Source organism: Vibrio sp. Y51_MX_L26 (assembly GCF_024181935.1).
Classification (GTDB): Bacteria; Pseudomonadota; Gammaproteobacteria; order Enterobacterales; family Vibrionaceae; genus Vibrio; species Vibrio diabolicus.
The window spans coordinates 1-56,402 of the sequence record NZ_JAMZAS010000003.1; the positions used below are offsets into that span (position 1 = coordinate 1).

The window sequence follows — 56,402 nt, forward strand, 5'->3', positions numbered from 1 at the left end:
CCACTGCGGAGTGGTAGTTCAGTTGGTTAGAATACCGGCCTGTCACGCCGGGGGTCGCGGGTTCGAGTCCCGTCCACTCCGCCACTTATATTAAGCCTCAGTCGAAAGACTGGGGCTTTTTCGTTAATGCGAGTATATTTTTCCCTTCAATCGAATGAGTCCTGCGGAAAGGCCTGTTAGTAGCCTAGAACCGCTGCCACTTATATTAAGCTTCACTTGAAAGACTAAGATTTTTGGTATCTGTAGGACCAGCTTTCTCTGTAACCAAGTTGCACAATTCTAGTTGAATGTAATCTTGCCCATTTCTCTACAGATTCGAGCCTATAGTAAATGCTGGGGACTGATGGGTTATGCCGGTCATTAGACCAGAGAATTCGCATAAGCTAGCTCGTAGTCTGCATTCTTGTCACTGCGTATTTCGTTAACGCTCCTCTCTAATAAGAGTTTTCTACTGCTACTTCGCAAATATTCATCGTTCTAGTGTTCTGGATAGTCCCTAGGAGAATGGATTGCTGGAGTTTGTTACCGCTAGTCTGATTTAGTCATTGGAAGAGAATGAGCGTCTAGACTGTTAAGAGAGTAAAGTCATTCGAACATTCATGTCTTTTAGAAAACTTTGTTTTCTTTGCTGATCTTGCTAGTAACGATTAACCTAAGAGGAGTTCTCGTAGGAGTAAGTTTGATGATGCAACAAATAAAAAATGAAACCTTGAAATCCGTATTTAAGCAATGGTCTTCCGAAGAGGGAATTGTGGTCATCAACCCTGCAACTGAGCAAGAGTTAGTTCGGTTAAAGCCTAGTAGTCTAGAGGAGTTAGATACTCTCATTGGTCAGTGCAAAACTGAGCAAGTTCGTTGGGCAAAGTTAAGTGCCAAAGAGCGCTCTCGTCGCTTGAAAAAGTGGTATCAATTACTCCTTGATAATGCAGAAGACATTGCCACAGTTATTACCTTAGAGCAGGGAAAACCATTAACCGAGAGTAAAGGAGAGGTGATGTATGGCGCCTCTTTTGTCGAGTGGTTCTCAGAAGAAGCCAAACGTGCTTATGGCGAAGTTATACCTGCCCCCACGACAGATCGACGTCTGTCTGCTATTCGCCAGCCTGTAGGGGTATGCGCTGCAATTACGCCGTGGAACTTCCCTATTGCGATGATTACAAGAAAAGCAGCACCAGCCCTGGCGGCAGGCTGTGGTATGCTGATTAAACCCTCTGAGCTTACCCCTCTTACTGCAATTGCTGTTGTTGAATTAGCTTATCAGGCAGGAATCCCAAAAGAACTGCTTCCTGTGGTGGTATCAGAGCAGGCAGCTGAGTTTGGCCAAGTACTAAGTACTGATCCTAGGATTAAGAAAGTTTCTTTTACGGGCTCTACGCGAGTCGGGAAGATTTTGATGAAACAAGCCAGTGACTCTGTCAAAGCGGTTTCGATGGAGTTAGGTGGTAATGCACCTTTTATTGTTTTTGACGATGCAGATTTAGATGCGGCGGCGGAAGGGCTTGTCGCTTCGAAGTTCCGTAATGCAGGGCAAACATGTGTTTGTACCAATCGGCTGTATGTCCATGAAGATGTAAAACAAGCTTTTATTGAAAAAGTATTGTCGAAGTTAAACAAATTACAGCTTGGTAATGGTTTAGAGAAAGGTGTCACATTAGGTCCTGTTATTACGATGGCTTCTAAACATCGCCTAGAGGCAGTGATCGATCAAGCCGTACAAGAAGGAGCTTCTATTGCCAACTCTCCGCAGAGACGCCCTGGGCGCTTTATGGAGCCTGTTCTTTTGGATAGCGTCAAGCAGCATATGTCGATTGTTCAGCAAGAGCTATTCGGGCCTGTATTACCTATTATTACCTTTGAGAATGATGAGCAAGTTCTCGGAATGGCGAATGACACAGAGTATGGTTTGGCTTGTTACTTCTACACGAATAACTTCAAGCGTATTGTTGCTTTCAGCGAAGGTCTGGAATACGGCATGGTTGGTGTCAATGAGGGGATTATTTCTACTGAGGTGGCCCCGTTTGGTGGAGTGAAAGAGTCAGGAGTTGGCCGAGAAGGTGCGAAACAAGGGCTCGATGAATATTTGGAGACAAAGTATATTTGTCTCGGTGGTTTAAGCTGAGTTGGTTGATTTAAGCAAAAAGCTGGGTTTTACCTGGCTTTTTTTGATCTGGGAGATGTGTGCCAATCACTATGATTATTATTTATTGGTGAACATTGCTTATGGTGGGACTATCGATAGAAAGCAGAGTTGTTGGTGAGCAGATATTCCACTCTAAGTTAAGCGATTGCCTTCAAGGTAATAATCTAAACTCTGATTTTCTTTCCTGAGTGACATGAGTAGAAAAGAGTTTGACTTTAAACCAATGTAAAAAAGCCGTATCAAGAGATACGGCTTTTTCTAATATGGCTCCTCCTACTGGACTCGAACCAGTGACCTGCGGATTAACAGTCTGTCGCTCTACCAACTGAGCTAAGGAGGAACAAATTTTAATAAGTGGTGCCGACTACCGGAATCGAACTGGTGACCTACTGATTACAAGTCAGTTGCTCTACCTACTGAGCTAAGTCGGCACATTTTCGTTAATAAGTAATCGACTTACTAACTGAAAAATGGCTCCTCCTACTGGACTCGAACCAGTGACCTGCGGATTAACAGTCCGTCGCTCTACCAACTGAGCTAAGGAGGAATTGTCTTTTTAAAAGAATAAATGGTGCCGACTACCGGAATCGAACTGGTGACCTACTGATTACAAGTCAGTTGCTCTACCTACTGAGCTAAGTCGGCACACTATATTCTTTAACTATTGTTCGTGCTAAGCACCAACAATTAATAAATTGTGGTGCCCGGAGGCGGAATCGAACCACCGACACGAGGATTTTCAATCCTCTGCTCTACCGACTGAGCTATCCGGGCGACGAGGTGTATTAAACGGTTTTTCGGCTCTTAGGTCAACCATAAAATTAAAATAAAATATCGTTTGATGAAAATGTGCTCGGAGTGGGCTGTTTTTATGCATTTTTGATACAAATACACCATTAACTAAGCTTTCTTTAATGGAGAGATAGGAGTTTGAAAGTAGAGTAAATGGATAAAAACAAAAAAAGCACGCTTGAAAACGTGCTTTATACTAAACAATTGACTTTAACCTAGTGCTTTACAGAGAACTTGTTTACCCAACCTTCTAGCTCATCTGCCAGCGAAGCTAAACTTTGAGTGCTTGATTGGCTCTCCGTTACCACAGAGTTGAGCTGGCTTCCGCTTTCCTCGATAAGATTGACGCGAAGCGCAATATCATCGCTAACCTGAGTTTGTTCGGCTGCTGCGGTCGCGATCTGCTGACTCATTGCGGTGATAGATTCTAACGCCGTTACAATTTGCTGCAGAGCTTCAGAGGCATTCTTAGACTCTGTTACTGTACCCTCACTGGTTTCTGCACACACTTCCATTGTGTGAATAGCGTTACGGGAACCTTCTTGCAGGTTGGAGATCATATGCTGAATCTCTTTAGTGCTGTCTTGTGTTCGGCCTGCCAGGTTACGCACCTCGTCGGCAACAACGGCAAAGCCTCGACCTTGCTCTCCGGCACGTGCTGCTTCAATGGCTGCATTGAGTGCGAGTAAGTTTGTTTGCTCTGCAATATCGCCAATTACATCGAGCACTTTCACTATACTATTTACATCCTGATCTAGATCGGCGACCGCTTTACTTGCAGTATTTAATTGAGAAGCTAAACCTTGAATGTTTTCAACAGTGCTGTGAATCAGCTTCTGAGTATGCTGACTTTGTTTATCGGCTTCGTCTGTGTTGTTTGCTGTATCACTTGCCGAGTTGGCAACATGGTTGGCTGAAGATGCCATTTCAGTCATCGCAGTGGCAATCATTGCTGTTGACTGCTGCTGGGATACGGTGAGATCGGCAATCGTATTTGAGCGAGATTCTACGGCAGATAACTCAGCGCGCAGTGCGTGCATGGATTTCTCAAGGTTTGTCACCATGGTGGCTAGTGATTGACTCATATCTTGCACCGCACGATAGATACTTCCTCTCGGCGCCACTGTATCAAAACTGGTCTGAATGTCGCCTTGTGCGACAGCTTGAACGGCTTTGCGCACATCGTTTGGCTCTCCACCAAGTAGATTGAGCATCTTGCGAATCGAGATTATCAGGCCACCGAGAATACTCCCCGCGATAACTAAACACAGTACAAGCTGCCATTGAGCGGTAGCCCAGAAGCGAGCATTCACCTCATTAAAGCCGATCCCTGTACCTACAACCCAGCCCCAATGTGGTGTTTTCTCGGCAATAGAGTGTTTTTCTTCAATGCTTCCGTCGGCCTGCTTTTGACTCCAAGTATATTCGACGATTTGACCTGTTTTGCGCCCCAAAACATCTAAGATAAGTTGGCCGACGCTGTTGCCATCTCCATCACGAAAGTCGTGAAAGCTTGTTCCATGTAATTGAGGGTCAAGCGGAGCTGCAACAAAAATCATGTTCTCATCTGCGACATAAACGTATTCGTTGTCTTTGTAGATATTATTACGGAGTAGGCGAGTGGCTAATGATTTCGCTTCGTCCTCTGGCATTTTGCCTTCGATAGCCATTTTTTCTACTTCGGTAAGAATGCTGTACGCACTTTTGAATAGCTCAGTAACCCGAGCTTTGTTATCAAGGTTACTTGCGACGCGAAGTGTCCATAAGCCCGTTGCGGTCAGTGCTAGGAGTGCTAGCAATATGATCGCAGATAATAAATAGGCTTGAGTTTTTAGTTTCATATTTGGCTCACAAATAAAGTGTCATCACTATGCAAGGCATAGTTAAAAGAAGAAATGTAATAACTCGGGCATCTTAGTGAAGATGAATATGAGCGCATACTAGTGCGTATTGAAATTATGATGAGGATTAAATTTTTAGCGTAAAATAAGTGTTTTTTAGAGACTGGGCTTAATATTTTGCGATGCTAGAAACAGAGAAACAGAGAAACAGAGAAACAGAGAAACAGAGAAACTGGGGGAATGAAATGAACGTAGGGCAGATGCCAAAAAGCCGCATCAAAAGATGCGGCTTTTTAAAAATGGCTCCTCCTACTGGACTCGAACCAGTGACCTGCGGATTAACAGTCCGTCGCTCTACCAACTGAGCTAAGGAGGAATTATTCGTGTATCGTGTTTAGCAATGACACCAAATAATGGTGCCTCGAGGCGGAATCGAACCACCGACACGAGGATTTTCAATCCTCTGCTCTACCGACTGAGCTATCGAGGCAAAAGAATGGTGCCGACTACCGGAATCGAACTGGTGACCTACTGATTACAAGTCAGTTGCTCTACCTACTGAGCTAAGTCGGCACACTTTATTCTTTTTAGAAGAGATGAACTCTTCGTTTTAAGAATCTCATTTATATGAAATTCTTGAAGTTGGCTCCTCCTACTGGACTCGAACCAGTGACCTGCGGATTAACAGTCCGTCGCTCTACCAACTGAGCTAAGGAGGAACTATTCTGTTTTGTGTCTTGCCAATGATTTAAAATTAAGCAAGCGCACCAAATATGGTGCCTCGAGGCGGAATCGAACCACCGACACGAGGATTTTCAATCCTCTGCTCTACCGACTGAGCTATCGAGGCAAAAGAATGGTGCCGACTACCGGAATCGAACTGGTGACCTACTGATTACAAGTCAGTTGCTCTACCTACTGAGCTAAGTCGGCACACTTTATTCTTTGTGCTTTTGTCCGTGTTATAACATTTCGTTAAGACACCAACAAATCAAATTGTGGTGCCCGGAGGCGGAATCGAACCACCGACACGAGGATTTTCAATCCTCTGCTCTACCGACTGAGCTATCCGGGCGACGGAGCGCTATTAAACGGATTTTCCCGCTTTGCGTCAACCACTTTTTTTAAATAATTTCAAAAAAGTGCTTGTTCGAACGCTTTTTATTCAACTGTCACTACAAAGTTTGCTTTGAGTTAAATTCCTTTTTGAAATTTGTAACTTTTTCTAGGTAGCGACGTGCTTCTGCGTTCGGGTGTTTCTTAGTTAGTGCCCAATAAACTTGGTTGGGTTGCAACGAGTTAAGATCTTGCATTGCGCGTTTGCGATCGCTGCGATGGAATGTGTTTAAAACACCTCCAGTACCACCATTGTAAGCGGAAATCATACTGTACTCGAGAGAGCTTGGGTGATGGACTTCTCTTAAATAACGGTTTTTTAAGATGTAGAAATACGCAGTACCGGTATCGATGTTGTTTTCTGGATTAAACAAATATTCCGGGCTTGGCTGGCCTGAGCGCTTTTTCACGAGCTTGAATACGTCTCGACCGGCGGTTTTAGGTACAACTTGCATTAAGCCATACGCATTTGCCCAACTTACTGCGTACGGGTTGAAGCTGCTCTCGGTTTTAATAATGGCGTATATCAAATCTTCTGGAATATCGTATTTCTTGGAAGCTCGGCGCACGATATCGGCGTATTGGTAGCTGCGTGTTGAAAAATGGTCTTCAACCATGGGGATTTCGACGTAATACGCTTTCTTGAAATCAACGTCTTTGGTCTTGATTTTGTTTGCGATGAGATACTCCGCAAATCGGTTTGCCCGCCAAGACCACTGAATTGGCTTATTGTCTTGATCGACAACTTGTTTATACAGAAATGGTTGCCCTTCTAACGTGATTCCTTTTGAGGAGAACAAGTCGACGTGAGCTGGATCGTCTGGCGTGAGTAAGGTAGTGACAATCGCCTCTTTGAGGTGCTTTTGGGGCTCGGTCGGTGATACGGTTTCAATCGTGATCACGCCTTTGCGAAAGTCGACCTCGGCACGGCTAAGGTAGTTATCGATATATTTGACGTAATTACTTTTGCCTGCGTACTTAATTTCTTTTTTACCCCAGCGCTTTTGAATATTACCAGAGAAACTATTGATCAGGGCATCCAACGCGGCGGTATCTTTTTCAAATTGTCCAGGTAGCTCAGCTAAGTTATTGGCAAAACGGTTTGTGGGCTCGTAGTTGACGTCATAAATCTTTTCGACGAATTCACGGCTACAGCCAGCCATTAAAAGTGCGGCAGCAATAAAGACAATTTTTTTCATAAGTATCAGGGCTATTGAAGGTAATAGAAAAATGACACCACAAGTGGTTGTGATGTCATTGTTTTAACTCAAGCGACTTTATTCGCTCGGCGGTGTGTAACCTTCGATATGAACGTCTTTTCCTTCAAAGAGGAAGTTTACCATTTCTGTTTCGATCAGTTTTCGGTGCTCTGGATCCATCATGTTGAGTTTCTTTTCGTTGATCAACATGGTTTGTTTGTGTTGCCACTGAGCCCACGCTTCTTTCGAGATGTTGTCGAAAATGCGTTTACCTAGTTCACCAGGGTAAAGTTGAAAGTCTAGACCTTCGCCTTCTTTTTTTAGTCGAGCACAAAATACAGTGCGGCTCATAATGACTCCTTGTATTCAATTAACGAAGTTCGTGGGGTAGCGCTTCCAGCAATAGTTTTACTGGCGCGGCTAAACCGACTTCTTCAGGTTTAGATAAGTTATACCAAAGACCTTTGTTGCCTTCCATTATCACGTCCGGTTGCTTTGATAAATCAATCAAAATTGGCGTGATATCGAGGTGGTAATGGCTAAAGGTATGGCGAAAGGTAATCAGTGTTTGCTGCTGCTTGATATTGCTGGCTTGAATGCCACGTTGATCCAGTAGCAATTCAATGTCGCTTTCTACATCCACATGTTCGGTTTGTGGGAAGCAAAATAAGCCCCCCCAAATGCCTGTTTGTGGTCTTTGTTCTAACCACACTTCATGACCATTTTCGGTGTTGTGGTGAAGCATTACAAAACGAGTTTGCTTGATTGGCTTGTCTTTTTTCGGTTTTTTACCCGGGTAGTCGAGCACATTGCCTTGTTGTTTTGCCACACACAGATCCGCAATAGGGCAGAGGCTACATTTGGGTTTGCTGCGTGTGCAGACCATTGCGCCCATGTCCATCATTGCCTGGTTATACTTATCTACGTCTGTTTGTGGGGTATGCGTTTCGGCAATTTCCCACAGCTGGTTTTCAACCTTTTTTTGTCCTGGCCATCCTTCGACTGCGAAACAGCGGGATAGGGTGCGCTTCACGTTGCCATCGAGAATCGCATGTGGTTGTTTATACACAGACGATAAAACGGCGGCTGCGGTAGAGCGGCCAATCCCCGGTAAGGCGTTCATTTTCTCTATATCAAGAGGAAACTCACCATTGTATGTAGAGGCGACCTCTTGTGCTGCTTTGTGAAGGTTACGGGCTCGGGCGTAATACCCTAAGCCAGTCCAAAGGTGTAGGACTTCATCTTGCTCAGCATTGGCAAGATCGATAACGGTTGGAAAACGCTCCAAGAAACGTTGGTAATACGGAATAACCGTAGTGACCTGAGTTTGCTGAAGCATGATTTCAGACAACCAGACACTGTATGCGGTCTTATTTTGTTGCCACGGAAGATCTTTTCTTCCATATGCGTCATACCATTCTAGGATGGCATTGGCGAAAGGTGTCACGACTTGCTCTGTATTCTATTATTGGTTAGGTGCAAAATTGCACCACATAATGGGCAAGAAGTACAACGGATAAACAGTAGGGATATAAAGAGGTGTGCTATTGCTTTTGGGCTGCCATAGGCCAAGAGCTCAACAAATACTTGCACCTCAGTAAATTCTTTGGATAATCCCCGCTTTGATTAATCAATGTGCAGGCAAAATCAATGAGTGAAGTAACCACTAACGAATACAACGAAGACGGAAAGCTGATCCGCAAAATCCGCAGCTTTGTGCGCCGTGAAGGGCGTTTGACTAAAGGTCAAGAGAGCGCGATGAATGAATGCTGGCCAACGATGGGTATTGACTTCAAAGCTGAACTTCTCGATTGGAAAGAAGTGTTTGGTAACGACAACCCCGTTGTACTAGAGATCGGTTTTGGTATGGGTGCTTCATTGGTTGAAATGGCAAAGAATGCACCAGAGAAGAACTTCATTGGTATCGAAGTACACAGCCCGGGTGTTGGTGCTTGTCTTGCGGATGCGCGTGAGGCGGGAGTTACTAACCTGCGTGTGATGTGCCATGACGCAGTGGAAGTGTTTGAGCATATGATTCCAAACGGCAGCCTATCGACATTGCAGTTGTTCTTCCCAGACCCTTGGCACAAGAAACGTCACCACAAGCGTCGCATCGTTCAATTAGGTTTTGCTGAAATGGTTCGTGAGAAGCTGATCCCTAATCAAGGTATTTTCCACATGGCGACAGACTGGGAAAACTACGCAGAGCACATGATTGAAGTTATGAACCAAGCGCCAGGTTTCGAAAACATTGCTAAAGATGGTGATTTCGTTCCTCGTCCAGACGACCGTCCTTTAACGAAGTTTGAAGCTCGTGGTCACCGTCTTGGTCACGGTGTGTGGGATATCAAATATAAGCGTATCGCGTAACTAGAGGAGTTCATGGGATGTACCATTACGCGATATTAGCGAATCCGGGTCATAACCGAATTTACTTTGATAGCGCAATGACCATTGCCTGTTCAGAGCTAAAAGCAATTTTAGCTTCACAAGGCGTGGATGTGACAGAAATTGGTAGTAAAGAGGTTGGCTTACCTGCAGCGTTGGCGTTTTCTTGTCAGGAAGCTCTAAGCGATGAGCAGACGCGAAGAATCGCAGCCTCTTCGATTTACTATGCACTATTTGAAGTGCGCGAAGATGGTTTACTTCGACCAATTCAAGCGCCAGCGTTCAATACTTTCCCGGAAAGCATGAGTCAGATTCTGCGTTATACCGGGAAAACAAACGAGCAGTTTACTCGCTTGATGGTGAATATCGGCATTAGTGCGTCCAATACGGGAAGTAAACAACTGACCTTAATGGATCCAATGTGTGGTAAAGGTACAACCTTGTTTGAAGGCTTGATCCATGGTTTGAACGTGGTGGGGGTAGAGATCAATGCCAAGTGGGTGCAAGAGATCCAGACCTTTATCGTTAAGTTCATGAAGAATGGCCGCTTTAAGCACAAAGTGAGCAAAGAAAAGCGCACTGCGGGTGGCAAGAAAGTGGCGGATGGTTTCGTAGTTGAAGCTGCAGCAAATAAAGAAGATTACAACCAAGGCAATCTTCAGTTTATGAAGCTGTATTCGGCTGATACTCGTATCGCTGATCAAGTCGTGAAAAAGAACTCAGTTGATGTGATGGTGTCTGATCTGCCTTATGGTGTGCAGCACGGCAGCAAAAATGCCAAGGACAGCAAACTGAACCGCAGCCCACTAGAGCTTTTAAAAGAGGCTCTGCCTGCATGGAAAGTGGTACTGAAAAAACAAGGTTCAGTGGTGTTGTCTTTCAATGAATTTACGTTGAAATGGAAAGACGTCGCGGCATTATTTGAAGAGCAAGGTTGGAAGGTACTTTCAGAAGAGCCTTACATCGGTTATCTTCACCGTGTTGATCAATCTATCAACCGCAATATTATTGTGGCAGTAAAACCATAATCGACTTGAGTCGAACGAACCCTATGGAAAAGCCAACGACACGTTGGCTTTTTTTACCTCTGAGCTCAACGAGTTCTCTTGTAAATAGAAGGTAGAGAATGAAACCGACAGTGGAAATTTTGACAGATATTTTGGCGGAAGTGCGCCCTTTAATCGGCCAAGGCAAAGTGGCTGATTACATTCCTGCTCTGGCAAAAGTACCCAGCAACAAGTTAGGTATTGCGGTATACACCAACGAAGGTGAGGTTATTAAGGCGGGCGATGCCGATGAACCTTTCTCTATCCAATCTATTTCAAAAGCATTGAGCTTGACGTTAGCGATGTGCTTGTACAAGCAAGAAGAAATTTGGTCTCGAGTGGGAAAAGAGCCTTCGGGGCAGGCGTTTAACTCGCTAATCCAGCTAGAAATGGAGCAAGGTATTCCTCGCAATCCTTTTATTAATGCTGGAGCGATAGTTGTGGCGGATCTGTTGCAAACTCGCTTATCTGCACCTCGTCAGCGCCTATTGGAATTTGTACGTCAGCTTTCTGGTGATACTCATATTGTGTATGACAAAGTCGTCGCGGCATCCGAAATGATGCATGGTGATCGGAATGCGGCGATTGCATATCTCATGCGCTCGTTTGGTAACTTCGAAAATGAAGTAATTCCAGTGCTGCAAAACTACTTCCACGCTTGTGCACTGAAGATGAGCTGTGTCGACTTGGCTAAAACGTTTAGCTATTTGGCAAATAAGGGCACATCGGTACAAACGGGTAAGCCCGTTGTTTCTCCCGTGCAAACCAAACAACTTAATGCACTGTTAGCAACGTGTGGCCTGTATGATGGCGCGGGCGAATTTGCTTATCGTGTTGGCATGCCTGGTAAGTCTGGTGTCGGTGGTGGCATTATCGCGGTAGTACCTGGCGAAATGACCATTGCAGTATGGTCTCCAGAGCTTGACCCTTCAGGTAACTCCCTTGCTGGTACTAAGGCGCTTGAATTGCTATCGGAGCGAATTGGCCGTTCGATTTTCTAATGTTGAATGTTCTATATAAAAAGCCTCTCAATTGAGAGGCTTTTTTGTTTTTGGGCTGCGTTACTCTTCGCTTTCTTCGGCCATAAAGGCTTCGAGCAAGTCATTAAGGAAGAGCTTCCCTTTTTCAGTAATTTGCCAATGAGTGGCGGTTTCACTCAAGTAGCCCATTTCTAACGCCCAATCAATAGTTTCTTGAATCGTACTGAGCGGCAAGCCTGTGGTGTCCACGTAATCTTGCTTCGGGCATGCTTCCATTAAGCGGAATCGGTTCATAAAGAACTCGAATGGACGGTCTTCATCCGCGACGACATGTTCTGTATGCAGATAAGGTTTGACCATATTTTGATAAGCCGCTAAATAGCCACGCGGGTGTTTTACCTTTGTCGTTCGAATAATACGCCCGTCGGTAAAACTGAGTTTGCCATGAGAGCCACAACCAATACCAAGGTAATCGCCAAAGCGCCAGTAGTTGAGGTTGTGCTGACACTGATAGCCCGGCTTGCTGTAACCCGAGATTTCATATTGCACATAACCCGCGGCTGAAAGTTTTTGGTGTCCGAGCTCGAAAATATCCCACAAGTCATCATCGTCAGGTAGCGTTGGTGGCTTGTAGTAGAACATGGTGTTTGGTTCGATGGTCAGCTGATACCAAGACAGGTGCGGCGGTGCCAACTCAATCGCTTTGTCCAAATCTGCCAAGGCTTGTTCGATGCTTTGATCTGGTAAGCCGTGCATGAGATCGAGGTTAAAGCTGTTCAAACCGATTTGGTGCGCCAGCTTAGCAGCATTGACGGCTTCGTCTTGGCCGTGAATGCGCCCCAAACGCTCAAGCTTCTGTTGCTCAAAGCTTTGCACGCCGATAGAGATACGCGTTACACCAGCTTTGCGGTAGCCAACAAAACGCTCTGCTTCGATGGTGCCTGGGTTAGCTTCCATGGTGATCTCAATTTCTGGCTTAAACGGAATACGCGCTTCAATGCCCTTAAGTAGACGCTCGATGCCTTCTGCCGAAATCAAACTCGGCGTACCACCACCAATGAAGATTGAATGCAGTGGACGTGGCACTTCGTTAAGGCGGTATTTCTGAATGTCAGTATCTAAATCTTCTAGAAGAGCACTGATGTACTCTTCTTCTGGAATCTCGGTTTTGAGCGCGTGAGAGTTAAAGTCGCAATACGGGCACTTTTGTACACACCAAGGGATGTGTACATACAAGCTGAGTGCAGGGGGCGTTAACATGGTCTAATTCGCTCGTGATTACTGAGACACTTGCTCAGACAGTTGAGCAAACAACGACTTGAGCGCTTTACCGCGGTGAGACAGTTGTTTTTTACGTGCAGGTTCAAGTTCGGCTGACGCACAGTTGTTTTCAGGAACAAAGAAGATTGGGTCGTAGCCAAAGCCATTTTCACCGTGTGCTTCAGTTAGAATGCGGCCTTCCCATTTTCCGTGGCAGACGATAGGCGTTGGGTCGTTCTCGTGGCGCATGAGGACTAATACGCAGTGGAAACGTGCTGTACGTTCTGCTTCTGGTACGCCTTCCATTGCCGCTAGCAATTTTTCTAGATTCTCTTGATCAGATGCGTTATCGCCTGCGTAACGTGCAGAGTAAATGCCCGGAGCGCCTTTTAAGAAATCGACTTCTAAGCCAGAGTCATCTGCAATCGCAGGAAGCCCTGTTTCTTGTGCGGCATGGCGAGCTTTGATGATCGCGTTTTCAATGAAGGTTGTACCCGTTTCTGCTACTTCCGATACATTGAATTCACTTTGCGCTAATACTTCAAAACCGAAGTCAGACAATAAATCTGCCATTTCACGAACTTTGCCTTGGTTACCGGTTGCTAGCACAATTTTTTTCATGGGAATCTCTTTTAATAGTGATAGAGGAGAACAAATCGTTCTCCTCTAGATATTCTTTAACTAATAAGTGGTTTTTAGCCTGCTTAGATCCAAAAGCTTTTGGATCATCACAACCCAATTACTCTTCAACATAAAACTTCTGGGTGAATTTAAGCTTACCTGAGCCTTTGTTTCCAGCTTTTACGTCAATATCGAAAGTAAAAGTTTCTTCGTGGGCAATTGGTAGTTCGGCTAAATAGTATATCGCATTGCCTTCTTTGACTTCACGAAAGGACAAGGTCTGAGTTTGGCCGATGAGGTTTTTCGCGCGTCCAGCAATTTTTGCTTCTAATGCAGGTTTACCCAATGAAGCTCTATCTAGCACGCTAATATTAACCACAGCGAGGTATCCATTACGCTTGATATCGTAGCTACGTGCGACTTTCGGTGTTAAGAATGTCGAGTTAAACGCGACATAGTGTACTTCGATATCTTTCATATTTTTAAACTGATCGGCGAAGCTTGGTAACGACAATAGGCTGATCAGTAATGCGGTAATCCATTTGCTCATTGTTACTTCCTCAAAGCACTTGTTATAAAACAACCATAGCCGCAATTTTACCTTGGTCACGGGGTAAAAATGCGAACTCAGTCATTGGTACTAGTAAGTGTGGTACAAAATTGTAAATAAAAAGCCATCATAAGATGGCTTTAATTTCTGTCGGTATCTGGGTAGGTGATTTTATCCGAATTTGTTTGTGCCGTCCTAATTCACCTTTTTCTATGTGAACCAAACCCTTAGCGATTTTAAACTGCTTGGCTAAGAACTTAGTTAGGTGCGCATTAGCTTTGCCATCGACAGGTGGAGCAGTAATGGCGATTTTGAGCTCTTCACCATGCAAGCCAACGATTTTATCGCGGCTTGCTTTAGGTTGAATATAGAGCTTTAGGATGATGTCCTCGCCATCTTGCCAAACTGCGGCTGACATTATAACTGGAACCAAATTGGACCAATGATATCACCCATCAAGAAGTTCGCGAACTGCAAGCCGATAAACAGCACCAGTACGCTCAAATCAAGACCACCAATAGCCGGAAGAATACGACGGATTGGAGCGCACATTGGCTCGGTCAGTTGATGGAATACGTACTCGATAGGGCTGCGGCCTTGGCTTACCCAGCTCAAAATTGCACGGATCAATAGTACCCAGAACAGCAGACCTCCAGCGGCTTTGATTAATGATAACAAGCCTAAGAACAAGAAATCAGCGCTGAAAGAGACGGAACCGTTCGAAGCTATCAGGATCAGAACGACAAATTTAAGCACACACAACACGTAGGCAAACAACACGGTTGCTAGGTCAATATTCCCCACGGATGGGATAATGCGGCGCAGTGGACCAATGACCGGCTGAGTCGCTTTTACTATGAATTGCGAGAATGGGTTGTAGAAGTCTGCGCGTGCAGCTTGCAACCAAATTCGCAAAATTACGACCATGATGTACAGGTCAAATAGGGTTGAGATGAGAAAACTCATTGAATTCATAAGGTACCCTTAACAAGTGATGGATGATACTAAACGGAGTTCATCCAAATAATTAAAACAGTTTTTCCATTTCTTCCGCGCGAGCCACAGCAGCTTGCATGGCTTTAGCAACAATATCTGAAAGTTGATGTTCGTTGAATGTACGCAGTGCTTCTGCCGTTGTCCCACCTTTCGATGTCACATTCTCACGCAGGGTCGATAGCTCAGTTTCTGGGTTGTTAACCACCATACTGGCCGCGCCCAATGCAGCTTGCTGAACCAATAGTCGAGCGGTGTCTTTATCAAAGCCTTGAGCAATCGCTTCTGCTTGCATCGCTTCCATAAACAGGAAGAAGTATGCCGGAGCACTGCCCGCTGCGGCAATCACATTATTGATACCAGACTCTTGCTCAACCCAGCATACCTTACCGACCGCTTCCATTAACTCTGCAGCAAAAGCTTTGTCTTGCTCAGTTACATGGGCTGGTGCGAATAAACCACTCATGCCCAACCCAAGTTGTGATGGAGTATTTGGCATAACACGAACCAAGTTCAATTTGGTGGCTAGCATATCATCCAATCGTGAACAGTTGATGCCAGCGGCAATAGAAATCACCAGTTTATTAGTGAAATCGATCGCTTGCAGTGGTTTACAAACATCCTCCATCATTTGCGGTTTCACAGACAATACCATCACATCCGCCTCGGTCGCAGCTTGGATGTTATCGCTGGTGGTACGGATGCCAAAATCTTGTTCTAGCGGAAGACGGCGTGCCTCTGAAGGAGCTGTCGCGGTAATGTTTTGCGCTGGGTATCCGTTAGCAACCAAGCCAGAAACAATGGCTCTCACCATGTTGCCAGCACCAATGAAGGCGATTTTTTTATGTTCCATTTGTCTGATTTCCATCATGATATTTAGAGTTTGTTGTGCGCTCAGGTGTATAATGGCGCCGCTGTTACTTACTGCTCCTATTGGCGAGTAAGATGATTGCGCGATTTACTCTTTAATTTAACGACGAATTTATGTCGCTAGTGAGCGTTTTGTTAATTTAGCTGTAGTCTCGTGCGCCGAAAATAGCGGTTCCAATACGAACCATTGTACTACCAGCTTCGATTGCAGCGGTCATATCACCACTCATTCCCATTGATAATGTATCGATTTCTGGGAACTGAGCTTCGAGTGTTTGCTTCAATGTGGCCAACTTCTGAAACTCATGAAGTTGTGATTCGTAGTCAGACACGTTGGCAGGAATCGACATCAACCCTCTTAAAGTGAGGTTGGGTAGGCGAGAAATCAACTCCGCCAGCTCGAATACTTCCGCTTCGGCGACACCAGACTTAGATGCTTCACCACTGGTGTTAACCTGAATCAGAACTTGTAGCGGTTTAAGTTCACTGGGACGCTGATCATTCAGGCGTTGAGCAATCTTGGTTCGATCGATGGTGTGAACCCAATCGAAATGTTCAGCAACAAGTCGCGATTTATTCGACTGAATCGGGCCAATGAAGTGCCATTCGATTCGATTATCTGGATAATGCTCGGCAAAGTGCTGAACTTTACTGACGCCCTCTTGGACGTAGTTTTCACCAAAGGCGGTTTGTCCCGCTTGGTAGGCTTCGAGAATTGCCTCGACAGGTTTAGTTTTGCTTACCGCTAGAAGTTGCACTGACTCTGGAGTTCGACCACATTTTTGCTCGTCATATCGAATTTGAGAGGTGATATGTTCAATATTTTGTTGAATACTACTCATAGCTGTACTTTAGACTTAAGGATTTTAAATGGATATCACTGAGTTACTGGATTTTAGTGTAAAACATAATGCCTCGGATCTACATCTTTCTGCAGGTGTCCCACCAATGGTTCGTATTGATGGGGATGTGAGAAAACTAGGCATTCCAGCGTTTACACACCAAGAAGTGCATCGTTTGGTTTTCGAAATCATGAACGATGCCCAACGCAGTGAGTTCGAAGAAAAACTCGAAGTCGACTTCTCTTTTGAGTTGCATAACGTTGGTCGTTTCCGTGTCAACGCTTTCAACCAATCTCGTGGCTGTGCGGCAGTATTCCGTACCATTCCAAGTAGCATTCCAACTTTGGAAGAGCTGGAAGCTCCCGAGATCTTCAAAAAAATTGCGAACGCTGAAAAAGGCTTAGTTCTGGTTACTGGCCCAACAGGTTCTGGTAAATCGACGACCTTAGCAGCCATTGTTGACTACATTAATCGTAATCACAACAAGCACGTACTCACAATTGAAGATCCGATTGAATTTGTTCACAACAACAATAAATGTTTGATCAACCAGCGTGAAGTACACCGTGATACGCATAGTTTCCAAAACGCACTGCGCAGCGCATTGCGCGAAGACCCGGATGTCATTCTGGTTGGTGAGATGCGTGACAAAGAAACCATCAGCCTTGCGTTAACGGCGGCAGAAACGGGGCACTTAGTGTTCGGCACGTTACACACTAGCTCAGCGGCAAAAACCATTGACCGTATTATCGATGTGTTCCCTGGCAGTGATAAAGACATGGTGCGCTCGATGCTTTCTGAATCCCTTCGTTCGGTTATCGCGCAAAAGTTATTGAAACGTAATGGTGGTGGCCGTATTGCATGCCATGAAATCATGATGGCAACGCCTGCGATTCGTAACTTGATCCGCGAAGACAAAGTCGCGCAGATGTATTCGATCATTCAAACTGGTGCGGCTCACGGCATGCAAACCATGGAGCAAAATGCTCGTCAGTTAATGGCACAAGGAATGGTCGCTCGTGAAGAGGTCGATAGTAAGATCGGGTTAGAAGTGCAGCAATTCTCGTAATACGTAGGTGAACACGGAAGATGGATCTAAATAAATTTCTCGAAGGTATGCTGGCGCTGAAAGCGTCGGATCTTTACATCACGGTTGGTGCGCCAATTTTGTTTCGCGTGGATGGCGAATTGCGACCTCAAGGTGAAAAACTCACCGAGAGTGATGTAGCGGCATTACTCGACAGTGCTATGGAGCCAGATCGGCGTCAGGAATTTCGTAAAAGTCGTGAGTCGAATTTTGCCATTGTGAGAGATTGTGGCCGCTTCCGTGTTAGTGCCTTTTTTCAACGAGAATTACCGGGTGCGGTGATTCGTCGTATTGAAACCAATATTCCCACCTTTGAGCAATTAAAGTTACCGTTAGTGTTGCAAGATTTAGCGATAGCCAAGCGTGGTTTGGTGCTGGTGGTTGGTGCTACTGGGTCAGGTAAGTCCACCACAATGGCGGCAATGACGGGCTATCGAAACAGCAACAAGACGGGGCACATTTTGACGGTCGAAGATCCGATCGAATTCGTGCATGAGCATAAGCGCTGTATCGTGACTCAGCGCGAAGTTGGGTTAGATACGGAAAGCTATGAAGTTGCGCTTAAAAACTCGCTGCGCCAAGCACCAGATATGATTTTGATTGGTGAGATCCGTAGCCGTGAAACAATGGAATACGCGATGACGTTCGCTGAAACAGGTCACCTGTGTATGGCGACTTTGCACGCCAACAACGCCAACCAAGCCTTAGAGCGTATTCTTCACTTGGTACCGAAAGATCAAAAAGAACAATTCTTGTTTGATTTGTCGATGAACCTAAAAGGTGTGGTTGGTCAGCAGCTGATCCGAGATAAGAATGGGCAGGGGCGCCATGGTGTATTTGAGATCTTGCTAAATAGCCCACGAGTATCTGATTTGATCCGTCGCGGAGATTTGCATGAGTTGAAGTCAACCATGGCTCGCTCAAATGAGTTTGGTATGCTGACGTTCGATCAATCTCTTTATAAGTTGGTGATGCAAGGTAAGATCAGCGAAGAGGATGCGCTGCACAGTGCCGATTCGGCGAATGATTTGCGCTTGATGTTGAAAACACAGCGTGGCGAAGCATTCTCTACGGGCAGTCTTGCTAACGTTAAGATCGATATGGATTAAGCGTGTTTAGACGAAAAAAGGTTGGCACTTGCCAACCTTTTCTTGTTTTGAGTATTGTGTTTTATTCACCCCAGAGGGCTTCAAACCAGCTTTCTAGAATCACCACCGCTGACTGGCAGTCCACATTCCCTTTCGATAGGGCTTTGTAGCCGCCCATGCTGAACAACTCCGCACGAGCTTCTGCTGTAGATAATCGCTCATCATGCAGTTCAACAGGTAAGCCGTATCGGCCTTGCAGACGCTTAGCAAATTTTCGTGCACGAGGGGTTATGGTCTCAAGGTCTTTGCCATGAAGATCAGTTGGTAAACCGACCACTAGCAAATCTGGCTGCCACTCTTTGATTTGCTTTTCGATATCGTCCCAATTTGGAATACCGTCATTGGCTTTAAAGGCTTTTAATGGGGAAGCTGTACCAGTAATTTCTTGGCCAATAGCGCTACCAATGCTTTTGGTTCCAAAGTCAAAAGCCATAATTGTGCGTGACATAAGGTGTCTCTATCTAATGTAACTGTATTTCGGACTAAGCATGTCCAGAGTCTGCTGAAAGATGACTGGGGTCGATGCCCAGCTTTTCGACCGCTTTCTTCCAACGCTCGTTGATTGGTGTATTAAAGATAATTTCAGGCGTCGCTTCAATGGTGAGCCAAGAGTTTTCGACCAGCTCACTTTCTAATTGGCCTGCACTCCAACCTGAGTAGCCAAGTGCCACTAAGTAATCACTTGGTTCTGCTTCTGTTCCTAACACCGAAAGAATATCACGTGAAGTGGTTACAGCGAGGTCATCGGTCATTTGGACGCTGGACTCGTAGTAATCTTTAGGTTTATGCAGAATAAAACCACGATCTTCCGAGATTGGGCCGCCATTGTAGACTGGTCTATCTAGGCTGGCTTCAAATAGGCGCGGGTGTACTGGCTGAACTTCCACCTGCTTGAGCATGTTGCCGACGGTGATATCAACAGGAGCATTGATCATTAACCCCATAGCGCCGTCTTCGTTGTGCTCACAAACGTAGATCACGCTGTTTTGAAAGTACGGATCTTTCATCCCAGGCATGGCAACCAAAAAGTGATTTGTGAGATTCATACTCATATTGACCCTTAACTCTCGTAAATGCCCTAAGCAAACATCATACAGTTTACCATCTAGGTATGTGCATGAGTTTGCTTAAGTTAATGTACTACGCTCTCTATTAACTGTAATACAGTTTGAGTTATTCGCCTTTTACTCGACGCTCAATCGCATCCATCAGTTTGCCAGTGATTGAGATGTCAAAAGCCGCTTCAATTTCGCGAATACAGGTTGGGCTGGTGACGTTGATTTCTGTTAGCTTGTCGCCAATTACGTCAAGGCCAACAAAGATAAGGCCTTTTTCTTTCAGTGTAGGAGCCACAGTTTGAGCAATCTTAATATCGGTCTCGCTTAGTGGTCGAGCCTCACCTGTGCCACCAGCCGCAAGGTTGCCGCGCGTTTCACCTTTTGCAGGAATACGAGCTAGACAGTAAGGCATTGGTTCACCATCTACGACTAAGATACGTTTGTCACCGTTGCTGATATCTGGCACGAAGGTTTGCGCCATTGCGTAGTTTTGACCGTGGTTGGTCAGTGTCTCGATGATTACAGAGACATTAGGGTCGTTTTCTTTTACGCGGAAGATAGATGCGCCGCCCATACCATCAAGCGGTTTTAGGATGACATCACCATGTTTTTCACGAAACTCTTTAATTTTCTCTGCTTTTCGCGTCACGATTGTCGTTGGTGTCAGCTCAGGGAACCACGCTGTAAACAGTTTTTCATTACAATCACGTAGACTTTGAGGTTTGTTAACGATCAGTGCACCTTGTTCTTCTGCACGCTCAAGGATGTAAGTCGCGTAGATGTATTCTGTGTCAAACGGAGGATCTTTACGCATTAGTACAGCGTCTAGCTCAGACAGTTCGATCGTTTGCTCTGATTTGAACTCGTACCAACCGTTTGGATCTTCTTTTAGCTCCACCACTTTAGTATCTGCAATGGCAACGCCTTGATCGAGATGCAGATCATTCATTTCCATGTAGTGGATTTCATAGCCGCGTCGTTGCGCTTCAAGCATCATGGCAAAGCTAGAGTCTTTTTTGATGTTAATGGACGAAATTGGGTCCATCACAATGCCGAGTTTGATCATTATTTTTCTCCGTTTAACCAAGATCGCCGAAACGAACTTGTAAGGCTGTAATTGCTGTCAGAGCAGCTGTTTCGGTGCGCAGAACGCGAGGGCCGAGTAGCGTTTCTTCAAATTGATATTCTCGAGTCATCTCGATCTCTTCAGACGATAAACCGCCTTCAGGGCCGATCAGTAGGCGCACTTTTTCAACCGGTGTTGGTAGTGTGTTGATTGAGTAGTTAGCACGAGGATGAAGATTGAGCTTTAAGCCATCGTACTCTTCTTTACACCACTCTTCCAAGCTCATAATTGGACGAATTTCTGGAACGACATTGCGTCCACACTGCTCACAGGCACTGATGGCGATTTTTTGCCATTGCGCGAGTTTTTTCTCAAAGCGCTTTTGGTCAAGCTTGACGCCACAACGTTCGGAAATCAGAGGTGTGATGGTATTGACGCCAAGTTCCACTGACTTTTGGATAGTGAACTCCATCTTATCGCCACGTGAAATAACTTGACCAAGGTGCAGGTCTAAAGGGGATTCAATACTGTTTTCTACACGCTCAGTAATGTTAACCAAAACCGTCTTTTTGCTGACTTCACTGATAACCGCTGGGAATTCTGCGCCGCTGCCGTCAAATAGGAGAACGTCTTGGCCTTCTTTCATTCGCAGAACACGGCCGATATGGCCTGCTGCGTCGTCACTTAAAGCAAGTGAGCCAAGTTGATGAATGGTTTCTGGATGATAAATTCGAGGGATACGCATGAGATTTCCAGCAAGAGAATAAACTTAAACCCTAACATGGATGCTTTCTACCGAAAAAACAAGGGGCAAGAAGCGTTTCAATATCAGTTATTGAAACGCTTCAAGGTAGAGGAGTACTAGAGTGCGCGACAGGCTTTTTGAACAAATGGGTTATGATTGCCTTGTACTTTGGCAATGCGCTCGTCACGCTCACATTCCCATTTATCGACTGGGTAGGTTTTGTTCCAAGCACTCATCAACTGCGTTTGCTGTTTTGATAATTTAAAGCCGTACTCTTTGCTCATGTATAGGTAGGTACGAGCAATCGAACCTCGAGCACGGTCTGGTGGCATGACTTTACGCTGCTTAAAGTTCACTTGCATCTCACAGCGACCATAACTCACGCCATCGACGCCGTTCCATTGGCTAAAGTTGTAGTTCGAACGGTCACCGTTTACTTCACCAATAGCAGGGGTTAGGTTGTGCAGGTCTGCTTCCATCAAGCGAAAGGTTTTGTCTTTTTTCTTGCAGTTTTTACGTCCGCCATCTTGCCAGCATTGACGCTGGTGGCCAAATTGCCACGCAGGTACCACATGCTCCCATTCGATTCGTGCGGCCCGCTTTTCCTGTTTACGGACTTGGTAACCGCAAGAGGCTAAATCTGGGGAGCCTTTTTTGCCTTGCCATTGAATGTTGCAGCCACAGTAAAAGCTCGTTGGATGGTCTTGATAAATTTTTACCGCCTCACGTTTGGCGGCAGAGAATGAACTTGGTGGCGCGGCAACCGCAGTGCTAGAAAGCGCGATAAGTAACAGAGAGAATAGGTATTTCATGATTAAAGTCTTTATAAAGTATGACTTTATTCATGATAACACGCATAAAATGGCTTTAGTGATGAGTAAGTTAACAATAAGTGGCGAAGGGAAGGTTTTGATAAACTCGATCTTTATTTTGGGAACGCAAGTAACACTATGAGATATAGATTACGATAACTGAACGCCCGTGAAGTTAAGTGGTTGGCGGCATTTTTGACAAGAGTACGTCGCCTCTTTGCGCAGCACTTTATTATGACGGCGAATCGATAGAGGGTAGGTCATACAGCCACAACGATACTCAAAGGTTTTACCTTGAACGGATTTTACTTCAAAGCTGTGAGTGGTTTTGGCGGGCACTTTAAATACGGCTTCCATGACACCTTGCCATTCTTTGCCGTGAGGCCTAACTCGTCCGTAAACCTGATAAGTAATCAGGTGTGCCACCTCGTGAGGAATGACTTCATCTAAGAATGCTTGGGTGTTTTCGCGAAATAAAACGGGATTCAGGCGCACTTGATTCAATTGAAGGTAGGCTTTTCCTGCCGCTTTCCCGCGGACGTTGAAGGTGATTGTTGGAATAGGGAAAGAACGTTTGAAAGCTTGCTCTGCCATCGCGATGCAGTCCGCCATCACTTGCTTCGCTTTATAGCTTAGTTCTATATCCACAATTCACCTCGATAAATCAAATAAAAAAGCCCCCGCATTTGCGAGGGCCAGATCATAGCATCAGTTAATTACGGAGTGTGTTTTTTCTTGATGGTGGCATGGTAAGCATGCCATGTACCGTAGCCTAGAATTGGCATGGTAAACAACATTCCGATCCCGTAGGTCGCAAAGCCGATAAGAATACCGCCGCAGATGATCGCCGCCCAAACAATCATCGCTGGAATGTTGGATTTCACCGCATTAAAGCTAGTAAATACAGCGGTCATCATGTCTACGCGACGCTCCATCATGAGCGGAATAGAAAAGGCTGAAATGCTAAACACCACACAAGCCAAAACAAAGCCAACTAGAGAGCCGATGACAAGGAAGGGGAGGAACTCACTTAAAGATGCCCCTTGAACAGAAGGGTAAAGCGCATGAAGTAGAGCGGCAATACGCATCCAAAATATCATACACACTGCGAGTAACACGGCGAATGCCCATTGAGATGTTGAATTACGACCGATCGCTTTCATTGAATGGAACAAGCTTGCTTTGTGTCCGCGCTCTCTCTCCCAACTGGCATCATACAAGCCGAGCGCGAGAAACGGACCGATTAACATGTAAACAATCAAACTGGGCATGACGACCAAGTGTGTGCCTTGCCACTGAACGAGCAAAACAATGCCTATGGCAGCTGCCATAAAACAGATGCCATAGAAAGCACTAATAAGCGGCATTCGCACGAAATCATGCAGACCTAATGCGAGCCAATGAAAAGGTGCAGAAAGATTGACCGTATTGCACGGTATGGTTCTGGCGTATTCGTTGTCTGGCACTTCCTTTCGCTTGTTGTGGAAGTCCGATGGATTAACAGTTCGAGGCATAACTCCTCCTTGATTTATTCCCACATTATCCGCTTATACCAACTGACAGCGGTTTTTGTTCAGTCAAACTTGAAGCGACTTTTTCAAGTTTACATCTGAGCATTGGCTTAGTTTGGTATCGGCCATAAAGATGCCTGACTCATGTCTTTACTTAAGTGTTGCTTCCACAGTCGCCAGCATCCGACGTCTCTATTTAAATTGGAATTAACAATATTTTAACTATTGGCGGAGATGGGATAATTTACAAATAATTGCTGAAAATTTATTCGGTATAAAAGTGAGGGAAAAACACGACTACTTCGTGAGGCGGGGCGGTATTAGTCGAAATGGCTGGATAAAAGTTGCTGAAGATAAAAAGCCCCCGCCAGAGGCGAGGGCTTGATTAATTCTTGCTTGGCTTGATTATTTGATGCCAGCGAAATCACGTAGAAGTTCAGCTTTGTCTGTCGCTTCCCACGGGAATTCTTCACGACCGAAGTGACCGTAAGCCGCTGTCTTCTTGTAGATAGGTTGAAGAAGGTTAAGCATTTCTTGTAGACCGTATGGACGTAGGTCGAAGAATTGACGAACCGCTTCAATGATGATGTCGTGAGATACTTTCTCAGTACCGAACGTTTCCACCATGATAGACGTTGGATCAGCAACACCGATTGCGTAAGAAAGTTGGATCTCACAACGGTCAGCCATGCCAGCCGCTACGATGTTTTTCGCTACGTAACGTGCTGCGTATGCTGCACTACGGTCAACTTTTGATGGATCTTTACCAGAGAACGCACCGCCACCGTGACGAGCTGCGCCGCCGTAAGTATCTACGATGATCTTACGACCTGTTAGACCACAGTCACCCATAGGACCACCGATTACGAAGCGACCAGTTGGGTTGATGAAGAAGTTTGTTTCTTTGTTGATCCACTCAGAAGGTAGCACTGGCTTAATGATCTCTTCCATTACCGCTTCACGCAGGTCTGAAGTTGAGATTGAATCACAGTGTTGAGTTGAAAGAACAACCGCGTCGATACCAACGATGTTACCTTGATCGTATTGGAACGTTACCTGAGATTTTGCATCAGGACGCAACCAAGGTAGTGTGCCGTTTTTACGAACTTCTGCTTGCTTTTGAACAAGACGGTGAGAGTAAGTAATTGGCGCTGGCATTAGTACTTCAGTTTCGTTACAAGCGTAACCAAACATAATGCCTTGGTCGCCTGCACCTTGTTCTTTAGGGTCAGCTTTATCAACACCTTGGTTGATATCTGGCGACTGTTTACCTATTGTGTTTAGTACCGCACAAGAATCTGCATCAAAGCCCATATCTGAATGTACGTAGCCGATTTCACGAACGGTTTCACGAGTTAACTCTTCGATGTCTACCCATGCTGAAGTCGTGATTTCACCACCCACCATTACCATACCGGTTTTAACGTAAGTCTCACATGCAACACGAGCCTTTGGATCTTGCTCTAGAATCGCGTCAAGAACCGCATCAGAAATCTGGTCTGCAATTTTATCTGGATGACCTTCTGATACTGACTCAGAAGTAAACAGGTGCTTAGCCATGTTAGCTCCACTATATCTGGTTTAAAACTGGGGAATGATAAACTCTCCAGCGCAAATTAATACTAATTTTTGTAGGTGTATCTACATCTAGACGTCTATTCTAAATTTGATTGCTCGAATTACAAGCTCTTTTTTGGTTTTTGTTATAACCAAACGTTTGCCTGATTTATTGATAATTTTAAGAACTTCGAACGATTTGGCGCGAAAGGTGCAATATTTGTGAGGTTTTGGACTGGAAAACGTTTGCACACCCAACAGGGCTTTGAGAGAATTATGACCTACTTTTCGTTTCGCTTAATGTACTCAGGAGCAGACATGTCGTCTCGTAAACATCTTGCCAATGCAATTCGTGCTCTAAGCATGGATGGTGTTCAACAAGCTAACTCAGGCCACCCAGGCGCACCAATGGGTATGGCTGATATCGCTGAAGTTCTTTGGCGCTCTCACCTAAACCACAACCCATCAAACCCAGAGTGGGCCGACCGCGACCGCTTCGTGCTGTCAAACGGTCACGGCTCAATGCTTATTTACTCTCTACTGCACTTAAGCGGTTATGAGCTATCTATTGACGATCTGAAAAACTTCCGTCAATTGCACTCAAAAACCCCAGGTCACCCAGAGTACGGTTACGCGCCTGGTATCGAGACAACAACGGGTCCTCTTGGCCAAGGCATCACTAATGCTGTTGGTATGGCTATCGCAGAGAAAGCACTAGCGGCACAGTTCAACAAAGAAGGTCACGACATCGTTGACCACTTTACGTATGTGTTCATGGGTGACGGCTGTCTAATGGAAGGCATCTCGCACGAAGCATGCTCTCTAGCAGGTACGCTAGGTCTAGGCAAACTGATCGCGTTTTGGGATGACAACGGTATCTCTATCGACGGTCACGTTGAAGGTTGGTTCTCTGACGATACACCTAAGCGTTTCGAAGCTTACGGCTGGCACGTAATCCCAGCGGTAGACGGTCACGATCCTGAAGCAATCAACGCAGCGATTGAAGCGGCTAAAGCGGATCCTCGTCCGACTCTAATCTGTACTAAAACAATTATCGGTTTCGGTTCTCCTAACAAGTCTGGTTCGCACGACTGTCACGGTGCGCCATTAGGTCACGATGAGATTCAAGCGGCTCGCGAATACCTAGGTTGGGAGTACGGTCCATTTGAAATCCCTGCAGATGTTTACGCTGAGTGGGATGCAAAAGAAGCAGGTGCAGCGAAAGAAGCGGCTTGGAATGAAAAGTTCGAAGCATACGCAGCAGCTTACCCTGCAGAAGCAGCAGAGCTTAAACGTCGTCTAAACGGCGAACTTCCAGCGGAGTGGGAAGAAAAAGCGAACCAAATCATTGCTGATCTTCAAGCAAACCCAGCGAACATTGCATCACGTAAAGCATCGCAAAATGCACTAGAAGCGTTTGGTCAAATGCTTCCTGAGTTTATGGGTGGTTCTGCTGACCTAGCGCCTTCTAACCTGACCATGTGGTCTGGTTCTAAGTCTCTAGAAACGGATGACTTCTCTGGCAACTACATCCACTACGGTGTACGTGAATTCGGTATGACCGCTATCATCAACGGTATCGCATTGCACGGTGGTTTCGTTCCTTACGGCGCAACATTCCTAATGTTCATGGAATACGCTCGTAACGCAATGCGTATGGCTGCGCTGATGAAAATTCAGAACATCCAAGTGTACACGCACGATTCGATTGGTCTTGGCGAAGATGGCCCAACTCACCAACCGGTTGAGCAAATGGCATCTCTACGCGTAACGCCAAACATGAGCACATGGCGTCCGTGTGACCAGGTTGAGTCTGCCGTAGCATGGAAACTAGCGATTGAACGTAAAGATGCACCAACAGCACTTATCTTCTCTCGTCAAAACTTAGCGCAACAAGATCGTACAGCTGAGCAAGTAGTGGACATCGCGAAAGGTGCTTACATCCTGAAAGATTGCGAAGGCAAGCCAGAGCTTATCCTTATCGCAACAGGCTCTGAAGTTGAGCTAGCAGTAGAAGCTGCGACTCAACTAACGGCAGAAGGTAAGAAAGTACGCGTTGTTTCAATGCCATCAACGGATGCATTTGACAAGCAAGACGCTGCTTACCGTGAAGCAGTATTGCCATCAGACGTAACAGCACGCATCGCTATCGAAGCGGGCATCGCAGACTTCTGGTACAAGTACGTTGGTTTCGACGGTCGCATCATCGGTATGACTTCATTTGGTGAATCTGCACCTGCTGGTCAGCTATTCGAGATGTTTGGCTTCACGACTGAAAACGTAGTGAACACAGCAAAAGAATTGCTAGCGTAACTGCTAGATTGTCTCAATAGTCCGAACGTAAAGGACGACTGTTAGATACTAAAGTTGGAAAGGCCATCATTGCGATGGCCTTTTTTGTTTTTTGTCAGGTTTTCCAACCTTGTGGAATGCTTTGGTGAATACAGTCTAAAAGTACGGATAAGCGCAGTGGTGGTCTTCCTGCAGGCGTATAGCAGTTAATGGAGATGGGCTCTGAAAGCCAACCTTCTAAGCAAGGTGTGATTCGACCCGGATGATGTTTCTCGTAGCCGCTTGCTGTCCAAGTTGGCAGCAGTCCAATACCATGACCATTCGCGATGCTGTCGATCTGCATTGCGATGTTGTCGCTGTATAAGCGACTCACAAATGGCTCTAAAAAGAACTCACCGTGTTGAGGGTGTGTGAGCATCAATCCATTTTCTTGTACCGAGCCAAAATCGATCCACGGATGCGCTTCAAGCTCTTTGGGGTGCAGGATCGAACCGTGTTGTTCAAGATAAGCTGGAGAGGCAAAGGGCGTGTAACGAAATGAGCCTAATACCTCTTTGCGCCAATCGAGATCTTTACGCTCACCGAGCCAGATGAACAAATCTGGGTCATGGTGCGCTTCAGAAAAGTCACTGGTAAGTTGAACCCTAACGTCAGGATTATCGGCAAGAAAACCGTTGAGCACACCACCTAGCCAACTTCTAACTAATGCTGTGTGACAAACAATATGTAGCGGCCCTGAAACTTGGTTTGTTAAACCTTGAAGCGCGTCATAACTCTCTTCACTTAGCTCAAGAATCTGGCGACTGTAGTGGGCAAAAATTTCTCCCGCTCTTGTCAGAACTAATCGGTTACCTTGTCTTGCGGTTAGAGCCTGACCGAAATCTTCTTCTAATTGTGCTAAGCGACGACTCAGCGTTGATTTAGGCTGGTTGAGGGCCTTGGCAGCGGCGGTCAAACTCTTATGCTGATTGAGCGCATCAAAGGCTCTAATTGATGCTAAGTCGTGCATATTTCATTTACTCCTTACTGCGTTATGCACGGGTTCCATAAATGGGAAGAACCGTTCCATAACTCTCACTATGCATCTCATTCTATTTGTGAATAATTCACCTTCGAAAATAATAATCATTATCAATTATGGAGATGTAGATGTCTACTCTTAGACTGCCAGTTATTACTGCAACTGGTATTTTAGCCTTCGTCAGTGTCCCTCATGTGTTTGCCAATGATGCGGTTTCTAAAATGGAAACAGTGGTTGTAACTGCATCAAGTTATGAGCAATCTCAAGCGGACGCGCCTGCAAGTATTAGTGTGATTTCGCGTGAGGAGTTGGACTCTCGTTATTACCGCGATGTGACTGATGCACTAAAAAGTGTGCCTGGTGTCGTCGTAACAGGTGGTGGTGACACTACCGATATCAGTATCCGTGGTATGGGTTCTAAATACACTTTGATACTGGTCGATGGTAAACGTCAAAGCACACGTGAAACTCGCCCAAATAGTGACGGCCCTGGTATCGAACAAGGCTGGTTACCCCCTCTTCAAGCGATTGAGCGAATTGAAGTTATCCGTGGTCCAATGTCGACGCTTTATGGCTCTGATGCGATTGGTGGTGTAATTAACGTGATCACGCGAAAAGACGCGATGGAGTGGACAGGTAATGTTCAGCTAGGCACGGTTCTGCAAGAAAACAGTCGCTCGGGCGGAGAGCAGAGCGCGAATTTCTTCGTCAATGGGCCGCTAGCCGAAAATCTATCTCTCCAAGTATACGGTCAGTATACCGCAAGAGAAGAAGACGATATTGAATACGGCTATGAAGATAAAGATATGCAAAGTATCTCTTCAAAACTGACCTACCAGATTAATGACCGCCATTCTGTGCAACTAGAGGGTGGCACATCGGCACAAAGTCGTCGCGGTAACGTTGGCCTTTCCGTACCAACGACGGGGTGCCGAAGAGGTTGTGAGGATTCACTCAACGAATATCGTCGTAATTATGTAACGCTAAGTCACAATGGCGACTGGGACTCGGTTGGCATCTCAGATACTTACTTACAACGTGAAGAGAGCGAGAACAAATCTCGCGAGATGACGATCACCAACACCACGTTCAAATCGAGCTTAGTGATTGGTATTGGAAACCATACGCTGACAACCGGTGTGGATGCTACTCACGCCGAGCTTGAAGATTTTACTTCCAATAAAGCGTCATCGAAGACCGAAACATCGAATACGCAGTGGGCTGTTTTCATTGAAGATGAGTGGAGAATCGCCGAGCCGTTTAGCGTTACGCTTGGTGGTCGTCTAGATCATGACGAAAACTATGGTGCGCACTTTAGTCCGCGTGTCTATGGTGTATGGCGAGTTGACCCATCTTGGACTGTGAAAGGTGGCGTGGCAACAGGTTTCCGTTCTCCGCAATTACGTGAAATTACTCCTGGTTGGGCGCAAGTCAGTGGCGGAGGTAATATCTACGGTAACCCAGACCTTGACCCTGAAACGTCGCTAAACAAAGAAATCAGTGTCTTGTATCAAGGTGACTCTGGTTTAGATGTCTCTTTGACTGCGTTCCATAATGAGTTCAAAGACAAGATCACACGTGTTGTTTGTCCAGATACCATCTGTACAGATGGACCAAACCAATGGGGGGCAGATCCAACGTACCGCATTAACGTGGACGAAGCGGTCACACAAGGTATTGAAGCGACCTTAGCATCGCCATTAACGGAAACCATTTACCTCAGCTCGAGCTACACATTTACCGACTCAGAGCAAAAAACAGGTGAATACAAAGGCATGCCGCTGCAACAGTTACCAAAGCATCTGTTTAATGTGGATGTAACTTGGCAAACAACAACAGATCTAGAAAGCTGGGCTAAAGTCACTTACCGAGGTAAAGAAATGGATCCGGTTACTGGCCCATCAAGAAACAGTATTGTAGAGCCTGCTTATACCTTTGTGGACGCTGGTGTGACATACCAGTTAACCGATAATACTCGTATTAAAGGCGCGATCTATAACTTGCTGGATGAGGAAATCAGTTACGAAGAATACGGATATGTCGAAGATGGTCGTCGCTACTGGTTAGGTTTAGACGTCGCATTTTAATTATTGTTGTAATAAGGCCGAGCATTGTCTCGGCCTTTTTTAATCCTGCTTTACTATGATTCAACAGGTGCGTTTTTCAGCCTGATCAGGTAGTATCTGTGACACGAAATTTTTGGTAGGGCGAAGGATAAATGCTAAAGGTTGCGATCAATGGATTTGGACGTATAGGTCGTAATGTTCTGCGAGCCGTATATGAAAGCGGAAAACATCAGCAGATCAAGGTTGTGGCGGTTAACGAATTAGCGCAGCCAGAAGCGATGGCGCACCTACTGCAATATGACACTAGTCATGGTCGCTTCGGTAAAAAAATCTCCCACGACCAAGAACACTTGCATGTTCATCATGATAGCGGCGAATATGACTCTATTCGCATTCTTCACCTCTCTGAACTCGAACTACTTCCTTGGCGTGATTTAGAAGTCGATATTGTCTTGGATTGCACTGGCGTGTTTGGTTCACAAGCCGATGGGCAAGCGCATATAGAAGCTGGCGCGAAGAAAGTGCTGTTTTCACACCCGGGCGCAAACGACATAGATAATACGATTATCTATGGTGTGAACCACGAAACTCTGAAAGACGAACACCGTGTTGTCTCCAATGGCTCTTGCACCACCAACTGTATCGTTCCCATCATTAAAGTGTTAGACGAAGCCTTCGGTATTGAGTCCGGTACCATTACCACGATTCACTCTTCCATGAACGATCAGCAAGTAATCGATGCGTACCATAACGATCTACGCCGTACCCGCGCAGCGAGCCAATCTATTATTCCGGTTGACACCAAGTTGCATAAGGGGATTGAAAGAATCTTCCCGAAATTTTCCAACAAATTCGAAGCAATTTCTGTTCGTGTCCCAACCGTTAACGTCACCGCAATGGATTTAAGTGTCACAATTAATACAAATGTGAAAGTTAATGACGTAAATCAAACCATTGTTAACGCATCTCAGTGTACATTACGTAACATTGTTGACTATACTGAATCGCCACTCGTTTCCATCGACTTTAACCACGACCCCCATAGTGCGATTGTTGATGGAAGCCAGACTAGAGTGAGTAACGGGCAACTCGTAAAAATGCTCGTTTGGTGCGACAACGAATGGGGCTTTGCTAACCGGATGCTGGATACTGCCTTAGCAATGCAAGCTTCTTCTCAAGTGGAGCAGTAATGACGAAGAAGTAATGGAGATTTTTTATTTCAAGCCTTGAAATAAATCCATGATATCTCCATATCATCTATAACCAGTTTGAAGAATTAACAGGCTTGGCAGGGTTGCCGAGTTTTCAAAAACTTTAATTATCAATATTTGAGAGGACACATCATGTCTGTAATCAAGATGACTGACCTGGATCTTGCAGGTAAACGTGTATTTATCCGTGCTGACCTAAACGTGCCAGTAAAAGACGGTAAAGTAACTTCAGATGCACGTATCATCGCATCTCTTCCAACTATTAAGCACTGCCTAGAAGCAGGCGCTAAAGTAATGGTTACGTCTCACCTAGGTCGCCCAACTGAAGGTGAATACGCTGAAGAGTTCTCTCTACAACCAGTTGTTAACTACCTAAACGACGCACTAGATTGTGAAGTGAAGCTAGCAAAAGACTACCTAGATGGCCTAGAGCTAAACGCTGGTGAACTTGTTGTTCTAGAAAACGTTCGCTTTAACAAAGGCGAAAAGAAAAACGACGAAGAGCTATCTAAGAAATACGCAGCACTATGTGACGTATTCGTAATGGATGCATTCGGTACGGCTCACCGCGCTCAAGCGTCAACTCATGGTGTTGGTATGCACGCACCTATCGCTTGTGCTGGCCCTCTTCTAGCAAACGAGCTTGAAGCGCTAGGTAAAGCAATGGACAACCCAGCTCGTCCAATGGTTGCAATCGTAGGCGGTTCAAAAGTTTCTACTAAGTTAACTGTACTTGAGTCTCTATCTAAAATCGCTGACCAACTTGTTGTTGGTGGTGGTATTGCTAACACATTCATCGCAGCTGCTGGCCACAACGTTGGTAAGTCTCTATACGAAGCGGATCTAGTAGACACTGCTAAGAAACTAATGGATGAGTGTGCAATTCCAGTAGCAACTGACGTTGCATGTGCGAAAGCATTCGACGAAAACGCAGAAGCAGAAATTAAACACGTTTCTGAAGTACAAGACGACGACATGATCTTCGACCTTGGCCCAGATTCAACAGCTGAACTAGCAGAAATCCTTAAGAACGCGAAGACTATCCTATGGAACGGTCCAGTAGGCGTATTCGAATTCAAGAACTTCGAAGCAGGTACTAAAGGTATCTCAGAAGCTATTGCAGCATCTGAAGGCTTCTCTGTTGCAGGTGGTGGTGACACGCTAGCAGCTATCGACAAGTTCGGTATCAAAGCTGACGTTTCTTACATCTCTACAGGTGGCGGCGCTTTCCTTGAATTCGTAGAAGGTAAAGTTCTTCCAGCAGTAGAAATGCTAGAAGCACGCGCTAAGTAATTAAAGCAAAGCGGGGGAGTGATTCTCCCGCTTTCTTGTTTGCTGCAACGTGTGAGGAACTCTGCTAGAATAGCCTCAGTTGTGAGCAAACGTTTGCAAGATTTTCAACTTAACAAGTTTTGTTTAAAAACGACAGATAAATAGGATTACATCCATGTCTAAGATCTTCGACTTCGTAAAACCAGGTGTTATCTCTGGCGATGACGTTCAGAAAGTATTTGAAGTTGCAAAAGAAAACAGCTTTGCACTTCCAGCAGTAAACTGTGTGGGTACTGACTCTGTAAACGCAGTACTTGAAGCAGCTGCAAAAGTTAAAGCTCCAGTTATCGTTCAATTCTCTAACGGTGGCGCTGCTTTCTTTGCTGGTAAAGGTCTAAAACTTGAAGGTCAAGAAGCTCAAATCCTAGGTGCTGTTGCTGGTGCGAAATACGTTCACGCTGTAGCTGAAGCTTACGGTGTACCAGTAATCCTACACACTGACCACGCTGCTAAGAAACTACTTCCTTGGATCGACGGTCTACTAGACGCTGGTGAAGAGTACTTCGCGCAAACTGGTAAGCCACTATTCTCTTCTCACATGATCGACCTTTCTGAAGAGTCTCTAGAAGAGAACATCGAGATTTCTGCTAAGTACCTAGAGCGCATGGCTAAAATGAACATGACTCTAGAAATCGAACTAGGTTGTACTGGTGGTGAAGAAGACGGCGTAGACAACTCTGATATGGATGCGTCTGAGCTATACACTTCTCCAGAAGACGTTGCATACGCATACGAGAAACTAAGCGCAATCAGCCACCGTTTCACTATCGCAGCATCTTTCGGTAACGTACACGGCGTGTACAAGCCAGGTAACGTTGTTCTAACTCCAACTATCCTACGTGATTCTCAAGCGCACGTTTCTGAGAAATTCGGTCTTCCAGCGAACTCTCTAAACTTCGTATTCCACGGCGGTTCAGGTTCTTCTCTAGAAGAAATCCGTGAATCTATCGGCTACGGTGTTATCAAAATGAACATCGATACTGATACACAGTGGGCTACTTGGGATGGTATCCGTAAGTTCGAAGCTGAAAACCACGATTACCTACAAGGTCAGATCGGTAACCCAACTGGTGAAGATGCACCAAACAAGAAGTACTACGATCCACGCGTATGGCTACGTGCTGGTCAAGCTTCAATGGTAGCTCGTCTAGAGCAAGCATTTGCTGACCTAAACGCAGTTGACGTACTATAATCGTTACTGATTAAGTTACTTAAAAACCCGCTTTTTGAGCGGGTTTTTTTATGTCTATCATTTTGCCCCTATGTTTCTTTCCCTGTTTTCCTATTGATATCTTTATGCGTCAGGTTGTATTTTCTGGTGGGATGTTCCCCCTTTAACGTTTTTAAATAAAAACATAGGAATATCAGTCATAGGAGTGGCGAAATAAGAGTGCATTGCGTAACCTGTAACAAGCCAATATCAGAAAACTCTGATAAAGTCTTGTTTTGCATATCTTTGCGAAACTCTGACTTTGAAAAAAGTCAAAGTTGGGATATTGTGCCAAAAATCTGACACTGTTCAGTGGGGCAATAGGGATGTTGTTTTAGAAAAGAGCCTTTAAAAAACAAGGTTCATAAATTAACGGCAATTGGATTTATATATCTTTATTTTTGAGGATAAGAATTATGGCAGGTGAATCGGTGGGTATCGATACCACTTTAACGGATGGTCTAACTCAGGCTGAAACTTGGCTGACAAACAACTCAGATCTACTGGTTCAGTACGGTGTGAACATTATCTCTGCGCTGCTTATTCTGTTTATCGGTAATATTATCGTTAAAGCAGTCGCTGGTAGTGTTTCTAAAGTACTAGAAAAGAAAAACATGGATAAGGCTGTCGTTGAATTTATTCACGGTCTTGTTCGTTACTTGCTATTTGTAATTGTACTTATCGCAGCTCTTGGTCGATTAGGCGTTCAAACCGCTTCAGTCGTGGCTGTAATCGGTGCGGCAGGTCTTGCTGTTGGTCTTGCGCTACAAGGTTCACTATCAAACTTTGCAGCTGGTGTACTCATTGTTGCGTTCCGTCCATTCAAATCTGGCGACTACGTAGAAATTGGCGGTGTAGCGGGTAGTGTTGAAGCAATTCAAATCTTCCAAACTGTTCTAAAAACACCAGACAACAAGATGGTTGTTGTGCCTAACTCGTCAGTAATCGGTGGTGCAATTACTAACTACTCTCGTCATGCAACGCGACGTGTCGACTTAGTGATTGGTGTGTCATACAAAGCGGATCTTAAACTAACGAAGAAAGTAATTCGCGAGACGCTAGAAAAAGATCCGCGTATCTTGAAAGATCCTGATATCACAATCGGCGTACTTACGCTGGCAGACTCTTCAGTAAACTTTGTGGTTCGCCCATGGGTGAAAACTGCAGATTACTGGGGCGTATACTTTGATGCAATGCAAGGTATTAAAGAAGCATTGGATGAAAATGGTATCGAAATTCCATTCCCACAAATGGATGTTCATCTGAACAAAATCGACGCTTAATACAAGCGGTAGATATTCGAAAGCGAGGCCAATTGGCCTCGCTTTTTTATATCTCATAAAGAATGTGATTACCGGCAAGCAATAGACGTTTTAGATGTTTACCGGCAAAGCCAAAGGTGAATTCAGGCAACCCTGGCGTATAGAGCAACTCTTCGTGTTGATACAGGGCTGTATCAACAATGAGCGTGACATATTCAGGTAAGCCAATCGGACATACCGCTCCAGGCAAACAACCTAACACTTCGACCATTTCATCGTCGTCACAAATTGAGGGGCGTTTACCTGTGACGGCCTTTATTTGTTTGGCATCGAGGCGAGAGTCTTTTTCTGTTAGATAAATTGCGTAGCCTTGCCCTTTAAGTTTTAAGAAGAGGCTTTTGGTGTGCGTGCCTGTCCATCCAAGCTCGGACGCAACTCTTATATCCGTGTCAAAGTCTAAGATAGCTTCATGCTGCCATTCCCGAAAAGGAATAGAGAGCGCGTTGAGTCGCTCTCTATTGATATCATAGATACGCTTTAGTGACTCCATGTCTTTGTTGTCCTGTTGATTACCAGTACTTTTCAATAAGTTCACTAGCTAAAATATACGCTATCGTGAACATCATTACTGCGACCGCGATGTCGATGCCTTTTTTCACTCTTGGCTTTGATAGGGTAGGGCCTAGTTTTGCGGCTCCTATTGACAAGGTATAGAACCAAACAAAGGAAGCCATCATCGTACCTAGTGCAAAAGCAATTCGGTCATGGCCTTCAAACTGCCCACCAATAGAGCCCAAAATAACGACGGTATCTAAATACAAGTGGGGGTTAAGTACTGTGACGGCTAACGCGCCTAAAATGACCGTTCGACGACCACGTGCGACGACTTCACCTTTTGATTCTGACTCACTGTCTGACTTAAACGCGCTCTTAAGTGACAGTAATCCATAAAAGCTCAGGAAGGCAATACCACCAAGGGTCACCGATGTTAGTAAGATTTCATTTTGAGACAGAATCGCACCACCACCAAAGATACCTAGAGAAATGAAGATCATATCTAGGATGCTACAAATAGTGGCAGTCGTCAGGTGATGATTGCGCTTTATGCCTTGATTTAAGACATACGCATTTTGTGCGCCGATCGGAATGATCATTGATGCCCCTAAACCAAATCCTTGCAATAGAACCCACAAGCTCACACTTCACCTCACTTCAAAATAACCAATAAATTCTCAGAAGAGTGAAAGATAAAGAGTTTATCTAAATAAGTATAATTAATGATTTTAATATTATATTAGCCAAGCTAATTTAAGGGTTGATGTTTTATCAGGAGAGGAAGATCAGGATGAGAGGGTTGGACTATAAATGGATTGAGGCATTAGATGCCGTGGTTTATCAGGGGAGCTTTGAGCGTGCAGCCGAACATTTATTTGTCTCGCAATCAGCGATTTCTCAACGTATTAAACAATTAGAGAAGTTTCTCGCACAACCCGTTTTGGTTCGTAGTCAACCACCCAAGCCAACGCCGATTGGTAAAAAGTTATTAGGCCTTTATCGTCGAGTGCGCTTACTCGAGCATGAAATTCTGCCCGAACTCAAGAATGATACCAGTACTCGACCTGTACAACTCTCTTTGGCGACCAATGCTGATAGCCTTGCTACTTGGCTACTGCCTGCACTGCAAGATGTCATGAAGCAGCGTCAGGTTGAACTCAAACTCACTATCTATGGTGAATCTCGTTCCATCGAAAAGCTAAAAAGTGGCGAAGTGACGGGGGCGATCAGCTTAGAATCCCAGCCGATACCTGGCTGTAGAGCGGATTACTTGGGACGTGTTGATTACGTTTGTGTCGCGAGTCCGGAGTTTTATCAGCGTTACTTTGCTCAAGGCGTCAATAACCAGACTTTGGCCAAGGCGCCGGCCGTTTCGTATGATCAATATGATGACCTACATAAAACCTTTCTTACCGAGCATTTCAATGTCAGCCCTGATAGCGTCATTCACCATAACATCAGCAGCTCTGAAGCGTTTCTAAAAGTGGCGTTAGCTGGTGTAGCCTATTGCTTAATCCCTCGTTTGCAAATTACCGACGAGCTAGAGCGTGGCGCGTTGGTTGATGTTACTCCCGGTTTTTTAATGTCCCATCGGATTTATTGGCATCATTGGCAACTGGAAACGGGGGTTCTACAAGAAATCTCACACGCGATAGTCGGGTATGCTCAGCGACACTTACCTCAATAAGTTCATTGTTGCAGCGATGGGTTCATTGCCGATAGAGTGTTTCGTTGAAAAATTACGCCAATGTTACATAGTCAAAGTTGTGTTAGAAGTCATTCTGAGTGCTTGGATAATCGACAGAAGTTTCTATTATGAAACCATACACTTTCTCAGTAGTGATAGTTTTGTCTGAATCTTGAGCCTTTCTGCTGAGAGTAAGTACTTTATTTTTGTATGGATGGATTTATTGAATGAGACTGTATTCATTTTTGCTGGCTTCTGCACTCAGCCTTACTAGTGCTTCAGTGTTGGCGAACTCGCCTGAATTTGCTCACGTAACGACGACAGGTTATGGTGAAGTTATTGCTACACCAGATATGGCGACGTTTTCTGTGAAAGTGGTAGACACGACAATGACTGCTGAACAGGCCAAGCAGTCAGTTGACAAAACCGTTGAGCAATTTCTGAAAAATCTGTCCGATGCTGGCTTATCAAAAGACAATGTTACCAGCTCGAATTTATACCTTGCGCCTCAATACCACTACCCTAAATCTGGTAAAGCAGAGCTCGTTGGTTATCGCGCTTCTCGTAGCATTGATGTGACGGTTACGGATCTAAAAAACCTAAACCAGTACCTAGATATGGCGTTAGAAGCAGGGATTAATCAGGTTGATAATATTCAACTTAAGGTAAGCAACCAGGCTGAGTATCAGCAAAAGGCACGCATGGCGGCTATCCAGGATGCGCGAGAAAAAGCAGCGTCACTGGCTACTGGCTTTGAGAAAAAATTGGGTGATGTTTGGCAGATCAATTACAGACAGATGCACGTTCAGCCAGTTCTAATGCGCTCGATGGCGATGGACAGTAAAGAAGGGGCAAACAGCTACCAGGATTCTACCATGATTATTCGCGATCAAGTTGACGTGATTTACAAGCTGAAGTAATACTGGGTGCAAAAAGAAAAGGCAGGGTACTCCCTGCCTTTGTTATTTCTGCTTCACAAATTAGTGAAGGATACGAGCACGGATAGTGCCTTCAATACTTTTCAGTTTCGCTAGCGCTTCTTCTGAGCGCTCGGTTTCAACATCGATCACTACGTAGCCGATTTCAGCGGCTGTTTGTAGGTACTGTGCGGCAATGTTAATGCCGTCTTCCGCGAAGATGGTGTTGATCTGAGTAAGAATACCAGGACGGTTTTTATGGATGTGAAGCAAGCGAGAGCATTCACCACCGTGCTCTGGCAGTGACACCTCTGGGAAGTTTACGCTTGAAAGCGTAGAGCCGTTGTCAGAGTACTTCGCCAGTTTTCCTGCGACCTCAACACCGATGTTCTCTTGTGCTTCTTGCGTTGAACCACCAACGTGTGGAGTGAGAATGACATTATCGAACTTCTGCAAAGGAGATTCGAACGGGTCGGCATTCGTTTTCGGTTCTGTTGGGAATACATCAATCGCAGCGCCCGCAATATGACCTGCTTCTAAACTATGGCAAAGCGCTGGAATATCCACGACAGTGCCGCGTGCTGCATTAATAAAGATTGAGCCTGGCTTCATGCGAGCAAACTCATCTTCACCCATCATATTTTTTGTTTCTGGCGTTTCAGGAACGTGCAGAGAAATTACGTCACACTTGTTTAGTAGTTCACTCATGGTATGTACTTGCGTCGCATTACCAAGGGACAGCTTGTTTTCGATATCGTAGTAGTAAACGCGCATACCTAAGTTTTCGGCAATAATACCTAGCTGCGTACCAATGTGGCCGTATCCGATAATGCCAAGACGTTTGCCACGTGCTTCGTAAGAGTTGTCAGCACTTTTCTTCCAAATACCGCGATGTGCAAGCGCATTCTTTTCAGGAATGCCACGCAGAAGTAGTAGGATTTGACCAAGTACCAGCTCAGCCACACTGCGTGTGTTAGAGAACGGTGCATTAAACACAGGAATGCCGCGTTTTGCTGCTGCGTCTAGGTTTACTTGGTTAGTACCGATACAAAAACAGCCAATTGCAACCAGTTTATTCGCCGCATTGATTACCTCTTCGGATAGGTTCGTACGGGAGCGAATACCGATGAAGTGCACGTCTTTAACCGCTTCAATCAATTCTTCTTCCGGAAGGGAACCTTTATGGTACTCAATGTTGGTATAACCAGCTGCTTGAAGAACTTCAACTGAAGAAGGGTGGAGTCCCTCTAACAAGAGGATCTTAATCTTTTCTTTTTCCAGTGAAACTTTGGCCATTTTTCTCGTCCTTAAAATGGAAAGGTGGGCTAATGTGGCGCACATTGGGCAAAACTATTAAAAAGGGGATAATTGATAGTTTTGTAGGAGGACAAACGTTTCCTTGTGCGTCTTCTGTTCAATAAAGTAACAAAAAAAAATTGCTTTGGGTAAGAAAATTACGGAATAAGAGATAATTTTCTTAGAGAAAGGAATAAAAAACGGTGCCTTGCAGCACCGTATGTAATGAAATAACAGAAAAGTGAACCAGATAGGTCGATTTGAGCTGTTATTTATTCTTCAATTTTTGCACCTTCTGGTGTACCTGTGATTACGACGTCAGCACCACGGTGAGCAAAAAGACCCACAGTCACCACACCCGCGATACCGTTGATCTTGTCTTCCATTTCTTTCGGGTTAGTAATCTGCATGTTGTGTACATCCAGAATTACGTTGCCGTTGTCAGTCACAACGCCTTCACGGTAAGCCGGGTCACCGCCCAGTTTTACTAATTCGCGCGCAACGTAAGAGCGTGCCATTGGGATCACTTCTACAGGTAGTGGGAACTGACCTAGTACGTCAACTGCTTTGGTGCCGTCAACAATACATACAAACTTATCAGAGATTGCTGCGACAATTTTCTCACGAGTCAGAGCCGCGCCGCCGCCTTTGATCATTTCACGTGCTGGGTTAATTTCGTCTGCGCCATCAACATACACATCCAGCTTCATTACGTCGTTACACTCGTATACTTCAATACCAAGCTCTTTAAGGCGCTCAGTTGAAGCGACAGAGCTAGACACTGCACCTTTAATATCGTCTTTGATAGTGCCTAGTGCATCGATGAAGTGATTCACGGTAGAGCCAGTACCAACACCGACAATGCTGCCTTTCTCAACATATTTTAGTGCTGCCCAACCAGCCGCTTTTTTCATTTCATCTTGAGTCATGCCAATCTCCTGAATAGATGTTCGTTAACGTTTGCGGGCGTGATTATAGCGGCTTACTTGCCACTTTCCCATTGCCATATTCGGCTTGGGGTCACGATCTTAGGTAATGGAATGTCCCAGCTTTCAATTGGTAAGCGTTCTACATGTTGGCAGTCGTGAGCGATACCAACAGGCTTGGCACCTTCTCCGGTTATAAACCAATGAGACAGGGTACGGTCATAATACCCTCCGCCCATGCCTAAGCGGTGGCCGATGCTGTCGAATCCAACCAAAGGTGTACAAATGATATCAAGTTGACGAATGGGCTTGAGGTGGCGGATGTCCAGTTTGGGCTCTAAGATGCCGTATTTGTTGTAGACCAATTGATCATCACTTACGTACAGAAGAAACAGTAACTGACCTTTGGAAAACGGATGGATGACAGGTAAATAAACCGATTTTCCCTGTTGCCACAACCACTCAATGAGCGGCTTGGTATCAAGTTCACCGTCAGCAGAAAGATAAATAGCAATATGCTGTGCTTGCTGGATTTCAGGAAGTTGAGAGAACTGAGTGACAAGGTCGATCCCCGCTTGGAATTGCGTATCGCTACACAATGCGTTGCGCTTTTCACGAATCAGTTTGCGGAAGTCTTGTCGAGAGAGGTCTGACATAGAGAGAATACCCCAGGGTGCCGTTGAGGATTGTGGCCCTTGAACCAGCTGGTTCAAGGCGGATCAGCAATGGCAACCGTAGGCTTCTCGGTGCATGCCGAGCTTGCTCAATAGTTACCAAATACTAACCCTTAGGTATTGCTTATCGGCTCAGGGACTTAAATCCTGCTGACGCACACCCCAGGGTAAATTTTGTATTTACTGCTGTCCTTGCGTAACTTTGCTTAGTGCGTTCTCAAGAGACGCAGTGAGCTTTTCCATTCGCTCAGTAATTTCTTGCTGTTGACCGTTTGATTCGTATGACTTGGTGTGCAACTCATAACAAATATTCAATGCAGCGAAGGTCAGCAGTTGGATTTCATTGGTTACCTTAGTACGTTCGCTCATTTCTTTCAATCGGCGATCCAGATCTTTTGCCGCTGCAACAAGAGACTCTTCTTGTCCTGTCGGACAATTCACTCGTGTAACTTTGCCTAATATTTCAACGTCGATCGCTTGATTGCTCATGATGAATAAACTCTATATTCGCGCTATCTAAGGTGTTGCTTCATACAACCACCGAGGAGCAAACTATAGGAAAACCGCTATTAAGATTCAAGCATTTCCCATCACAGAAAGAGAAATGATGACGAGATCACACAGGAATTGGGCAAATTGAGCAAATGCTGTTCAAAATTGAATTTGATAGCCGTTTCAGACCACTAACCTTGATGGTAGGATATACCAATACATTATTATGCAAGAATGAGCCAAGTTATGAGTGAAATCACCCTTCCTGAATACCAATCTATTGCTGCTGAACTGCAATCTGCAAGCCTAGCAGTAACACCTGCGGAATTACATGGCTTATTTGTCGGCATGTTAAGTGGTGGATTGGCGATTAATGATCAAACTTGGCAGCCTATTCTGTTTGACTACACCAATGATGGTATGGGTTGGCCTTCTACCGCGCTAGCTTTTGCTCAAAGCGTATTCACTGTTACTGTCAATGAACTCACGGGCACGTCGATGGAGCTGTCTTTATTATTGCCAGATGAGCCGGGAGAAGAAGGCTTATTCACGTTGGCTGACAGCGTGTCCGATTTCGTAAACCACTTTATTTCTGGTTTAGGTCTAGCAGGTGTTGCGCTAAATAAAGCGTCAGATGACGCTAAAGAAGCATTGGCTGACTTAGAAGAGATTGCCAAATTAGGCATTGATGAAGATGATGACCTCGGTGAACAAGCGCAATTGCTAGAACAAGTGATTGAACACATCAAAGCTTGCGTACTAACGATTCATGCTGAGTTTGGTGTTCGCCCTGAAAGTAGCGATAAAAAGCCTACTATTCATTAATCGTAGATGGTCCAGAGGTTAGCATGAAGCAATATGATGTAGTCATTGCTGGTGGTGCCATGGCAGGGGCAACGTTGGCATTAGCAATTGACCATTTGTCTCAGGGAAAGCTCCGCATTGCCGTCGTTGAGCCTTTTAAAGCGCAGTCAGATATGCACCCTGGTTTTGACTCTCGCTCAATCGCATTGTCTTACGGTACTGTCAATCTGTTGCGTCAACTACAGCTCTGGACCTCGATAGAGCCGTTTGTCACACCCATTGAACATATCCACGTTTCTGACCGCTCTCATGCTGGGATGACGGAAATTACCAAGCAAGAGATTGGCGTTGAAGCACTAGGGTATGTTGTCGAATTAGCCGATGTTGGTCGCGTATATCAAGAATTATTAGATAGCAGCGCATCTATTACGCTGTTTTGCCCTGACTCTGTTACCGATATCGAGCGCGAGCAAGACTGTACCCATATTACGTTGAAAAGCGGTGGGAAGCTTGACGCAAAACTGCTGGTGGCAGCCGATGGTGCTGTTTCGACTTGTTGTCAGAAAATTGGTTTAGAGCTTTCTGAGCAAGATTTTGAACAAGTGGCTGTCATTGCCAATATTGTTACTCAAGAACCTCATCAAGGTAGAGCCTTTGAACGTTTTACTGAAAATGGCCCTGTAGCTTTATTGCCAATGAGTGACAATAGAATGTCTTTAGTTTGGTGTCTGCACCCTGAGGAAGCCCAAGCAGTTCTTGAGTTATCTGACCAAGCATTTCTCCAACGTTTACAACAAGACTTTGGCTGGCGTTTGGGCGCGATGAAAAAAGTGGGACGACGTGCGAGTTACCCATTGCTTCTTCGCCATCGAAAGCAAAATATTTCTCATCGTTTTGCGATTGTTGGGAATGCGGCGCAAACGCTGCATCCGATAGCTGGACAAGGTTTTAATCTTGGTATTCGCGACGTTGTCTCGCTAGCAGAAGAAATCGTGCAGCAAAGCGATGATGTTGGTCTTTATCAAGGCTTGATGCGCTTTAGTCAGCGTAGAGAGGCAGATCGAAGCGAAACGATCTGGCTAACCAGTGCCTTAGTGCATATTTTTTCAAATGATTTACCCGCGATGCGAATTGGGCGAAATACAGCCTTAGCAGCGATGGATAACCTTTCTATTTTTAAGCAGCCGCTACTGCGCCATACGCTTGGTTTGGTAAAACGATGAACGGCCGCACTGAATTAGGTAATAAAAAGCAATGATGCAAAGTGTAGATATCGCCATCATCGGCGGAGGGATGGTTGGGTTGGCACTTGCTGCCGCGTTCAAGGACAGCGATCTGCGTGTCGCCGTAATAGAAGGCAAGGTGCCAGATGAGTCGTTGAAAGAGTTACCTGATGTGCGTGTGTCTGCGTTGAGCCGTTCTAGTGAGACGATCTTGCGTAAGCTTGGCGCTTGGCAGGGAATAGAGCAACGCCGAGCTTCACCATACTACGGAATGGAAGTGTGGGAGCAAGATAGCTTCGCTAGTATTGAGTTCAATGCACAAAGCATGGCACAACCTGATTTAGGGCATATTGTTGAGAATCGAGTGATTCAACTCGCACTGCTCGAACAAGTCCAAAAGCTCGATAACGTCACTATGTTTATGCCTGCACGTTGCGCGACCTTAGCGGTGGGCGAACAAGAAAGTTGGTTGACGCTCGACAATGGTCAAGCCATGACGGCTAAGTTAGTGGTCGGAGCCGATGGGGCAAACTCGTGGCTTCGTCATCAAATGGATATTCCGTTAACGCATTGGGATTATGGACATCATGCTCTGGTCGCGAATGTTAAAACCGCTGCTCCGCACAATAGCATTGCACGACAGATTTTTACTCCTCAAGGGCCATTGGCGTTTTTGCCAATGTCGCAACCAGATATGTGCTCTATTGTTTGGTCCACTGAGCCAAATCGTGCAGAGCAGCTATTGGCAATGAGTGAGCATGATTTCAACAAAGCATTGACGAGCGAATTTGATACACGACTTGGTCTATGTGAAGTCGTGGGAGAGCGTGCCGCGTTTCCTTTGAAAATGCGCTATGCGCGAGATTTTGTTGTAGAGCGAGTCGCGCTGGTTGGCGATGCAGCCCATACCATTCACCCACTAGCGGGGCAAGGTGTGAATTTAGGTTTATTAGATGCAGCCGGCCTCGCTCAAGAGGTGTTAGCGCTATGGAAGCAAGGCCAAGATATTGGCAGCAAACGCAATCTAAGAGGTTATGAGCGTTGGCGCAAAGCGGAAGCAGCAAAGATGATTGCTGCAATGCAAGGATTCCGAGACCTGTTCTCAGGAGAGAATCCTGCTAAGAAGCTGGTTCGTGGCATTGGTTTGAGTTTAGCGGGTCAATTGCCGGGAGCGAAAGATGAGATCATGAAGCGTGCGCTTGGTCTAAAAGGTCATCTGCCGGATCTGGCACGTCAGTAGGTGTAAAGCGAACTTCAAATACACAAAAGGCTGGTTAATCCAGCCTTTGTTTTATCAACGTTTTGCTAAGCATATGCGCATCGGAGTTTCATTATTTCTTGGTTGATCTCTTTGACCGCTCGGAAATGGCGTTGCTCTGCTTTCTCCGGCAGTATTAACTTGCCGTTATCAAACTCGAATCTACCGACCCCGTAAATATAAATTCTTCCTTTAAAAAGACGACTTATATGTTTAGCAATCATACTTGGTGTATAGCGCTTAAACAGTCTCATATTTACTTTCCTTTTATCTAACCTAGCCTAGGTATTCTACGTTTTGGACGCGAAAATTATTGTGACAGCCATAGTATTAAATACAGATGTAGGGTGTTGCGTCAGAGATTTGTGTTGTCTTAGACAATTTGACAGTGTCACCTCTTAAATAGCGTGAGGATTACCCCAAAAAATCACCGTTCAAGGAACCCTTACGACAATACATTCCTTTTTACGTGACGCATTAAGCAATAGTTTTGTTACAGAATTAAGAATAGAACGAAAATGATTGTTTGCTAATTGTTTCTATTAAGGTGGTATCCGACAGAACAAGCTTTACGTCCTAACGGTTAGAGAAAGAGGAAGAGAAAAAAGTTCCGCACAAAAAAAAGCCCGCTTCAGCGGGCGAATAGTCACAGATGCATTACACAAAAGTGGACAGCTGACGGCATGAATACTGTCATTCAGTCAGCTGATTCACTTTATGTTGGTTAAGTGCTTGTTTGAAACTTAACCAACAAATTCAGCATATACGAGTTTTATCTTTGTGACTATTTATGTTTTATATGTGATTAAAAATTCTCTCGTCTATTTTTATAGATATGAGCGAGATCACGTGGTGATAGAAAAACTACGTGCTATTACATTATTTTTAGACGACTAACGACATATCTCAGCTACGGTCGGCTGACACAATTGGATCAGATCTTGGATAGAAAGCGCCAGTCCAGCCATGCGATCGCCACTGCTGATCGTGACTTCCTGTTCTTCTAGTAAGCTAGGATCGAACACGATCGGCATGTGTCGTTTGAGTAATAGTGGAGTGACAGTACCAATTTTGTAACCTGTGATGGCCTCAACGTCGGCTTGATCAACGCAAGTCATCCGGCGGCATCGCAGTAACGAGCGCACTTTTTTGGGATCGACACTACGATCACCAGGCGCACAGGCGAGAGCATATTGATTACCCATGTCTCGTAGCAAGATCGCTTTTACCATTTGAGAAGGGCGAATGCCGCGTTGTTGCGCGGCATCCTCAATAGTGGTTGCTGGTCTTTGATGCGGTAACAGACGAAACGGAATGTGTTGGTCTGTGAGAAATTGCATCAAAGGAGTATTGATTGTATTACTCATCATCAAGGCTGTAAGGCAGTGATTCGATTGTCCATTCACATTCTGGTTGAGCAACCAAACGAAGACGAGTGTCTTCATCGAGATTATTGGGCAGTACGATCAGGCCAATCGCTTGATTGTCGCTGAACTGGTAGTGGTTTAATAAAGCACCCACTGAACGCCAGTTTTCACCCACGCTGCGTTCGAGCTCAATTGGCTCGTCACTAAATGGAGCAGAAGTTGCCCCTTTTACGATGTACATCGCACGTTTATTTGTACCGCGATACTTAGCTCGTGCTACCGTTTCTTGTCCTGTGTAGCAGCCCTTTGTGAAGCTAATGCCTCCTAAAGCTTGCACGTTGAGTGCTTGTGGAATGTGAGCATTCTGCGCGGATGCAGAGACAAATGGTAAACCAGCTTCAATGTCGAAACGATTCCAAAGTTCATTTGTCGTAAGGGCAGCATCTGTATTTTCAACGACTTGTTGCGCAGCTGGCGCACTTAATATCAGTAGCCAGCGGTTTTGTGAAACTTGTACCGCGGTGCCGCCTTCAACAGGGCGAACGCTGCCAGTCGTTTTGCTCATTGAAGAAATAAGCACATCGGCTTTGACGCCGGCAACACCTAAGATAACTTCATCAGAAGCTTCAATCGTTACTTTAGAGAAAATGGCGTATTTTTTTATTTCGCTAAGTTCTACGTCAATCGCCGATTTTGGTTGGATCATGCCGTAGCCATCGTGGTGATGGAAAAGGCGGAACACACTCCACACTTTACCTTTCGCATCACAATGTGCGCCTAATGTTGATTGGTCTTGTTCTAAAGAAACGACATCGCAGGTAACCTGACCTTGTAAGTATGATTTTTTATCGTCACCGACCATGGTGATCATGCCGAAATTGTCCAGCAGAGAGATAGATAACTCTGGAAGTGCGTCTTGAGTTGAGAGAGGTAGTGCTGAAAAACGAGTTTGCCATTCCATAATTACAATGCCTTTTGAAGATATTTTTCCGCTATGTTATACCCAAATAACCTTGAGATACTAGGGGAGCGATTTACGAATCAACATTTGTCTGCTTTCACTATCGTATTGTGACCCGCACACTAGTGACGTAGCACATCCCTTGTTACACTCCGCACTAACAACAAGACATCTATGAAGGAATAGTGAATGTACACTCCGGAAGAAAAAGCGCGTATTAAATGGGCTTGTCGTCGAGGCATGCTTGAGCTTGACGTAGTAATTATGCCGTTTTTTGAAGAGTGCTTTGATACTCTGAGTGAACAAGAGCAGCGTGACTTTGTTTCTTTACTTGAATGCGATGATCCTGATCTGTTTACTTGGATAATGGGGCATGGCCGCAGCGAAAACTTAGGTCATGCTGCAATGGTTGATAAAATTGTCGCCCATAACCTCAGCAAAGTTCGTTAATTTTACCGCTTCTCCCTCTCTGACTGCCCGAGTTCTCAATGTAATACTTTTCTTACTGATGACTTGGGCCGTTACCCTCTCTAGCATCCCTCTCGTATTATCGATTTATTTGTTATTAATGATGGTTAAGGCACTACTGAGCCAAGGCTTTGTTAAACCGACAAGTCAGGGTTATTGGTATGTGCATTGCGATGGCTCGGTTAGGTTTGAGGCCCTTGAGTATAGTGAATGTTCGGCGGCTCTTGAGTCTGAAAAGGATCAGTTACAACGAGTCGATACATCGACATTGCCATTCAAGATAACATTTCGATTGCAGTCTGGCCGTAGCGTCACGATTTGGCGTGATAGCTGTGACGATCAGCATTACCGTCAATTATCTTTGGTATTACGCCAGTGGGAAATGAAACAGGGAGCCAATGCTCCCTGTTGATGTAATAGTTTATTTTGTCGAATTAAAGCTGTTTAGCTGGAACCAAAATCGTTGGTCCGCTGTTTTCCAGTTGGTTCGGATAATCAAGCGTGTAGTGCAAACCTCGACTCTCTTTACGCTGCATCGCACAACGAACCATCAGCTCTGCTACTTGTAAAAGGTTACGCAGTTCTAATAAGTTGTTCGAGACACGGAAATTGCTGTAGTACTCATGCGTTTCTTGTTGCAACAGTTGGATACGGCGCAAGGCGCGTTCTAAACGCTTGTCAGTTCGTACAATGCCCATGTAGTCCCACATAAACAGACGAAGCTCGTGCCAGTTGTGCTGAATGATCACTTCTTCATCACTGTTGGTCACTTTACTTTCATCCCAACATGGCACCTGTGAAGGAAGCTCCACGTTAGTGTGATGTTTTAGAATATCTTTCGCCGCAGACCAAGCATAAACCACGCATTCGAGAAGTGAATTTGATGCCATGCGGTTAGCACCATGCAGCCCTGTATAGCTGACTTCGCCAATTGCATACAAGTTTTTAAGATCGGTGCAGCCATTTCTATCCACCATGACACCGCCACAAGTGTAGTGCGCAGCAGGTACGATTGGGATTGGCTCTTTGGTCATATCAATGCCCAAGTCCATCAAACGTGAGTAAATGGTTGGGAAGTGTTTCGTAATAAAGTCCGCAGGTTTGTGACTGATGTCGAGGTACATACAGTCGGCACCCAAACGCTTCATTTCGAAGTCGATAGCACGAGCCACGACGTCACGCGGAGCAAGCTCTTTACGCTCATCGAAATCTGGCATAAAGCGAGAACCATCTGGACGACGCAGGTAAGCACCTTCACCACGTAACGCTTCGGTCAACAAGAAGTTACGCGCCTCGGGGTGGTATAAACACGTCGGGTGGAACTGGTTAAACTCCATATTTGCCACACGACACCCTGCACGCCAAGCAATGGCAATACCATCACCAGACGAAACATCTGGGTTAGAGGTGTATTGATAAACTTTTGAAGCGCCACCTGTAGCGAGAACCACAAATTTGGCCCGCACGGTTTCGACATGCTCTTCGTTGCGGTTCCAAATATAAGCACCGATAACTTTGTTTTTATCACCGCCAATTTTGTCTTCGGTGATTAAGTCCAGCGCATTGTGACGTTCGAGAACATGAATGTTTGGATGGTTGTGAGCGTTATCTTGCAGGGAGGTTTGCATCGCCATACCTGTTGCATCTGCCGCGTGAAGAATACGACGACGGCTATGGCCACCTTCTCGAGTTAAGTGGTAACGAGGCTCATCGTCAGAGTCATCCTCTTCACGATCAAATGGGACACCACCGTCGATCAACCACTGTACGCACTCTTTTGAATGTTCAGCAATGAACCTCACGGTGTCCTCATCGCAAATACCATCGCCGGCGATTTGCGTGTCTTCAACGTGTGAATCAATGGTGTCTGACTCATCAAATACAGCAGCAATACCACCCTGGGCATAATAGGTCGCCCCTTCGCTGCGTGGCCCTTTACTCAGCACCATCACTTTACAGTGGTTAGCAACGCGCAAAGCCAACGACAAACCAGCCGCGCCACTCCCTACCACTAACACATCACACTCATGTTCACGATTTGTGTTCATATAACTTTTATAATCCCAAGCTAAGGTAACAAAGTTACCTTGTGTATTATTTGCACACCATGTGCATTCCATTATCGCGACACCTGTCGCTAAGGGCTAAGTTGGGAGACCTATCGACATCCGTGTTACTGCGGTGACTGAGCCACTCTTCTTTTTCATGCAGAGCATGAGCATGCTTCCTAAGTTATAATTTGTAACGCGGTGTTCAGATAGCCATTAGCCATGCAAATGAAAAGTAATAGTTTGTCAATGCCATTGCTTTTCCATGCTCGACCCAGCACAATCTGGGACAGAGATCATTCATTATACCCATTTCCCTCCAAGATGCTCGCTTGTCAAACTTAGACTAAAGTCAGGCAGCGGTGGTCATTTGGGTACAGACATCACACTGTGAAAAAACAATGACAAAAAACTTGAGAAACCATGGAACTTTCTCATTCACGTTAGGGTCACAATAGTGCTCAAGTAAGCAGTGGTGTCAATACTACGTTTTGCATAATTAGTACCCATATCTGAGAAGAGTAGGGGCATAACAAATAGGAGTATCCGCTCGAATGAACGAGCAGCTGACCGATCAAGTATTGATTGAGCGAGTTCAGAATGGCGATAAGCAAGCATTCAACCTGTTGGTAACAAAGTACCAGAATAAGGTATGTAATCTTATTTCCAGATACGTTAGTAATCCTGGCGATGTACCAGATGTAGCACAAGAAGCGTTTATTAAAGCTTACCGAGCTATTCCCAGCTTTCGTGGGGAGAGTGCGTTTTATACGTGGCTGTATCGCATTGCAGTGAATACTGCGAAAAATCACATTGTTGCTCAAGGGCGTAGACCTCCAGCGACAGATGTCGATGCTGAAGATGCTGAATTTTACGAAACAGGTAGTGCACTTAAAGAAATATCGAACCCTGAGAACTTAACGTTGTCCAAAGAATTGCAACGGGTGGTGTTCAGTGCAATCGAAGCTTTACCTGAAGATTTAAAAACCGCAATGACATTACGAGAGCTCGATGGCTTGAGTTATGAAGAAATTGCAGAAGTGATGGATTGCCCGGTAGGAACGGTACGATCGCGTATCTTCCGTGCTCGTGAGGCGGTGGAAAAGAAAATCAGACCTCTTTTGCAACGCTAGTACAAGTAATAACTATGGTGAAAATAATGGCTGACAAAGAAAAACTTTCAGCTCTCATGGATGGAGAATTGGTCGATAAGGCTTTAATTCAAGAGTTAGAGCAAGACCAAGAGAGCCGTGATGCTTGGCAGAACTATCACCTGATTGGTGATGTGATGCGAGGCGAAGCGCCAGCAAAACCTGAGTGGAATATTGCTGAAAGCGTGGCGTTAGCGTTAGAAGATGAACCTGCACATCGTGCGTTTGATTCGCACGGTGCAAATGTTATCTCAATTGCTGATACGCCAAAAGAGTCGCAACCAGAACCGCAAAAAGCAAAACGTCAGTTGCCAGGTTGGTTGACACAGTTTGGTCAAGTTGCTGTTGCTGCATGTGTATCGCTTGTCGTTATTTTAGGTGTACAGCAGTACGGTGGTAGCGATTCAATGTCGCCGCAAACAGATCAATTACCTGTGTTGCAGACAGTTCCGTTTGCTGGCAGCGCAGAGCCTGTGAGTTTAACTCGTGAGTCTGTTGAGCGTTCTGTAGGTGAAGCAAATATGCAAGAGCAACGTAAGCGTGTTCATGCTATGCTGCGAGACTACGAATTGCAGTTACGAATTAACAGTGATGCATCTCAACAAGATGCAAATCTGAATCCGGATATTGAATGAAAAAATTTCTGATCAGCGCTTGCGCTCTGTTCAGTATGATGTCTTCTCAAGCCTTTGCTGGTGATAAGCCAGCGGAGGCTTTATTGCATCAAATGAGCGAGGCGAGTAAGAATTTAAGTTACGAACTCTCTTATATCCTTATCAAAAAGAACAGCATTGAGCCGTTGCTGTATCGTCATGCCACGCATGGTGACGATCAATATGCTCATCTTGTTTATTTAAGTGGCCCTGTGCGCGAAGTGATTCGTCGCGGCACAGAAGTAAGCTATATCGAAACGGGTTTAGAACCATTCACCATCGAGTCAGGTAAAATGGTCGCTCCGACCATGCCTATGCTCAACACCAATATCGATGAGCTAAACTTGTATTACGACTATGTAAAAGTGGGTAGAGCTCGTGAAGCAGGTGTAGCAACACAAGTGCTGCGTGTCGTCCCTAAAGACGGTCTGCGCTATTCATACGTACTATGGATCGATGAAAAGAGTAAATTGCCGTTACGTGCCGACCTTGTGGACCGTGATGGTGAGATGCTTGAACAATATCGCACTATTTCTTACACGGTGAATCCAAAAATCGCAGAGTTAATGAGTGGCCTACAAGATGTTCAATTACCAGCTGTTCTCACCATGCCAAAAGGTGATATTGGAACCAGCAATTGGCAGGTAGGTTGGATCCCTGAAGGTTTCGAACCGAACGAGCTGAACCGCTACCGCATGGCTGTTACCAATCAAATGGTGGAGAGCCAGCTGTATTCTGATGGTCTGTTTAGCTTCTCTGTTTACGTAGCAAACAAAGATGAGCATTCGTTAAAAGGGCAGTTGGTTCGCCAAGGCCGAAGAACGTTGCATAGTTTTGTGAGCGGTCAACATGAAATCTCCGTAGTTGGAGACATTCCGCCGACCACAGCACAGCGTATCGCTCAATCTGTCACATTTAATGTAACAAAGAGTAAACAACAATGATGACCGCGTTGGCTACTGTGACAGACGTACATCATCGCGGTAAACAATACGAAATTGATTTAAGCTGCGAACAACAGACCAGTTGCAGTAGTTGCTCTTCACAGAAAAGCTGTGGAACGGGCGTTGTGACTAAAGCCATTGGTAACAAGAGTTTATCTTGGCACCTGCGCACGGATAAATCAGTGAAGATAGGTCAAGTCGTTGAGATAGGCTTTCCTGAGTCGAGCCTGATAAAATCAGCAATGGCGGTTTATTTACTGCCGTTGTTTGGTTTGATTATCGGTGCGATGTTTGGTCACTTCCTATTAGCGCCGCTGACCGCGGGCGGGGAAGGTATCATCATATTGGCATCAGTATTATTTGCAGCTGGTGGAATGTGGATCGCAAAACGTGTTTCTCGTCCGTTAGAGGATGAATCCAAGCGCCAAGTTACCCTTGTTCGGGTACTTGGAGAGCCAATCCAGTAAGCGCTCTCCCCCTCCGCTTAAGGTTATTTGGGTATGTACTTTAAATTACGTGCGCCCGTTAACGAAATTCGGTAGAATCTGCCAACTTGATTGAAATGCCGTCAGTAGATGGCGTTTCTTACTGTCCCTATTTGTAAAGAGTTAGTCACCCTAAATCTATGAAGCACATTCGTAACTTTTCGATTATCGCCCACATCGACCATGGTAAGTCGACCCTATCAGACCGTCTAATCCAAGTTTGTGGCGGGTTAACCGATCGTGAAATGGCCGCACAGGTTCTGGATTCTATGGATCTTGAACGTGAGCGTGGTATCACCATTAAATCTCAGAGTGTGACGCTAAACTACACCGCTAAAAACGGTGAAACGTATCAGCTGAACTTCATCGATACTCCGGGGCACGTTGACTTTGCATATGAAGTATCACGTTCTCTAGCGGCTTGTGAAGGTGCGCTATTGGTTGTAGATGCGGGTCAAGGTGTTGAAGCTCAAACACTGGCTAACTGTTACACCGCGATTGAGATGGATCTAGAGGTTGTGCCAATCTTGAACAAGATTGACCTACCAGCAGCCGATCCTGAGCGCGTGGCAGAAGAAATTGAAGAAATCGTTGGTATCGATGCAATGGAAGCAACCCGCTGTTCTGCGAAGACAGGCATCGGTGTTGATGACGTTCTAGAGAACATCGTATCAGCGATTCCAGCACCGGAAGGTGACCCAGATGCGCCATTACAAGCGCTGATCATTGACTCATGGTTTGATAACTATCTTGGCGTTGTTTCTCTAGTTCGTATTAAAAACGGCGAACTGAAGAAGAACGACAAGATCAAAGTGATGAGCACGGGTCAAGTTTGGGGTGTAGACCGTCTTGGTATTTTTACGCCAAAACAAGTAGATACCGATATCCTTCGTACTGGTGAAGTAGGTTGGGTGGTTTGTGGTATTAAAGACATCCTTGGTGCACCAGTTGGTGATACGCTGACTATGGCTAAGAATGGCTGTGAAAAACCGCTACCAGGCTTTAAGAAAGTAAAACCTCAGGTTTACGCAGGTCTGTTCCCGGTATCTTCTGACGATTACGAGAACTTCCGTGATGCGCTGGGCAAATTAAGCCTAAACGACGCATCGCTATTCTACGAGCCAGAAAACTCCGCGGCACTTGGCTTTGGTTTCCGTTGTGGTTTCCTTGGCATGTTGCACATGGAAATCATCCAAGAGCGTCTAGAGCGTGAATACGACTTAGATCTTATCACCACGGCACCAACGGTAGTTTACGAAGTTGAAAAGACCGATGGTGAACTACTGTACGTTGATAGCCCTGCTAAACTACCAGCGATCAATGATATTGAAGAAATTCGTGAACCGATCGCTCGTTGTAATATCCTGGTACCTTCAGAGTATCTAGGTAACGTGATCACGCTGTGTGTTGAAAAGCGTGGTACTCAGGTCGATATGGTTTACCACGGTAACCAGGTTGCCGTGACTTACGATATTCCAATGGCAGAAGTGGTACTGGATTTCTTCGACCGTCTGAAATCGACCTCTCGTGGTTATGCGTCTTTGGATTACAACTTCCAGCGTTTTGAAGCTTCGAATATGGTACGTGTAGACGTTCTTCTGAACGGTGACACCGTTGATGCATTGGCGATGATCACACACAAAGACCAGTCTCAGACTCGCGGTCGTCAGCTGGTAGAGAAGATGAAAGAATTTATCCCTCGCCAAATGTTTGATATCGCAATCCAAGCAGCGATTGGTAACCACATTATCGCACGTTCAACTGTAAAACAGCTGCGTAAGAACGTAATCGCGAAATGTTACGGCGGTGACGTAAGTCGTAAGAAGAAACTTCTGAAGAAACAGAAAGAAGGTAAGAAGCGCATGAAGCAGATCGGTAACGTTGAGCTGCCTCAAGAAGCGTTCCTAGCCATCCTTCACGTAGGTAAAGACTAAAGTTGAACTTTGTCTCACACTTGTCGGTCTTAAGACGTTAGATATTAAAATAAGTGAAAGGGTTTCGGCTCTTTCACTTTCGTATTTTTAGATAAGGGAATTTAATGGCGAATACATTCTCACTGATGCTGGTTATTGCGACTTTGGTAACTGGCGTAGTTTGGCTATTGGAAAAGCTGGTTTTCGCGAAAAAGCGTCAGGAAAAACTGGCGGAGATTCAAGCTCAGACGTCTAATGGTTTGGATGCAGTGACCTTGCAAAAAGTTGAGCGTCAGCCTTGGTGGGTTGAAAATAGCGTCTCAATTTTTCCTGTGATTGCGTTCGTTTTAGTATTACGTTCTTTTATCTACGAACCATTTCAAATCCCATCAGGCTCAATGATGCCGACTTTGTTGGTGGGTGACTTTATTTTGGTAGAAAAATACGCCTATGGCTTGAAAGATCCAGTATGGCGCACGCAGCTAGTGGAAACTGGCAAGCCTGAGCGTGGTGATATCGTGGTATTCAAATACCCGCCACAACCAAGTGTGGATTACATTAAGC

The 56,402-nt window shown here is 45.2% G+C and carries 55 protein-coding genes, 13 tRNA genes and 1 other RNA gene (1 of these 69 running past the window's edge); 26 read left to right on the top strand and 43 right to left on the bottom strand.

Annotated features, from left to right (window positions below):
- Positions 1 to 7 precede the first annotated feature (7 nt).
- Together NL645_RS08590 and NL645_RS08595 are read left to right on the top strand one after the other, a co-directional pair.
- A tRNA-Asp gene (locus NL645_RS08590) sits at positions 8 to 84 on the top strand.
- Between the two features lie 598 nt (positions 85 to 682).
- Entirely contained in the window at positions 683 to 2,119 is a 1,437-nt protein-coding gene (locus NL645_RS08595) for an NAD-dependent succinate-semialdehyde dehydrogenase (protein ID WP_253651581.1), read from the top strand.
- Positions 2,120 to 2,404: 285 nt separating this feature from the next.
- On the opposite strand, the gene NL645_RS08600 is transcribed toward NL645_RS08595, so the two are convergent.
- The 16 genes from NL645_RS08600 to mutY form a co-directional block, all read right to left on the bottom strand.
- A tRNA-Asn gene (locus tag NL645_RS08600) sits at positions 2,405 to 2,480 on the bottom strand.
- A 15-nt stretch (positions 2,481 to 2,495) separates the two neighbouring features.
- Positions 2,496 to 2,571, bottom strand: a tRNA-Thr gene (locus tag NL645_RS08605).
- 40 nt (positions 2,572 to 2,611) lie between these two features.
- Positions 2,612 to 2,687 (bottom strand) — tRNA-Asn (locus tag NL645_RS08610).
- Positions 2,688 to 2,709: 22 nt separating this feature from the next.
- Positions 2,710 to 2,785, bottom strand: a tRNA-Thr gene (locus NL645_RS08615).
- 53 nt (positions 2,786 to 2,838) lie between these two features.
- Positions 2,839 to 2,914, bottom strand: a tRNA-Phe gene (locus NL645_RS08620).
- Between the two features lie 233 nt (positions 2,915 to 3,147).
- Entirely contained in the window at positions 3,148 to 4,773 is a 1,626-nt protein-coding gene (locus tag NL645_RS08625) for a methyl-accepting chemotaxis protein (RefSeq protein WP_048626018.1), read from the bottom strand.
- Positions 4,774 to 5,073: 300 nt separating this feature from the next.
- Positions 5,074 to 5,149 (bottom strand) — tRNA-Asn (locus tag NL645_RS08630).
- 38 nt (positions 5,150 to 5,187) lie between these two features.
- Positions 5,188 to 5,263: transfer RNA gene (locus NL645_RS08635), tRNA-Phe, on the bottom strand.
- A gap of 7 nt (positions 5,264 to 5,270) precedes the next feature.
- Positions 5,271 to 5,346: transfer RNA gene (locus NL645_RS08640), tRNA-Thr, on the bottom strand.
- Between the two features lie 70 nt (positions 5,347 to 5,416).
- A tRNA-Asn gene (locus tag NL645_RS08645) sits at positions 5,417 to 5,492 on the bottom strand.
- A gap of 55 nt (positions 5,493 to 5,547) precedes the next feature.
- Positions 5,548 to 5,623, bottom strand: a tRNA-Phe gene (locus tag NL645_RS08650).
- 7 nt (positions 5,624 to 5,630) lie between these two features.
- Positions 5,631 to 5,706, bottom strand: a tRNA-Thr gene (locus NL645_RS08655).
- A gap of 66 nt (positions 5,707 to 5,772) precedes the next feature.
- A tRNA-Phe gene (locus NL645_RS08660) sits at positions 5,773 to 5,848 on the bottom strand.
- 100 nt (positions 5,849 to 5,948) lie between these two features.
- Positions 5,949 to 7,088: a membrane-bound lytic murein transglycosylase MltC gene (gene mltC / locus NL645_RS08665; RefSeq protein WP_253651582.1), complete on the bottom strand. Its 1,140-nt coding sequence runs from the start codon at positions 7,086 to 7,088 to the stop codon at positions 5,949 to 5,951.
- A 78-nt stretch (positions 7,089 to 7,166) separates the two neighbouring features.
- Entirely contained in the window at positions 7,167 to 7,439 is a 273-nt protein-coding gene (locus NL645_RS08670) for an oxidative damage protection protein (protein ID WP_005381002.1), read from the bottom strand.
- Positions 7,440 to 7,458: 19 nt separating this feature from the next.
- On the bottom strand, positions 7,459 to 8,535 hold the full coding sequence (gene mutY / locus NL645_RS08675; RefSeq protein ID WP_253651583.1) for an A/G-specific adenine glycosylase: 1,077 nt from the start codon (positions 8,533 to 8,535) through the stop codon (positions 7,459 to 7,461).
- A gap of 203 nt (positions 8,536 to 8,738) precedes the next feature.
- Here mutY and trmB point away from each other — a divergent pair, with 203 nt between their 5' ends.
- The 3 genes from trmB (at position 8,739) to glsB (ending at position 11,523) form a co-directional block, all read left to right on the top strand.
- Complete coding sequence (gene trmB / locus NL645_RS08680; RefSeq protein WP_048626017.1) at positions 8,739 to 9,458, top strand: tRNA (guanosine(46)-N7)-methyltransferase TrmB; 720 nt, start codon at positions 8,739 to 8,741, stop codon at positions 9,456 to 9,458.
- A gap of 17 nt (positions 9,459 to 9,475) precedes the next feature.
- Complete coding sequence (locus NL645_RS08685) at positions 9,476 to 10,504, top strand: TRM11 family methyltransferase (RefSeq protein ID WP_253651584.1); 1,029 nt, start codon at positions 9,476 to 9,478, stop codon at positions 10,502 to 10,504.
- A 98-nt stretch (positions 10,505 to 10,602) separates the two neighbouring features.
- Positions 10,603 to 11,523 (top strand): glutaminase B, encoded by a 921-nt coding sequence (gene glsB, locus NL645_RS08690; protein ID WP_005393987.1) that lies wholly within the window; start codon positions 10,603 to 10,605, stop codon positions 11,521 to 11,523.
- Between the two features lie 60 nt (positions 11,524 to 11,583).
- Here glsB and hemW read toward each other — a convergent pair whose 3' ends face one another.
- The 7 genes from hemW to NL645_RS08725 all read right to left on the bottom strand — a co-directional run bounded on the left by hemW (position 11,584) and on the right by NL645_RS08725 (position 16,638).
- Positions 11,584 to 12,762: a radical SAM family heme chaperone HemW gene (gene hemW, locus NL645_RS08695; RefSeq protein ID WP_104974791.1), complete on the bottom strand. Its 1,179-nt coding sequence runs from the start codon at positions 12,760 to 12,762 to the stop codon at positions 11,584 to 11,586.
- Between the two features lie 18 nt (positions 12,763 to 12,780).
- On the bottom strand, positions 12,781 to 13,383 hold the full coding sequence (locus tag NL645_RS08700) for an XTP/dITP diphosphatase (RefSeq protein ID WP_253651585.1): 603 nt from the start codon (positions 13,381 to 13,383) through the stop codon (positions 12,781 to 12,783).
- A gap of 118 nt (positions 13,384 to 13,501) precedes the next feature.
- Entirely contained in the window at positions 13,502 to 13,933 is a 432-nt protein-coding gene (locus NL645_RS08705) for a DUF4426 domain-containing protein (protein ID WP_253651586.1), read from the bottom strand.
- Between the two features lie 127 nt (positions 13,934 to 14,060).
- Positions 14,061 to 14,351: a DUF167 family protein YggU gene (yggU, locus tag NL645_RS08710; protein WP_253651587.1), complete on the bottom strand. Its 291-nt coding sequence runs from the start codon at positions 14,349 to 14,351 to the stop codon at positions 14,061 to 14,063.
- Positions 14,351 to 14,908, bottom strand: a complete 558-nt coding sequence (locus NL645_RS08715; RefSeq protein WP_253651588.1) for a YggT family protein — start codon at positions 14,906 to 14,908, stop codon at positions 14,351 to 14,353. Before NL645_RS08715 ends, yggU begins: the two co-directional genes overlap by 1 nt.
- Positions 14,909 to 14,960: 52 nt before the next feature.
- A complete protein-coding gene (gene proC, locus NL645_RS08720) occupies positions 14,961 to 15,779 on the bottom strand; it encodes a pyrroline-5-carboxylate reductase (RefSeq protein ID WP_253651589.1) in 819 nt (272 codons plus the stop codon).
- 157 nt (positions 15,780 to 15,936) lie between these two features.
- A complete protein-coding gene (locus tag NL645_RS08725; RefSeq protein WP_253651590.1) occupies positions 15,937 to 16,638 on the bottom strand; it encodes a YggS family pyridoxal phosphate-dependent enzyme in 702 nt (233 codons plus the stop codon).
- 28 nt (positions 16,639 to 16,666) lie between these two features.
- Here NL645_RS08725 and NL645_RS08730 point away from each other — a divergent pair, with 28 nt between their 5' ends.
- Positions 16,667 to 17,707, top strand: a complete 1,041-nt coding sequence (locus tag NL645_RS08730) for a type IV pilus twitching motility protein PilT (protein WP_005381015.1) — start codon at positions 16,667 to 16,669, stop codon at positions 17,705 to 17,707.
- A 20-nt stretch (positions 17,708 to 17,727) separates the two neighbouring features.
- Complete coding sequence (locus NL645_RS08735; protein ID WP_006743091.1) at positions 17,728 to 18,834, top strand: PilT/PilU family type 4a pilus ATPase; 1,107 nt, start codon at positions 17,728 to 17,730, stop codon at positions 18,832 to 18,834.
- Between the two features lie 61 nt (positions 18,835 to 18,895).
- Here NL645_RS08735 and ruvX read toward each other — a convergent pair whose 3' ends face one another.
- The 8 genes from ruvX to metK all read right to left on the bottom strand — a co-directional run bounded on the left by ruvX (position 18,896) and on the right by metK (position 25,625).
- Positions 18,896 to 19,321 carry a Holliday junction resolvase RuvX gene (gene ruvX / locus NL645_RS08740; protein WP_005381017.1) on the bottom strand — a complete coding sequence of 142 codons (426 nt, stop codon included), beginning with the start codon at positions 19,319 to 19,321 and terminating at the stop codon, positions 18,896 to 18,898.
- Between the two features lie 34 nt (positions 19,322 to 19,355).
- Positions 19,356 to 19,919 carry a YqgE/AlgH family protein gene (locus NL645_RS08745; protein WP_005381020.1) on the bottom strand — a complete coding sequence of 188 codons (564 nt, stop codon included), beginning with the start codon at positions 19,917 to 19,919 and terminating at the stop codon, positions 19,356 to 19,358.
- 127 nt (positions 19,920 to 20,046) lie between these two features.
- Positions 20,047 to 20,997, bottom strand: coding sequence for a glutathione synthase (gshB, locus tag NL645_RS08750; RefSeq protein WP_006743090.1), 951 nt, complete (start codon positions 20,995 to 20,997; stop codon positions 20,047 to 20,049).
- Positions 20,998 to 21,010: 13 nt separating this feature from the next.
- Complete coding sequence (gene rsmE / locus NL645_RS08755; RefSeq protein ID WP_005393970.1) at positions 21,011 to 21,742, bottom strand: 16S rRNA (uracil(1498)-N(3))-methyltransferase; 732 nt, start codon at positions 21,740 to 21,742, stop codon at positions 21,011 to 21,013.
- A 116-nt stretch (positions 21,743 to 21,858) separates the two neighbouring features.
- A complete protein-coding gene (endA, locus tag NL645_RS08760) occupies positions 21,859 to 22,554 on the bottom strand; it encodes a deoxyribonuclease I (protein ID WP_005393967.1) in 696 nt (231 codons plus the stop codon).
- Positions 22,555 to 22,704: 150 nt separating this feature from the next.
- On the bottom strand, positions 22,705 to 23,202 hold the full coding sequence (locus NL645_RS08765; RefSeq protein WP_048626010.1) for a SprT family zinc-dependent metalloprotease: 498 nt from the start codon (positions 23,200 to 23,202) through the stop codon (positions 22,705 to 22,707).
- A 68-nt stretch (positions 23,203 to 23,270) separates the two neighbouring features.
- Positions 23,271 to 24,068: a DUF2189 domain-containing protein gene (locus NL645_RS08770; RefSeq protein ID WP_005393959.1), complete on the bottom strand. Its 798-nt coding sequence runs from the start codon at positions 24,066 to 24,068 to the stop codon at positions 23,271 to 23,273.
- A 402-nt stretch (positions 24,069 to 24,470) separates the two neighbouring features.
- Positions 24,471 to 25,625 carry a methionine adenosyltransferase gene (gene metK / locus NL645_RS08775; RefSeq protein ID WP_253651591.1) on the bottom strand — a complete coding sequence of 385 codons (1,155 nt, stop codon included), beginning with the start codon at positions 25,623 to 25,625 and terminating at the stop codon, positions 24,471 to 24,473.
- Between the two features lie 315 nt (positions 25,626 to 25,940).
- Between metK and tkt the strand changes: the two genes are divergently transcribed.
- The gene (gene tkt / locus NL645_RS08780; RefSeq protein WP_253651592.1) at positions 25,941 to 27,935 is read left to right on the top strand and encodes a transketolase; all 1,995 of its coding nucleotides are present in this window, start codon (positions 25,941 to 25,943) and stop codon (positions 27,933 to 27,935) included.
- 94 nt (positions 27,936 to 28,029) lie between these two features.
- Here tkt and NL645_RS08785 read toward each other — a convergent pair whose 3' ends face one another.
- The gene (locus NL645_RS08785; protein ID WP_006743086.1) at positions 28,030 to 28,923 is read right to left on the bottom strand and encodes a LysR family transcriptional regulator; all 894 of its coding nucleotides are present in this window, start codon (positions 28,921 to 28,923) and stop codon (positions 28,030 to 28,032) included.
- A gap of 140 nt (positions 28,924 to 29,063) precedes the next feature.
- On the opposite strand from NL645_RS08785, the gene NL645_RS08790 reads away from it, so the two are divergent.
- The 5 genes from NL645_RS08790 to mscS all read left to right on the top strand — a co-directional run bounded on the left by NL645_RS08790 (position 29,064) and on the right by mscS (position 36,037).
- Positions 29,064 to 31,022 carry a ligand-gated channel protein gene (locus tag NL645_RS08790; RefSeq protein ID WP_253651593.1) on the top strand — a complete coding sequence of 653 codons (1,959 nt, stop codon included), beginning with the start codon at positions 29,064 to 29,066 and terminating at the stop codon, positions 31,020 to 31,022.
- A 131-nt stretch (positions 31,023 to 31,153) separates the two neighbouring features.
- The gene (epd, locus tag NL645_RS08795) at positions 31,154 to 32,191 is read left to right on the top strand and encodes an erythrose-4-phosphate dehydrogenase (protein WP_006743084.1); all 1,038 of its coding nucleotides are present in this window, start codon (positions 31,154 to 31,156) and stop codon (positions 32,189 to 32,191) included.
- A gap of 153 nt (positions 32,192 to 32,344) precedes the next feature.
- Positions 32,345 to 33,505: a phosphoglycerate kinase gene (locus tag NL645_RS08800; protein ID WP_005393948.1), complete on the top strand. Its 1,161-nt coding sequence runs from the start codon at positions 32,345 to 32,347 to the stop codon at positions 33,503 to 33,505.
- A gap of 154 nt (positions 33,506 to 33,659) precedes the next feature.
- Positions 33,660 to 34,736 carry a class II fructose-bisphosphate aldolase gene (gene fbaA / locus NL645_RS08805; RefSeq protein ID WP_005393947.1) on the top strand — a complete coding sequence of 359 codons (1,077 nt, stop codon included), beginning with the start codon at positions 33,660 to 33,662 and terminating at the stop codon, positions 34,734 to 34,736.
- A 434-nt stretch (positions 34,737 to 35,170) separates the two neighbouring features.
- Positions 35,171 to 36,037, top strand: coding sequence for a small-conductance mechanosensitive channel MscS (gene mscS, locus NL645_RS08810; protein ID WP_005393946.1), 867 nt, complete (start codon positions 35,171 to 35,173; stop codon positions 36,035 to 36,037).
- A 46-nt stretch (positions 36,038 to 36,083) separates the two neighbouring features.
- Here mscS and NL645_RS08815 read toward each other — a convergent pair whose 3' ends face one another.
- Together NL645_RS08815 and NL645_RS08820 are read right to left on the bottom strand one after the other, a co-directional pair.
- Positions 36,084 to 36,566, bottom strand: coding sequence for a YbaK/EbsC family protein (locus tag NL645_RS08815; RefSeq protein ID WP_012841397.1), 483 nt, complete (start codon positions 36,564 to 36,566; stop codon positions 36,084 to 36,086).
- Between the two features lie 19 nt (positions 36,567 to 36,585).
- The gene (locus tag NL645_RS08820; protein ID WP_012841398.1) at positions 36,586 to 37,215 is read right to left on the bottom strand and encodes a LysE/ArgO family amino acid transporter; all 630 of its coding nucleotides are present in this window, start codon (positions 37,213 to 37,215) and stop codon (positions 36,586 to 36,588) included.
- Positions 37,216 to 37,361: 146 nt separating this feature from the next.
- Between NL645_RS08820 and NL645_RS08825 the strand changes: the two genes are divergently transcribed.
- A complete protein-coding gene (locus NL645_RS08825) occupies positions 37,362 to 38,258 on the top strand; it encodes a LysR family transcriptional regulator ArgP (RefSeq protein ID WP_046875104.1) in 897 nt (298 codons plus the stop codon).
- 227 nt (positions 38,259 to 38,485) lie between these two features.
- Positions 38,486 to 39,178: an oxidative stress defense protein gene (locus NL645_RS08830; RefSeq protein WP_005393939.1), complete on the top strand. Its 693-nt coding sequence runs from the start codon at positions 38,486 to 38,488 to the stop codon at positions 39,176 to 39,178.
- A 60-nt stretch (positions 39,179 to 39,238) separates the two neighbouring features.
- Here NL645_RS08830 and serA read toward each other — a convergent pair whose 3' ends face one another.
- From serA to NL645_RS08855, 5 genes are all read right to left on the bottom strand, one after another.
- Positions 39,239 to 40,471 (bottom strand): phosphoglycerate dehydrogenase, encoded by a 1,233-nt coding sequence (gene serA / locus NL645_RS08835; RefSeq protein ID WP_134648179.1) that lies wholly within the window; start codon positions 40,469 to 40,471, stop codon positions 39,239 to 39,241.
- 272 nt (positions 40,472 to 40,743) lie between these two features.
- On the bottom strand, positions 40,744 to 41,400 hold the full coding sequence (gene rpiA, locus NL645_RS08840) for a ribose-5-phosphate isomerase RpiA (RefSeq protein ID WP_005380982.1): 657 nt from the start codon (positions 41,398 to 41,400) through the stop codon (positions 40,744 to 40,746).
- A gap of 53 nt (positions 41,401 to 41,453) precedes the next feature.
- Positions 41,454 to 42,053, bottom strand: a complete 600-nt coding sequence (locus NL645_RS08845) for a 5-formyltetrahydrofolate cyclo-ligase (protein ID WP_134648177.1) — start codon at positions 42,051 to 42,053, stop codon at positions 41,454 to 41,456.
- Positions 42,054 to 42,058: 5 nt separating this feature from the next.
- A non-coding RNA gene (ssrS, locus tag NL645_RS08850) (6S RNA) lies at positions 42,059 to 42,243 on the bottom strand.
- 8 nt (positions 42,244 to 42,251) lie between these two features.
- Positions 42,252 to 42,560: a cell division protein ZapA gene (locus NL645_RS08855; RefSeq protein WP_005393932.1), complete on the bottom strand. Its 309-nt coding sequence runs from the start codon at positions 42,558 to 42,560 to the stop codon at positions 42,252 to 42,254.
- Between the two features lie 249 nt (positions 42,561 to 42,809).
- Between NL645_RS08855 and NL645_RS08860 the strand changes: the two genes are divergently transcribed.
- Genes NL645_RS08860 through NL645_RS08870 form a run of 3 tightly spaced genes read left to right on the top strand, consistent with a single transcriptional unit; the run spans position 42,810 to position 45,830 of the window.
- Positions 42,810 to 43,388, top strand: a complete 579-nt coding sequence (locus NL645_RS08860; protein WP_005393931.1) for a YecA family protein — start codon at positions 42,810 to 42,812, stop codon at positions 43,386 to 43,388.
- 23 nt (positions 43,389 to 43,411) lie between these two features.
- On the top strand, positions 43,412 to 44,590 hold the full coding sequence (gene ubiH / locus NL645_RS08865; RefSeq protein ID WP_048625993.1) for a 2-octaprenyl-6-methoxyphenyl hydroxylase: 1,179 nt from the start codon (positions 43,412 to 43,414) through the stop codon (positions 44,588 to 44,590).
- 31 nt (positions 44,591 to 44,621) lie between these two features.
- A complete protein-coding gene (locus tag NL645_RS08870) occupies positions 44,622 to 45,830 on the top strand; it encodes an FAD-dependent 2-octaprenylphenol hydroxylase (protein WP_170903474.1) in 1,209 nt (402 codons plus the stop codon).
- 65 nt (positions 45,831 to 45,895) lie between these two features.
- Here the strand turns inward: NL645_RS08870 and NL645_RS08875 are convergent, their stop codons facing one another.
- The 3 genes from NL645_RS08875 to ygfZ form a co-directional block, all read right to left on the bottom strand.
- The gene (locus tag NL645_RS08875; RefSeq protein WP_005380970.1) at positions 45,896 to 46,102 is read right to left on the bottom strand and encodes a DUF1107 domain-containing protein; all 207 of its coding nucleotides are present in this window, start codon (positions 46,100 to 46,102) and stop codon (positions 45,896 to 45,898) included.
- A gap of 639 nt (positions 46,103 to 46,741) precedes the next feature.
- The gene (locus NL645_RS08880; RefSeq protein WP_253651705.1) at positions 46,742 to 47,215 is read right to left on the bottom strand and encodes an aminoacyl-tRNA deacylase; all 474 of its coding nucleotides are present in this window, start codon (positions 47,213 to 47,215) and stop codon (positions 46,742 to 46,744) included.
- Positions 47,208 to 48,176 (bottom strand): tRNA-modifying protein YgfZ, encoded by a 969-nt coding sequence (ygfZ, locus tag NL645_RS08885; RefSeq protein ID WP_253651594.1) that lies wholly within the window; start codon positions 48,174 to 48,176, stop codon positions 47,208 to 47,210. Before ygfZ ends, NL645_RS08880 begins: the two co-directional genes overlap by 8 nt.
- Before the next feature lie 189 nt (positions 48,177 to 48,365).
- On the opposite strand from ygfZ, the gene NL645_RS08890 reads away from it, so the two are divergent.
- Both NL645_RS08890 and NL645_RS23190 read left to right on the top strand, forming a co-directional pair.
- Complete coding sequence (locus tag NL645_RS08890) at positions 48,366 to 48,626, top strand: succinate dehydrogenase assembly factor 2 (protein WP_005393925.1); 261 nt, start codon at positions 48,366 to 48,368, stop codon at positions 48,624 to 48,626.
- Positions 48,574 to 49,056, top strand: coding sequence for a protein YgfX (locus tag NL645_RS23190; protein ID WP_309248911.1), 483 nt, complete (start codon positions 48,574 to 48,576; stop codon positions 49,054 to 49,056). The genes NL645_RS08890 and NL645_RS23190 overlap by 53 nt, the downstream gene beginning before the upstream one ends.
- 22 nt (positions 49,057 to 49,078) lie before the next feature.
- Here NL645_RS23190 and nadB read toward each other — a convergent pair whose 3' ends face one another.
- Positions 49,079 to 50,692, bottom strand: a complete 1,614-nt coding sequence (gene nadB / locus NL645_RS08895) for an L-aspartate oxidase (protein WP_031780368.1) — start codon at positions 50,690 to 50,692, stop codon at positions 49,079 to 49,081.
- Positions 50,693 to 51,246: 554 nt separating this feature from the next.
- On the opposite strand from nadB, the gene rpoE reads away from it, so the two are divergent.
- The 6 genes from rpoE to lepB form a co-directional block, all read left to right on the top strand.
- Positions 51,247 to 51,825, top strand: a complete 579-nt coding sequence (rpoE, locus tag NL645_RS08900; protein WP_005380946.1) for an RNA polymerase sigma factor RpoE — start codon at positions 51,247 to 51,249, stop codon at positions 51,823 to 51,825.
- 26 nt (positions 51,826 to 51,851) lie between these two features.
- Positions 51,852 to 52,478, top strand: a complete 627-nt coding sequence (locus NL645_RS08905; protein WP_046875100.1) for a sigma-E factor negative regulatory protein — start codon at positions 51,852 to 51,854, stop codon at positions 52,476 to 52,478.
- The gene (gene rseB / locus NL645_RS08910; protein WP_005393918.1) at positions 52,475 to 53,440 is read left to right on the top strand and encodes a sigma-E factor regulatory protein RseB; all 966 of its coding nucleotides are present in this window, start codon (positions 52,475 to 52,477) and stop codon (positions 53,438 to 53,440) included. The genes NL645_RS08905 and rseB overlap by 4 nt, the downstream gene beginning before the upstream one ends.
- Complete coding sequence (locus tag NL645_RS08915; RefSeq protein WP_253651595.1) at positions 53,437 to 53,907, top strand: SoxR reducing system RseC family protein; 471 nt, start codon at positions 53,437 to 53,439, stop codon at positions 53,905 to 53,907. The genes rseB and NL645_RS08915 overlap by 4 nt, the downstream gene beginning before the upstream one ends.
- Before the next feature lie 158 nt (positions 53,908 to 54,065).
- On the top strand, positions 54,066 to 55,859 hold the full coding sequence (gene lepA, locus NL645_RS08920; RefSeq protein ID WP_046875099.1) for a translation elongation factor 4: 1,794 nt from the start codon (positions 54,066 to 54,068) through the stop codon (positions 55,857 to 55,859).
- 104 nt (positions 55,860 to 55,963) lie between these two features.
- On the top strand, positions 55,964 to 56,402 hold the 5' portion of the coding sequence (gene lepB, locus NL645_RS08925) for a signal peptidase I (RefSeq protein WP_005380933.1). The gene runs 461 nt beyond the window's last position; the window shows 439 of its 900 coding nt (coding positions 1-439); the start codon lies at positions 55,964 to 55,966; its stop codon lies off the right edge, out of view.

Coding starts and splice junctions, on each gene's coding strand:
- NL645_RS08595 (WP_253651581.1), top strand. CDS start 683: ATGATGCAACAAATAAAAAATGAAACCTTGAAATCCGTATTTAAGCAA.
- NL645_RS08625 (WP_048626018.1), bottom strand. CDS start 4,773: ATGAAACTAAAAACTCAAGCCTATTTATTATCTGCGATCATATTGCTA.
- mltC (WP_253651582.1), bottom strand. CDS start 7,088: ATGAAAAAAATTGTCTTTATTGCTGCCGCACTTTTAATGGCTGGCTGT.
- NL645_RS08670 (WP_005381002.1), bottom strand. CDS start 7,439: ATGAGCCGCACTGTATTTTGTGCTCGACTAAAAAAAGAAGGCGAAGGT.
- trmB (WP_048626017.1), top strand. CDS start 8,739: ATGAGTGAAGTAACCACTAACGAATACAACGAAGACGGAAAGCTGATC.
- NL645_RS08685 (WP_253651584.1), top strand. CDS start 9,476: ATGTACCATTACGCGATATTAGCGAATCCGGGTCATAACCGAATTTAC.
- glsB (WP_005393987.1), top strand. CDS start 10,603: ATGAAACCGACAGTGGAAATTTTGACAGATATTTTGGCGGAAGTGCGC.
- hemW (WP_104974791.1), bottom strand. CDS start 12,762: ATGTTAACGCCCCCTGCACTCAGCTTGTATGTACACATCCCTTGGTGT.
- NL645_RS08700 (WP_253651585.1), bottom strand. CDS start 13,383: ATGAAAAAAATTGTGCTAGCAACCGGTAACCAAGGCAAAGTTCGTGAA.
- NL645_RS08705 (WP_253651586.1), bottom strand. CDS start 13,933: ATGAGCAAATGGATTACCGCATTACTGATCAGCCTATTGTCGTTACCA.
- yggU (WP_253651587.1), bottom strand. CDS start 14,351: ATGTCAGCCGCAGTTTGGCAAGATGGCGAGGACATCATCCTAAAGCTC.
- NL645_RS08715 (WP_253651588.1), bottom strand. CDS start 14,908: ATGAATTCAATGAGTTTTCTCATCTCAACCCTATTTGACCTGTACATC.
- proC (WP_253651589.1), bottom strand. CDS start 15,779: ATGGAACATAAAAAAATCGCCTTCATTGGTGCTGGCAACATGGTGAGA.
- NL645_RS08725 (WP_253651590.1), bottom strand. CDS start 16,638: ATGAGTAGTATTCAACAAAATATTGAACATATCACCTCTCAAATTCGA.
- NL645_RS08730 (WP_005381015.1), top strand. CDS start 16,667: ATGGATATCACTGAGTTACTGGATTTTAGTGTAAAACATAATGCCTCG.
- NL645_RS08735 (WP_006743091.1), top strand. CDS start 17,728: ATGGATCTAAATAAATTTCTCGAAGGTATGCTGGCGCTGAAAGCGTCG.
- ruvX (WP_005381017.1), bottom strand. CDS start 19,321: ATGTCACGCACAATTATGGCTTTTGACTTTGGAACCAAAAGCATTGGT.
- NL645_RS08745 (WP_005381020.1), bottom strand. CDS start 19,919: ATGAATCTCACAAATCACTTTTTGGTTGCCATGCCTGGGATGAAAGAT.
- gshB (WP_006743090.1), bottom strand. CDS start 20,997: ATGATCAAACTCGGCATTGTGATGGACCCAATTTCGTCCATTAACATC.
- rsmE (WP_005393970.1), bottom strand. CDS start 21,742: ATGCGTATCCCTCGAATTTATCATCCAGAAACCATTCATCAACTTGGC.
- endA (WP_005393967.1), bottom strand. CDS start 22,554: ATGAAATACCTATTCTCTCTGTTACTTATCGCGCTTTCTAGCACTGCG.
- NL645_RS08770 (WP_005393959.1), bottom strand. CDS start 24,068: ATGCCTCGAACTGTTAATCCATCGGACTTCCACAACAAGCGAAAGGAA.
- metK (WP_253651591.1), bottom strand. CDS start 25,625: ATGGCTAAGCACCTGTTTACTTCTGAGTCAGTATCAGAAGGTCATCCA.
- tkt (WP_253651592.1), top strand. CDS start 25,941: ATGTCGTCTCGTAAACATCTTGCCAATGCAATTCGTGCTCTAAGCATG.
- NL645_RS08785 (WP_006743086.1), bottom strand. CDS start 28,923: ATGCACGACTTAGCATCAATTAGAGCCTTTGATGCGCTCAATCAGCAT.
- NL645_RS08790 (WP_253651593.1), top strand. CDS start 29,064: ATGTCTACTCTTAGACTGCCAGTTATTACTGCAACTGGTATTTTAGCC.
- epd (WP_006743084.1), top strand. CDS start 31,154: ATGCTAAAGGTTGCGATCAATGGATTTGGACGTATAGGTCGTAATGTT.
- NL645_RS08800 (WP_005393948.1), top strand. CDS start 32,345: ATGTCTGTAATCAAGATGACTGACCTGGATCTTGCAGGTAAACGTGTA.
- fbaA (WP_005393947.1), top strand. CDS start 33,660: ATGTCTAAGATCTTCGACTTCGTAAAACCAGGTGTTATCTCTGGCGAT.
- mscS (WP_005393946.1), top strand. CDS start 35,171: ATGGCAGGTGAATCGGTGGGTATCGATACCACTTTAACGGATGGTCTA.
- NL645_RS08815 (WP_012841397.1), bottom strand. CDS start 36,566: ATGGAGTCACTAAAGCGTATCTATGATATCAATAGAGAGCGACTCAAC.
- NL645_RS08825 (WP_046875104.1), top strand. CDS start 37,362: ATGAGAGGGTTGGACTATAAATGGATTGAGGCATTAGATGCCGTGGTT.
- NL645_RS08830 (WP_005393939.1), top strand. CDS start 38,486: ATGAGACTGTATTCATTTTTGCTGGCTTCTGCACTCAGCCTTACTAGT.
- serA (WP_134648179.1), bottom strand. CDS start 40,471: ATGGCCAAAGTTTCACTGGAAAAAGAAAAGATTAAGATCCTCTTGTTA.
- rpiA (WP_005380982.1), bottom strand. CDS start 41,400: ATGACTCAAGATGAAATGAAAAAAGCGGCTGGTTGGGCAGCACTAAAA.
- NL645_RS08845 (WP_134648177.1), bottom strand. CDS start 42,053: ATGTCAGACCTCTCTCGACAAGACTTCCGCAAACTGATTCGTGAAAAG.
- NL645_RS08855 (WP_005393932.1), bottom strand. CDS start 42,560: ATGAGCAATCAAGCGATCGACGTTGAAATATTAGGCAAAGTTACACGA.
- NL645_RS08860 (WP_005393931.1), top strand. CDS start 42,810: ATGAGTGAAATCACCCTTCCTGAATACCAATCTATTGCTGCTGAACTG.
- ubiH (WP_048625993.1), top strand. CDS start 43,412: ATGAAGCAATATGATGTAGTCATTGCTGGTGGTGCCATGGCAGGGGCA.
- NL645_RS08870 (WP_170903474.1), top strand. CDS start 44,622: ATGATGCAAAGTGTAGATATCGCCATCATCGGCGGAGGGATGGTTGGG.
- NL645_RS08875 (WP_005380970.1), bottom strand. CDS start 46,102: ATGAGACTGTTTAAGCGCTATACACCAAGTATGATTGCTAAACATATA.
- NL645_RS08880 (WP_253651705.1), bottom strand. CDS start 47,215: ATGAGTAATACAATCAATACTCCTTTGATGCAATTTCTCACAGACCAA.
- ygfZ (WP_253651594.1), bottom strand. CDS start 48,176: ATGGAATGGCAAACTCGTTTTTCAGCACTACCTCTCTCAACTCAAGAC.
- NL645_RS08890 (WP_005393925.1), top strand. CDS start 48,366: ATGTACACTCCGGAAGAAAAAGCGCGTATTAAATGGGCTTGTCGTCGA.
- NL645_RS23190 (WP_309248911.1), top strand. CDS start 48,574: ATGCTGCAATGGTTGATAAAATTGTCGCCCATAACCTCAGCAAAGTTC.
- nadB (WP_031780368.1), bottom strand. CDS start 50,692: ATGAACACAAATCGTGAACATGAGTGTGATGTGTTAGTGGTAGGGAGT.
- rpoE (WP_005380946.1), top strand. CDS start 51,247: ATGAACGAGCAGCTGACCGATCAAGTATTGATTGAGCGAGTTCAGAAT.
- NL645_RS08905 (WP_046875100.1), top strand. CDS start 51,852: ATGGCTGACAAAGAAAAACTTTCAGCTCTCATGGATGGAGAATTGGTC.
- rseB (WP_005393918.1), top strand. CDS start 52,475: ATGAAAAAATTTCTGATCAGCGCTTGCGCTCTGTTCAGTATGATGTCT.
- NL645_RS08915 (WP_253651595.1), top strand. CDS start 53,437: ATGATGACCGCGTTGGCTACTGTGACAGACGTACATCATCGCGGTAAA.
- lepA (WP_046875099.1), top strand. CDS start 54,066: ATGAAGCACATTCGTAACTTTTCGATTATCGCCCACATCGACCATGGT.